The 56,341-nt window shown below is 63.8% G+C and carries 52 protein-coding genes (1 of these 52 cut by a window edge); 39 read left to right on the top strand and 13 right to left on the bottom strand.

From position 1 onward, the window contains the following. Positions 1 to 920 carry the 3' portion of an NAD(P)/FAD-dependent oxidoreductase gene (locus tag DQ397_RS19370; RefSeq protein ID WP_043212727.1) on the top strand. Its footprint begins 283 nt before the window's first position, so 920 of the gene's 1,203 nt are visible here — the last part of the coding sequence; its start codon lies beyond the left edge, outside the window; the stop codon is at positions 918 to 920. Positions 921 to 1,102: 182 nt separating this feature from the next. Next, the gene (locus DQ397_RS19365; protein ID WP_372240777.1) at positions 1,103 to 2,746 is read left to right on the top strand and encodes a methyl-accepting chemotaxis protein; all 1,644 of its coding nucleotides are present in this window, start codon (positions 1,103 to 1,105) and stop codon (positions 2,744 to 2,746) included. A gap of 68 nt (positions 2,747 to 2,814) precedes the next feature. On the opposite strand, the gene DQ397_RS19360 is transcribed toward DQ397_RS19365, so the two are convergent. Then, on the bottom strand, positions 2,815 to 4,221 hold the full coding sequence (locus DQ397_RS19360; protein ID WP_043212722.1) for a cytosine permease: 1,407 nt from the start codon (positions 4,219 to 4,221) through the stop codon (positions 2,815 to 2,817). A 317-nt stretch (positions 4,222 to 4,538) separates the two neighbouring features. Between DQ397_RS19360 and DQ397_RS19355 the strand changes: the two genes are divergently transcribed. From DQ397_RS19355 to DQ397_RS19315, 9 genes are all read left to right on the top strand, one after another. Next, entirely contained in the window at positions 4,539 to 5,024 is a 486-nt protein-coding gene (locus DQ397_RS19355) for a flavin reductase family protein (protein WP_043212720.1), read from the top strand. A gap of 93 nt (positions 5,025 to 5,117) precedes the next feature. Then, positions 5,118 to 6,161 (top strand): LLM class flavin-dependent oxidoreductase, encoded by a 1,044-nt coding sequence (locus DQ397_RS19350; protein ID WP_043212718.1) that lies wholly within the window; start codon positions 5,118 to 5,120, stop codon positions 6,159 to 6,161. A 173-nt stretch (positions 6,162 to 6,334) separates the two neighbouring features. Continuing rightward, entirely contained in the window at positions 6,335 to 6,931 is a 597-nt protein-coding gene (locus DQ397_RS19345; protein WP_043212716.1) for an amino acid synthesis family protein, read from the top strand. Positions 6,932 to 7,002: 71 nt separating this feature from the next. Then, positions 7,003 to 7,836: an alpha/beta fold hydrolase gene (locus tag DQ397_RS19340; protein ID WP_043212713.1), complete on the top strand. Its 834-nt coding sequence runs from the start codon at positions 7,003 to 7,005 to the stop codon at positions 7,834 to 7,836. After that, on the top strand, positions 7,833 to 9,314 hold the full coding sequence (locus DQ397_RS19335; RefSeq protein WP_043212712.1) for an aldehyde dehydrogenase: 1,482 nt from the start codon (positions 7,833 to 7,835) through the stop codon (positions 9,312 to 9,314). The genes DQ397_RS19340 and DQ397_RS19335 overlap by 4 nt, the downstream gene beginning before the upstream one ends. Positions 9,315 to 9,329: 15 nt before the next feature. Continuing rightward, positions 9,330 to 9,815: a flavin reductase family protein gene (locus DQ397_RS19330; protein WP_043212710.1), complete on the top strand. Its 486-nt coding sequence runs from the start codon at positions 9,330 to 9,332 to the stop codon at positions 9,813 to 9,815. A gap of 122 nt (positions 9,816 to 9,937) precedes the next feature. After that, entirely contained in the window at positions 9,938 to 10,327 is a 390-nt protein-coding gene (locus DQ397_RS19325; RefSeq protein WP_043212708.1) for a carboxymuconolactone decarboxylase family protein, read from the top strand. A 90-nt stretch (positions 10,328 to 10,417) separates the two neighbouring features. Continuing rightward, positions 10,418 to 11,170 carry a GntR family transcriptional regulator gene (locus DQ397_RS19320; protein ID WP_043212706.1) on the top strand — a complete coding sequence of 251 codons (753 nt, stop codon included), beginning with the start codon at positions 10,418 to 10,420 and terminating at the stop codon, positions 11,168 to 11,170. A gap of 2 nt (positions 11,171 to 11,172) precedes the next feature. Then, complete coding sequence (locus tag DQ397_RS19315) at positions 11,173 to 11,736, top strand: NUDIX hydrolase (RefSeq protein ID WP_043212704.1); 564 nt, start codon at positions 11,173 to 11,175, stop codon at positions 11,734 to 11,736. A gap of 30 nt (positions 11,737 to 11,766) precedes the next feature. On the opposite strand, the gene DQ397_RS19310 is transcribed toward DQ397_RS19315, so the two are convergent. Further along, positions 11,767 to 12,381 carry a LysE family translocator gene (locus DQ397_RS19310; protein ID WP_043212702.1) on the bottom strand — a complete coding sequence of 205 codons (615 nt, stop codon included), beginning with the start codon at positions 12,379 to 12,381 and terminating at the stop codon, positions 11,767 to 11,769. A 110-nt stretch (positions 12,382 to 12,491) separates the two neighbouring features. On the opposite strand from DQ397_RS19310, the gene DQ397_RS19305 reads away from it, so the two are divergent. Further along, a complete protein-coding gene (locus tag DQ397_RS19305) occupies positions 12,492 to 12,944 on the top strand; it encodes an Lrp/AsnC family transcriptional regulator (RefSeq protein ID WP_043212700.1) in 453 nt (150 codons plus the stop codon). Positions 12,945 to 12,950: 6 nt separating this feature from the next. Here DQ397_RS19305 and DQ397_RS19300 read toward each other — a convergent pair whose 3' ends face one another. Both DQ397_RS19300 and DQ397_RS19295 read right to left on the bottom strand, forming a co-directional pair. Then, entirely contained in the window at positions 12,951 to 13,421 is a 471-nt protein-coding gene (locus DQ397_RS19300) for an RES family NAD+ phosphorylase (protein ID WP_043212697.1), read from the bottom strand. Then, positions 13,421 to 13,924: an antitoxin Xre/MbcA/ParS toxin-binding domain-containing protein gene (locus DQ397_RS19295; protein ID WP_080642120.1), complete on the bottom strand. Its 504-nt coding sequence runs from the start codon at positions 13,922 to 13,924 to the stop codon at positions 13,421 to 13,423. Before DQ397_RS19295 ends, DQ397_RS19300 begins: the two co-directional genes overlap by 1 nt. A 239-nt stretch (positions 13,925 to 14,163) precedes the next feature. Here DQ397_RS19295 and DQ397_RS19290 point away from each other — a divergent pair, with 239 nt between their 5' ends. Then, positions 14,164 to 15,576, top strand: a complete 1,413-nt coding sequence (locus tag DQ397_RS19290) for a cytosine permease (RefSeq protein ID WP_043212695.1) — start codon at positions 14,164 to 14,166, stop codon at positions 15,574 to 15,576. A gap of 153 nt (positions 15,577 to 15,729) precedes the next feature. Continuing rightward, positions 15,730 to 17,082, top strand: coding sequence for an SPFH domain-containing protein (locus DQ397_RS19285; protein ID WP_043212747.1), 1,353 nt, complete (start codon positions 15,730 to 15,732; stop codon positions 17,080 to 17,082). Positions 17,083 to 17,109: 27 nt separating this feature from the next. On the opposite strand, the gene DQ397_RS19280 is transcribed toward DQ397_RS19285, so the two are convergent. Further along, entirely contained in the window at positions 17,110 to 17,403 is a 294-nt protein-coding gene (locus DQ397_RS19280) for a DUF1330 domain-containing protein (protein WP_043212693.1), read from the bottom strand. Positions 17,404 to 17,480: 77 nt separating this feature from the next. Between DQ397_RS19280 and ribBA the strand changes: the two genes are divergently transcribed. From ribBA to DQ397_RS19255, 5 genes are all read left to right on the top strand, one after another. After that, on the top strand, positions 17,481 to 18,602 hold the full coding sequence (gene ribBA / locus DQ397_RS19275; RefSeq protein WP_043212691.1) for a bifunctional 3,4-dihydroxy-2-butanone-4-phosphate synthase/GTP cyclohydrolase II: 1,122 nt from the start codon (positions 17,481 to 17,483) through the stop codon (positions 18,600 to 18,602). A gap of 329 nt (positions 18,603 to 18,931) precedes the next feature. Beyond that, complete coding sequence (locus DQ397_RS19270; protein ID WP_043212689.1) at positions 18,932 to 19,957, top strand: polyamine ABC transporter substrate-binding protein; 1,026 nt, start codon at positions 18,932 to 18,934, stop codon at positions 19,955 to 19,957. After that, complete coding sequence (locus DQ397_RS19265; RefSeq protein WP_043212687.1) at positions 19,954 to 20,871, top strand: ABC transporter permease; 918 nt, start codon at positions 19,954 to 19,956, stop codon at positions 20,869 to 20,871. Before DQ397_RS19270 ends, DQ397_RS19265 begins: the two co-directional genes overlap by 4 nt. Positions 20,872 to 20,877: 6 nt before the next feature. After that, the gene (locus DQ397_RS19260; protein ID WP_043212685.1) at positions 20,878 to 21,687 is read left to right on the top strand and encodes an ABC transporter permease; all 810 of its coding nucleotides are present in this window, start codon (positions 20,878 to 20,880) and stop codon (positions 21,685 to 21,687) included. Positions 21,688 to 21,706: 19 nt separating this feature from the next. After that, positions 21,707 to 22,855 (top strand): ABC transporter ATP-binding protein, encoded by a 1,149-nt coding sequence (locus DQ397_RS19255; RefSeq protein WP_043212684.1) that lies wholly within the window; start codon positions 21,707 to 21,709, stop codon positions 22,853 to 22,855. Between the two features lie 136 nt (positions 22,856 to 22,991). Here DQ397_RS19255 and DQ397_RS19250 read toward each other — a convergent pair whose 3' ends face one another. After that, the gene (locus tag DQ397_RS19250; RefSeq protein WP_043212682.1) at positions 22,992 to 23,903 is read right to left on the bottom strand and encodes a LysR substrate-binding domain-containing protein; all 912 of its coding nucleotides are present in this window, start codon (positions 23,901 to 23,903) and stop codon (positions 22,992 to 22,994) included. Positions 23,904 to 24,002: 99 nt separating this feature from the next. Here DQ397_RS19250 and DQ397_RS19245 point away from each other — a divergent pair, with 99 nt between their 5' ends. The 9 genes from DQ397_RS19245 (at position 24,003) to DQ397_RS19205 (ending at position 36,230) form a co-directional block, all read left to right on the top strand. Next, positions 24,003 to 25,094, top strand: a complete 1,092-nt coding sequence (locus DQ397_RS19245) for a tartrate dehydrogenase (RefSeq protein WP_043212680.1) — start codon at positions 24,003 to 24,005, stop codon at positions 25,092 to 25,094. A gap of 253 nt (positions 25,095 to 25,347) precedes the next feature. After that, entirely contained in the window at positions 25,348 to 26,946 is a 1,599-nt protein-coding gene (locus DQ397_RS19240) for a BCCT family transporter (RefSeq protein WP_043212678.1), read from the top strand. A gap of 153 nt (positions 26,947 to 27,099) precedes the next feature. After that, positions 27,100 to 28,218 carry an aromatic ring-hydroxylating dioxygenase subunit alpha gene (locus DQ397_RS19235; RefSeq protein WP_043212675.1) on the top strand — a complete coding sequence of 373 codons (1,119 nt, stop codon included), beginning with the start codon at positions 27,100 to 27,102 and terminating at the stop codon, positions 28,216 to 28,218. A gap of 48 nt (positions 28,219 to 28,266) precedes the next feature. Further along, positions 28,267 to 29,715: an NAD-dependent succinate-semialdehyde dehydrogenase gene (locus tag DQ397_RS19230; RefSeq protein WP_043212673.1), complete on the top strand. Its 1,449-nt coding sequence runs from the start codon at positions 28,267 to 28,269 to the stop codon at positions 29,713 to 29,715. A 62-nt stretch (positions 29,716 to 29,777) separates the two neighbouring features. Further along, positions 29,778 to 30,752 (top strand): PDR/VanB family oxidoreductase, encoded by a 975-nt coding sequence (locus tag DQ397_RS19225; protein WP_043212670.1) that lies wholly within the window; start codon positions 29,778 to 29,780, stop codon positions 30,750 to 30,752. Between the two features lie 112 nt (positions 30,753 to 30,864). Continuing rightward, positions 30,865 to 32,364: a glycolate oxidase subunit GlcD gene (gene glcD / locus DQ397_RS19220; protein WP_043212668.1), complete on the top strand. Its 1,500-nt coding sequence runs from the start codon at positions 30,865 to 30,867 to the stop codon at positions 32,362 to 32,364. Further along, the gene (gene glcE / locus DQ397_RS19215; RefSeq protein WP_148921596.1) at positions 32,364 to 33,416 is read left to right on the top strand and encodes a glycolate oxidase subunit GlcE; all 1,053 of its coding nucleotides are present in this window, start codon (positions 32,364 to 32,366) and stop codon (positions 33,414 to 33,416) included. Before glcD ends, glcE begins: the two co-directional genes overlap by 1 nt. Positions 33,417 to 33,423: 7 nt before the next feature. Further along, complete coding sequence (gene glcF, locus DQ397_RS19210) at positions 33,424 to 34,647, top strand: glycolate oxidase subunit GlcF (RefSeq protein WP_043214776.1); 1,224 nt, start codon at positions 33,424 to 33,426, stop codon at positions 34,645 to 34,647. Between the two features lie 149 nt (positions 34,648 to 34,796). Further along, positions 34,797 to 36,230, top strand: a complete 1,434-nt coding sequence (locus tag DQ397_RS19205) for a PLP-dependent aminotransferase family protein (protein ID WP_043214775.1) — start codon at positions 34,797 to 34,799, stop codon at positions 36,228 to 36,230. Here DQ397_RS19205 and DQ397_RS19200 read toward each other — a convergent pair. Both DQ397_RS19200 and DQ397_RS19195 read right to left on the bottom strand, forming a co-directional pair. Then, positions 36,223 to 37,419, bottom strand: a complete 1,197-nt coding sequence (locus DQ397_RS19200; protein ID WP_043214773.1) for a cyanate transporter — start codon at positions 37,417 to 37,419, stop codon at positions 36,223 to 36,225. The two genes, DQ397_RS19205 and DQ397_RS19200, sit on opposite strands and share 8 nt — an antisense overlap. After that, a complete protein-coding gene (locus DQ397_RS19195) occupies positions 37,416 to 37,874 on the bottom strand; it encodes a nucleoside deaminase (protein WP_043214771.1) in 459 nt (152 codons plus the stop codon). The genes DQ397_RS19200 and DQ397_RS19195 overlap by 4 nt, the downstream gene beginning before the upstream one ends. A gap of 226 nt (positions 37,875 to 38,100) precedes the next feature. Between DQ397_RS19195 and DQ397_RS19190 the strand changes: the two genes are divergently transcribed. Beyond that, positions 38,101 to 38,538: a carboxymuconolactone decarboxylase family protein gene (locus DQ397_RS19190; RefSeq protein ID WP_043214769.1), complete on the top strand. Its 438-nt coding sequence runs from the start codon at positions 38,101 to 38,103 to the stop codon at positions 38,536 to 38,538. Positions 38,539 to 38,646: 108 nt separating this feature from the next. After that, the gene (locus DQ397_RS19185) at positions 38,647 to 40,176 is read left to right on the top strand and encodes a catalase (RefSeq protein WP_080642152.1); all 1,530 of its coding nucleotides are present in this window, start codon (positions 38,647 to 38,649) and stop codon (positions 40,174 to 40,176) included. Positions 40,177 to 40,182: 6 nt separating this feature from the next. Here the strand turns inward: DQ397_RS19185 and DQ397_RS19180 are convergent, their stop codons facing one another. Then, positions 40,183 to 41,199, bottom strand: a complete 1,017-nt coding sequence (locus tag DQ397_RS19180; protein ID WP_043214767.1) for an AraC family transcriptional regulator — start codon at positions 41,197 to 41,199, stop codon at positions 40,183 to 40,185. Between the two features lie 169 nt (positions 41,200 to 41,368). Between DQ397_RS19180 and DQ397_RS19175 the strand changes: the two genes are divergently transcribed. From DQ397_RS19175 to DQ397_RS19165, 3 genes are read left to right on the top strand one after another with little or no spacing between them, the layout of a single operon-like run. After that, positions 41,369 to 42,553, top strand: coding sequence for an acetyl-CoA C-acyltransferase family protein (locus DQ397_RS19175; RefSeq protein WP_043214765.1), 1,185 nt, complete (start codon positions 41,369 to 41,371; stop codon positions 42,551 to 42,553). A gap of 11 nt (positions 42,554 to 42,564) precedes the next feature. Next, entirely contained in the window at positions 42,565 to 43,413 is an 849-nt protein-coding gene (locus tag DQ397_RS19170) for a 3-hydroxybutyryl-CoA dehydrogenase (RefSeq protein ID WP_043214763.1), read from the top strand. 15 nt (positions 43,414 to 43,428) lie between these two features. Continuing rightward, positions 43,429 to 44,013, top strand: a complete 585-nt coding sequence (locus DQ397_RS19165; protein WP_043214761.1) for a TetR/AcrR family transcriptional regulator — start codon at positions 43,429 to 43,431, stop codon at positions 44,011 to 44,013. Here the strand turns inward: DQ397_RS19165 and DQ397_RS19160 are convergent. The 3 genes from DQ397_RS19160 to DQ397_RS19150 form a co-directional block, all read right to left on the bottom strand. Then, entirely contained in the window at positions 44,010 to 48,506 is a 4,497-nt protein-coding gene (locus DQ397_RS19160; RefSeq protein ID WP_043214758.1) for an NEL-type E3 ubiquitin ligase domain-containing protein, read from the bottom strand. The genes DQ397_RS19165 and DQ397_RS19160 overlap by 4 nt on opposite strands. A 93-nt stretch (positions 48,507 to 48,599) precedes the next feature. After that, positions 48,600 to 49,352 (bottom strand): anti-sigma factor, encoded by a 753-nt coding sequence (locus DQ397_RS19155; RefSeq protein ID WP_043214757.1) that lies wholly within the window; start codon positions 49,350 to 49,352, stop codon positions 48,600 to 48,602. Further along, positions 49,349 to 49,864: a sigma-70 family RNA polymerase sigma factor gene (locus tag DQ397_RS19150; protein WP_043214755.1), complete on the bottom strand. Its 516-nt coding sequence runs from the start codon at positions 49,862 to 49,864 to the stop codon at positions 49,349 to 49,351. Before DQ397_RS19150 ends, DQ397_RS19155 begins: the two co-directional genes overlap by 4 nt. Before the next feature lie 124 nt (positions 49,865 to 49,988). Here DQ397_RS19150 and DQ397_RS19145 point away from each other — a divergent pair, with 124 nt between their 5' ends. The 6 genes from DQ397_RS19145 (at position 49,989) to DQ397_RS19120 (ending at position 54,352) form a co-directional block, all read left to right on the top strand. Continuing rightward, the gene (locus DQ397_RS19145; RefSeq protein ID WP_043214753.1) at positions 49,989 to 51,041 is read left to right on the top strand and encodes a catalase family peroxidase; all 1,053 of its coding nucleotides are present in this window, start codon (positions 49,989 to 49,991) and stop codon (positions 51,039 to 51,041) included. Next, on the top strand, positions 51,038 to 51,571 hold the full coding sequence (locus DQ397_RS19140) for a cytochrome b (protein WP_043214752.1): 534 nt from the start codon (positions 51,038 to 51,040) through the stop codon (positions 51,569 to 51,571). The genes DQ397_RS19145 and DQ397_RS19140 overlap by 4 nt, the downstream gene beginning before the upstream one ends. Positions 51,572 to 51,619: 48 nt before the next feature. Then, positions 51,620 to 52,825: an MFS transporter gene (locus tag DQ397_RS19135; protein ID WP_043214750.1), complete on the top strand. Its 1,206-nt coding sequence runs from the start codon at positions 51,620 to 51,622 to the stop codon at positions 52,823 to 52,825. A gap of 82 nt (positions 52,826 to 52,907) precedes the next feature. Beyond that, a complete protein-coding gene (locus DQ397_RS19130) occupies positions 52,908 to 53,453 on the top strand; it encodes a cupin domain-containing protein (protein ID WP_043214747.1) in 546 nt (181 codons plus the stop codon). A 6-nt stretch (positions 53,454 to 53,459) separates the two neighbouring features. After that, positions 53,460 to 53,762, top strand: a complete 303-nt coding sequence (locus DQ397_RS19125) for a hypothetical protein (protein WP_306106462.1) — start codon at positions 53,460 to 53,462, stop codon at positions 53,760 to 53,762. Continuing rightward, on the top strand, positions 53,759 to 54,352 hold the full coding sequence (locus DQ397_RS19120) for a DUF4157 domain-containing protein (RefSeq protein WP_043214746.1): 594 nt from the start codon (positions 53,759 to 53,761) through the stop codon (positions 54,350 to 54,352). Before DQ397_RS19125 ends, DQ397_RS19120 begins: the two co-directional genes overlap by 4 nt. 23 nt (positions 54,353 to 54,375) lie before the next feature. Here the strand turns inward: DQ397_RS19120 and DQ397_RS24560 are convergent. Further along, a partial coding sequence (locus DQ397_RS24560) for an RHS repeat-associated core domain-containing protein (RefSeq protein ID WP_306106461.1) occupies positions 54,376 to 56,341 on the bottom strand: 1,966 nt, incomplete at its 5' end.

Raw genomic sequence — 56,341 nt, 5'->3', positions numbered from 1 at the left:
GCCAGCCGCGGCAAATCGGTTACGACCGCCTGGTGCTCGCCGCCGGAAGCCAGGTGGCCCGCCCACCGGTCCCGGGCCTGGCCGAGCACACCTTCGATGTCGATCAGATGGAATCGGCCATGCGCCTGGAGCAGCACCTGGTTGGCCTGACCAAGCAGCCGGCCTCCCCGGCCCGCGATACCGTGGTGGTCTGCGGTGGTGGTTTCACCGGCATCGAGACCGCGACTGAAATGCCGACGCGCCTGCGTACCATCCTCGGCGAAGACGCCCCCGTGCGGGTAGTGGTGGTCGATCGTGGCCCCAGCATCGGCGCGGCGCTGGGTGCAGGTATCACGCCTTCGATCGTCGAAGCTTGTGAACAGGCGGGAGTACAATGGCTGACAGGGCGCTCGGTGGTGGCAGTCGATGCGGGCGGCGTGACCTTGGACGACGGCGAGTACATCGCCAGCAAGACCGTGATCTGGACCGTGGGCGTCAAGGCCAGCCCGCTGACGGCTCAGGTCCCCGGCGAACGTGACGGCTTTGGCCGCCTGCGAGTGGATGACCACCTCAAGGTGATCGGCCAGGAACACATCTACGCCACTGGCGATGTGGCCTGGGCGGCGGTGGACGAGTCGGGCAATCACGCTCTGATGACCTGCCAGCACGCCATCCCCATGGGTCGCCACTGCGGTAACAATGCGGCCGCCGACCTGCTGGGTGTGGCGCCGGTGGTGTACCGCCAGCCGGTGTACGTGACCTGCCTCGACCTCGGCGGTTGGGGCGCGACGTTCAGCGAGGGCTGGGAACGCACACTCAAGTACAAAGGCCAGGAGGGCAAGGACCTCAAACGCCAGATCAATACAGTGTGGATCTACCCACCGGCGGCGGATCGAGCCCTAGCCCTGGCGGCGGCCGATCCGCTGATCCCTGTCGTGTAAACCCTGTGTCAAAGAGGCCGCAATGCGGCCTCTTTTTTTTTGCCCTTTTTTGACCAACTGTTCAAGAGTGATGGCACTGTGGCATCATCGATAAAAACAATAGAAATGGTAAGGACTTAACCCAATCCGCAGTGTATCGAGCGCCTGATCTCCCCTGCTGTCCAGCGCTGGGTCGCTGCCACATGCGATGGAGCATTTCTATGCAATTACGCAACCTGAAAATCGGCCTACGGGCTGCCTGCATGTTCGTCCTGTTGGGCGTTCTGGTGCTGGTCATGGGACTGGTCTCGCTCTACGAGACCCGGCAAATGGACCGCGCCACCGATGAGATTCGCGTCACCTGGATGCCGGCGGTCATTTCCTTGGGCGATGTCAGCAGTGCCCTGGGCCGGGCACGCGCCCTAACCCTGCGCAGCGCCCTGGAAGAGCAGCCCTCGGCCCGCAAGGCCACCCTGGAGAAAATCACCGAGATCAACCAGACGCTGCAAGGTAATCTGGACGACTATGAGCGCACCATCATCGCCGATGACGACCGCGCCCTGTTCAACACTTTCCTGCAGATGAGCGAGCGGTACCACGGCCTGCAGAAATCCATCCGTGATGCGGTTGCCGCCGAACAGCTCGACGAGGCCCGCCGGCTGATCAATGGCCCCTTGGCCGAATACGCCGACAGCATGATGAAAGCCCTCGCAGCGCTCATCGAGTACAACGCCAAAGGCGCCGAGCAAGCATCCCAACGTAGCAGCGCGGTGTTCGAAGAGGCCTTCTCGCTGATCGTCGTTGCCTTGGTGATGATACTTGTAGCGCTGATCGCCATCGCCACCCTGCTCACCCGCAGTATCGTCCTTCCCCTGGCCGATGCCGTGGCCGTGGCCGAGCGCGTGGCCACCGGCGACTTGACCCAGGATATCCAGGCGCTCGGACGTGACGAGCCCGCCCTGCTGCTGCGCGCCCTGAGCCGCATGCAACAGAGCCTGCGCGATACCTTGCGCAAGATCGCCGCCTCCTCCGACCAATTGGCCTCGGCCTCCGAGGAGCTGCATACCGTCACCGAGGACACCAGCCGCGGCCTGCACCAGCAGAGCGCGGAAATCGACCAGGCCGCCACCGCGGTCAACCAGATGACCGCCGCGGTCGAAGAAGTCGCGAACAACGCCGTCAGCACCGCTGACGCGTCCAAAGGCGCCGATCAAACCACCCGCGAGGGCCGCGACCAGGTCAACCAAGCCCTGGCGTCGATCCAGTATCTGGTCAGCGATGTCACCGACACCTCAGGGGAAATCGAGCAACTGGCCAGCAATGCCAACGAGATCAGCCGCGTGCTGGACGTGATCGGCGCGATCGCCGGGCAAACCAACCTGCTGGCGCTCAACGCGGCCATCGAAGCGGCCCGGGCCGGCGAGGCCGGACGTGGGTTTGCCGTGGTCGCCGATGAAGTGCGAGCCCTGGCCCACCGCACCCAGCAGTCCACAGCGGAAATCGAGCAGATGATCAGTGGTATTCAGTCCGGCACCGAGCGTGCGGTCACCGCCATGCATACCAGTCAGGATCGTGCCAACGGCACGCTGGAAGTGGCTCAGTCGGCAGGCCAGGCCCTGGAGGTGATCGCCGAGGCCATCACGTCGATCAACCAGCGCAACCTGGTGATTGCCAGCGCTTCGGAGCAGCAGGCCCAGGTGGCCCGCGAGGTGGATCGCAACCTGGTCAACATCCGCGACCTGGCCATGCAAACCTCAGCAGGCGCCAACCAGACCAGCGCGGCGGCGCAGGACCTGTCCCGCCTGGCCGTAGACCTGAACGCGATGGTGGCGCAGTTCAAGGTCTGAGCCTAGGGCTGTTCTCACGCAGACCGCCTCGCGCGATGGGCTTTATGGCAGCCCATCGCGCTGCTTGTTCAGTCGCTGGCACTCACAGCCCGGCCTACCTTGCCCAAAGACTTGCCCCGAGTCGCCAGGCAGTAGTACAGCGGGCAGGTCACCAGCAGGCCGAACAGCCATGACAGGTCCGCCCCTTCCACCAGGTTCGAGTACGGCCCGACATACAGGGACGTATTGGCGAACGGCAACTGGACCAGGATGCCGCAGGCATAGGCGACGATCGCATGATGGTTGAAGCGCCCGTAGATGCCGCCGTCGGCGCAAAAGATCGAGGCGATATCGTATTCACCTTTCTTGATCAGGTAGAAATCGATCAGGTTGATCGACGCCCAGGGCACCAGCACCAGCAGCAGCGCCAGAATCAGGCCGATGAACTGACCGATGAAGTCCGCCGAGGCGTTGAGCGCGACCATACCGCATGCCAGCAGGATCACCGAAGCCAGCACCACCCGCACCTTGACGCTGGGCGTCCATTGGGCGGCGAAAGTCTGGATGGCAGTGACGATCGACAGCACCGCGCCATACAGGTTGAGTGCGTTGTGGCTAATGATGTTGCACAGGAACAGCACCATCAGCACCGGGCCCAGCCAGCCGGTGGCTTGTTCCACCGCAGCCATGGCGTCGGTGCCTTCAGGCACGCACAGCACCGCCACGACACCGAAGCTAAAGCACAGGATGGTGCCCACGGTGGCGCCGAAGTAGGTCGCCCAGAAGGGCCGGGCGATGCCCACTTCACGCGGCAGGTAGCGTGAGTAGTCGGAGGTGTAGGGCGAGAAACTGATCTGCCAGATCACCCCCAGCGATACCGTGGCCACGAAACCTGAAAGGTTGAAGGCCCCGCGACTGAAGAAGTCCACCGGCAGCGCCTGGCTGAACATCATGACGAAGCCCGCCAGCAACGCCGAGCCCATGACCCAGGTACCGATGCGGTTGAGGGTGTGGATGAAGCGGTAGCCAATCACACCGATGGCTGTGGCACTCAAGGCGCCAATCACAATCGCGGTGGGCATCGGCACGCTCGGGGCGATGCCGTGGATCGACTTGCCTGCCAGCACGATATTGGAAATGAAGAAACCGACGTAGATCAACGCCGTGAAAAACACGATCAGCAACGCGCCGTAGCGGCCGAATTGGCCCCGGCTCTGGACCATCTGCGGAATGCCTAGCTGCGGTCCCTGCGCAGACGCCAAGGCGATGACCACACCGCCCAACAGATGACCCAGCACGATGGCGAACAGGCCCCACAGCAAGTTCAGGTGAAATACCTGGACGACCATGGCACCGGTGACGATGGGCAACGGCGCAATGTTGGTGCTGAACCAGAGGGTGAACAGGTCGCGCGCCTTCCCATGGCGTTCGGCAGGTGGGACGTAATCGACCGTATGGTTTTCGACAAACTGGTGCTGCGACGACGATTGGGACATGGTTTTCAGCTCGAAAGGGTCGTTTTTTATCTTTGTAGGAAACCGCTCAAGGCGGCCTCTCAGCTGCGCACCATATTATGGTATTCCAAGCTTTTGACAACACTGCGCTGCGCTTTTTCGGCGCATCTGCTCCGTATTGCGCCCCACCCCAATGCACTTAGTTTCCCAGCAACGCCAATGAATACGGGGCCTGTACCGTTCATCGCATGCGTGCGACAGGTGAAAATTCCACTTGCAATCCAGGTATTACGGTATACCATCAGACACATCAACGATAAAAATGCGGACCACCGCTGCCCTACCTCGAGGAACACGCCATGATCGACGCAACCATCTACAAGAACGTCCTGGGCTCCTTCCCGTCCGGCGTCACGGTCATCACCACCCTGGACGACGACGGCTCGATCGTCGGCCTTACCGCCAGCGCTTTTTCGTCCCTGTCCATGGACCCGCCGCTGGTGCTGTTCTGCCCCAACTACAGCTCCGATTCCTACCCCGTACTGATCAAGCAGAAGCGCTTTGCCATTCACCTGCTCTCCGGCGAGCAGCAGGCCGAAGCCTATGCCTTCGCCAAGAAAGGCAAGGACAAGGCCGCCGGAATCGAGTGGCGCCTGAGCGAGCTGGGCAATCCGCTGCTGGCCAATGCCACGGCGATCATCGAGTGCGAGCTGTGGCGTGAATACGAAGGTGGCGACCACGCGATCATGGTCGGCAAGGTGCATAACCTCATCGTCCCTGAAGTGGCGCCACGGCCGATGGTCTATTGCCGCGGCAAGATGGCCAGCCTGCCAGCCTTCGCCTGAAGTCACCCTTTATATGACGGATGCCCAGGCATGCGTCGAGACACCTGACGCCTGCCCCGACAGGCGACACTTCCAAGCTTCGAGGAAAGCCCCATGAAATTTTCGTTGTTCGTGCACATGGAACGTTGGGATGAACAGGTCAGCCACCGCCAGCTGTTCGAAGACCTCACCGAACTGACCCTGATGGCCGAGCGCGGCGGTTTCAGCACCGTGTGGATCGGCGAACACCACGCCATGGAATACACCATCTCGCCAAGCCCGATGCCGCTGCTGGCCTACCTGGCCGCACGCACCGAGACCATTCGCCTGGGTGCCGGCACCATCATCGCGCCGTTCTGGAACCCCATCCGCGTGGCGGGCGAATGCGCGTTGCTCGATGTGATCAGCAATGGCCGCATGGAAGTGGGCCTGGCCCGCGGCGCCTATCAATTCGAATTCGACCGCATGGCCGGCGGCATGCCCGCCACCGACGGCGGCAAAGCCCTGCGCGAGATGGTCCCGGCCGTGCGCAAGCTGTGGGCAGGCGACTACGCCCACGACGGCGAGGTCTATAAGTTCCCCACCTCCACCAGCGTGCCCAAGCCGGTCCAGAAGGGCCAACCGCCAATGTGGATCGCCGCCCGCGACCCGGATTCGCACAACTTCGCGGTGAAGAACGGCTGCAACGTCATGGTCACCCCGCTAATGAAGGGTGACGAAGAAGTGCTGGACCTGAAGAACAAGTTCCAGACCGCCCTGGACAACAACCCCGACGTACCACGCCCACAACTGATGGTGCTGCGCCACACCCATGTGCACAGCCCATCCGACCCTGAGGGCTGGAAGATCGGCGCCCAGGCCATCTCACGCTTCTACCGCACCTTCGATGCCTGGTTCGGCAACAAGACCACTCCGGTCAACGGCTTCCTGGAGCCAAGCCCTGAATCGAAGTTTGCCGAAGTGCCGGCGTTCGAGCTGGAGAACATCCGCAAGAACACCATGATCGGCACACCTGAGCAAATCATCGCGCGCATCAAGTACTACCAGGAGCTGGGCGTCGATGAGTTCAGCTTCTGGTGCGACAACAGCTTGCCCCATGCCGAGAAGAAGAAGTCGCTCGAGCTGTTCATCAAGGAAGTGGTCCCGGCGTTCGCCTGATTCCCCGGCGGCGAGCGGCGAGCTGCAAGAAACAGCAGCGCGCGCGGCTTGGAGCTCGGAGCTTCCCGCTTGCCGCTCGATTCTGAAGAGAAATTCTACCGCCCTCTTGCACAACCAATATTATGGTATACCATCAGACAGCAAGAGCTGATAACCCTCACCAGGAGCCATCCATGAGTTTCGAAATCCGCAAGATCGTCACCTACTCCGAAGAGACCCGCATCGAAGGCGGCAAGGCCACCGACAAGCCGGTGACCATGGTCGGCCTGGCCGTGGTGATCAAGAACCCGTGGGCCGGTCGCGGTTTCGTCGAAGACCTCAAGCCCGAGATCCGCGCCAACTGCTCCGAGCTAGGCGCCCTGATGGTCGAGCGCCTGTGCGCAGCGATCGGCGGTGCCGACAAGATCGAGGCCTACGGCAAAGCTGCCGTGGTCGGTGCCGACGGTGAGATCGAGCACGCCTCCGCCGTCATCCATACCCTGCGCTTTGGCAACCATTACCGCGAAGCCGTGCAGGCCAAGAGCTACCTGAGCTTCACCAACAAGCGCGGCGGCCCAGGCACCTCGATCCAGATCCCGATGATGCAGAAGGACGATGAAGGTCTGCGCTCGCACTACATCACCCTGGAAATGCAGATCGAAGACGCCCCGCGTGCCGACGAGATCGTCGTGGTCCTGGGCGCGGCCGACGGGGGCCGGCTGCACCCGCGCATCGGCAATCGCTACATCGACCTGGAAGAACTGGCCGCCGAGAAGGCCAACGCTCAATAACAACAACCAGACGGGCCGGGGCGTTGCGTGCAAGCACTGCCGCCACGCCCGACCTTCAAGGAGCGCCCTCCATGATTCAGCCTGTTGCTGAACGTACACCCGCCGGGACCAGCTACCTGAGCCTCGGCCAGGGCCACCCCGTGGTGCTGATCCACGGCGTAGGCCTGAACAAGGAAATGTGGGGCGGCCAGTTCGTGGGCTTGGCCGGTGACTACCGCGTCATCGCCTACGACATGCTCGGCCACGGCCAGAGCCCGCGCCCCGACGCCGACACCGGCCTTGCCGGCTATGCCGCGCAACTGGCCGAACTGCTCGACCACCTACAGATCCCGCAGGCCACGGTCATCGGTTTCTCCATGGGTGGCCTGGTCGCCCGCGCCTTCGCCCTGCACTACCCTGCACGCCTGACGGCGCTGGTGGTGCTCAACAGCGTGTTCAACCGCAGCCCCGAGCAGAGCGCCGGCGTCATCGCCCGCGCCGCCCAGGCCGCCGAGCACGGCCCTGACGCCAATGCCGAAGCGGCGCTGGCGCGTTGGTTCAGCCGCGAATACCAGGCCGCCAATCCGGCCCAGGTCGCGGCCATTCGTCAGACCCTGGCCGGTAACGACCCGCAGGGCTATCTGACCACCTATAAATTGTTCGCCACCCAAGACATGTATCGCGCCGATGACCTGGGCAGCATCCAGGTACCGGCCCTGATCGCCACCGGCGAGCACGACCTGGGCTCGACCCCGGAGATGACCCGCCAGCTGGCAGCGCGTATCCCCGGTGCCCGCAGCGTGGTGCTGGCCGAGCAACGCCACATGATGCCGGTCGAAGCGCCACGGGAGGTCAACAAGATGCTGCTGGACTTCCTGGCGCACGCCCGCACCCTCAACGAATCCGCCAAGGGGATTGTTGCATGACCCTCGTACGTTTCCAGATGTGCATCGACGGCCAATGGTGCGATGCACAGAGCGGCAAGACCTTCGACAGCCTCGACCCGGCCACCGCCAAGGCCTGGGCGCAACTGCCGGACGCCGATGAAGCCGATGTGGAGCTGGCCGTGCAGGCCGCCCAGCGCGCCTTCGAAAGCGCCGCATGGCGCGGCCTGACCGCGACCGCGCGGGGCAAGCTGCTGCGCCGGCTGGGCGATCTGATCGCCGAGAACAAAGAGCACCTGGCCCAGCTGGAAAGCCGCGACAACGGCAAGCTGATCCGCGAGACCCGCGGCCAGGTCGGCTACCTGCCGGAGTTCTTCCACTACACCGCAGGGCTTGCCGACAAGCTCGAAGGCGGCACCCTGCCGCTGGACAAGCCTGACCTGTTCGCCTACACCGTGCACGAGCCGATCGGCGTAGTGGCTGGGATCATTCCCTGGAACAGCCCGCTGTACCTGACCGCCATCAAGCTCGCCCCTGCCCTGGCGGCCGGCAACACCATCGTGCTCAAGCCTTCCGAGCACGCCTCGGCGACCATCCTGGAGCTGGCCCGCCTGGCCCATGAAGCCGGCTTCCCGGCAGGCGTGGTCAACGTGGTGACCGGTTTCGGCCCGAGCACCGGCGCAGCGCTCACCCGCCATCCGCTGGTGCGCAAGATCGCCTTTACCGGCGGCGCCGCCACCGCCCGCCATGTAGTGCGCAGCAGCGCCGAGAACTTCGCCAAGTTGTCTCTGGAGCTGGGCGGCAAGTCGCCGAACATCATCTTCGCCGACGCCGACCTGGACAGTGCGATCAACGGCGCGGTGGCCGGCATCTATGCCGCCTCCGGCCAGAGCTGCGTGGCAGGTTCGCGCCTGCTGGTGCAGGACGAAATCTTCGATGAATTCGTCTCGCGCTTGGTCGAGCGCGCCAAGCGCATTCGTATCGGCAACCCGCAGGACGACGCCAGCGAAATGGGCCCGATGGCCACCGCCCAGCAATTGGCTGTGGTCGAAGGCCTGGTCGCCGCGGCCAAGGCCGAGGGTGCCAAGCTGCACCTGGGCGGCAAGCGCGCCGAGGTCGAGGGTGACGGCTGGTTCTACGAGCCGACCCTGTTCGAGTGCGACAGCAACTCGATGAAGATCATGCAGGAAGAAGTCTTCGGTCCCGTGGCGGCGGTGATCCGCTTCAAGACCGAAGAACAGGCCCTGGCGATCGCCAACGACTCACAGTTCGGCCTCGCCGCCGGTATCTGGACCCGCGACCTGGGCCGCGCCCACCGCCTGGCGCGCGACGTGCGCTCGGGGATCATCTGGGTCAACACCTACCGCGCGGTCTCGGCCATGGCGCCGATTGGTGGCTTCAAGAACAGCGGCTACGGCCGCGAGAGCGGCATCGACTCGGTGCTCGCCTATACCGAGCTGAAGACGGTGTGGATCAACCTCTCCACCGCGCCCATGCCCGACCCGTTCGTGATGCGTTAACGAGGTAGCACCAAGATGATCGAACCTGGCATCTACAAAGACGTGATGGGCTCCTTCCCGTCCGGCGTCACGGTGGTCACCACCCTGGACGCCGAAGGCGGCATCGTCGGCATCACCGCCAGCGCGTTCAGCGCGCTGTCGATCGACCCGGCGCTGGTGCTGTTCTGCCCCAACTACGCCTCCGACACCTACCCGATCCTGCGTGACAGCAAGCAGTTCGCCATTCACTTGCTGTCCGCCGACCAGACCGCCGAGGCCTATGCCTTCGCCGGCAAGGGCAAGGACAAGGCCAACGGCATCGAGTGGCACCTGAGCGAGCTGGGCAACCCTCTGCTGGCCAAGGCCACGGCAATCATCGAATGTGAATTGTGGCGCGAGTACGACGGCGGTGACCACGCGATCATCGTTGGCCAGGTGAAGAACCTGGTGCTGCCGCCCGAACCGGTCACGCCGATGGTCTATCACAAGGGCAAGCTCGGCGCGCTGCCGCCGCTGGGTTGAGACCTGAACGGACGGCGTTGGTCTACCCGCGAATAAACCAACGCCGTTCCCTGTTTCCGGGGGCCGCGCATCCTCCCCCTCACCTTCGGTTGCGGCCCCTTTTTTCATGCAGGAGCACGGCAATGAGCAACGAGAAGTACGAGAAAGGCCTGAAGATCCGCACCCAAGTGCTGGGCGAGGACTATGTCAACCGCTCGATCCAGAACGCCGACGACTTCAGCAAGCCCTTGCAGGAGCTGGTCACCGAGTATTGCTGGGGCCACGTCTGGGGCCGCGACGGCTTGTCGCTCAAAGAGCGCAGCATGATAAACTTGGCCATGATTTCCGCGCTCAACCGGCCCCACGAGCTCAAGCTGCACATTCGCGGCGCCTTGCGAAATGGCCTGAGCCGTGAACAGATACGCGAGATCCTGCTCCAGGTCGGCATTTATTGCGGCGTGCCCGCGGCGGTGGACAGCTTCCGCCTGGCCCGCGAAGCGTTCGCCGAGGCCGATGCGGAGTCAACCCGTTAACAGCGGGCTGTTCGAACCACGCAAGGAGAGCGCCCCAGGTTCGTGGTGCTCTCAAGTTGTGGCCAGGCAGCCTCATTCAGAGCGCAATCGATGAAACGCCAGCCTCTCGACGACAGCTTCAAGGTCAACCGCAACCCCGTTACCCTGCGCGAAATCGTACTCGACAAACTGCGCGGGGCGATCATGAACTTCCACCTGCTGCCCGGCGATCGCCTGGTCGAGCGCGACCTGTGCGACCGCCTCGGTGTCAGCCGCACCTCGGTGCGTGAAGCCCTGCGCCACCTGGAATCCGAAGGCCTGGTGGAATTCGCCGATGCCAAGGGCCCACGGGTGGCGATCATCACGCTCGAAGACGCCCGCGACATCTATGAACTGCGCTGCGTGCTCGAAGGCCTGATCGTCCAGCTGTTCACCCTCAATGCCAAGGCCAAGGACATCCGCGCCCTGGAGCGCGCCCTGGAGGTCAACCGCGAAGCCCTCGAAGAAGGCGAGCTGCAACAGGTGCTCGAATCGGTGCAAGGCTTCTACGACGTGCTCCTGGAAGGCTCCGGCAACCAAGTCGCCGCCCAACAGTTGCGCCAGTTGCAGGCACGCATCAGCTACCTGCGCGCCACCTCGGTGTCCCAGCAGAACCGTCGCGGCGCCAGCAACCGGGAAATGGAAAAGATCGTCGAGGCGATCAAGACCGGCAATCCCCAGCTCGCCCACCAGGCCTCGGTCGACCATGTGCGCGCCGCCGCCAAGGTGGCTCTGGATTACCTGCGCCAGAAGCAGGACGACAACGCCAAGGTCCGTGACATCGTCGAACCCCTGGCCCTCAAAGATCCTCGCATAGGCCGCTGATCATGCCCGCCGCCCCGCGCTACTGCCCGCACTGCACCACTGCGCTTGCCCGGGGCGTTCCCAGCGGCGACACCCACGAGCGCCTGCATTGCACCGGGTGCGGCTACGTCCACTACATCAACCCCAAGATCATCGCTGGATGCATCATCGAGCGTGACGGCAAGTACCTGTTGTGCCAGCGCGCGATCCCGCCACGCCCCGGCACCTGGACCTTGCCCGCAGGCTTCATGGAGGCCGGCGAAACCACCGAACAGGCGGCCCTGCGCGAGGTCTGGGAAGAAAGCGGCGTGCGCGGCGAGATCGTCTCGCCCTATTCGATCTTCAGCGTGCCCAAGATCAGCGAGGTGTACATCATCTTCCGCGCCATCGCCACGGAAGAGACCGGCCAGCACGGCCCCGAGACCCTCGCCTACCGCTTCTTCGAGCCCGACCAGATCCCCTGGGACGAGATCTACTACCCCGCCATCCGGCAGATTCTCGAGCGCTATATCCTCGAACGCCAGGCGGGGGTCTATGGCATCTACATGGGCAACGACGATACCGGCAAGGTGCATTTCATCCGCTGATCGACGCGCCCCGCGTCACAGCCGGCAGCTTCAGCGCATCTGCCCTGCAATCAGCCCCAGCGCAATCAGGATCATCACCAGCCCCGACACTCGCCCCACGACCTTGGCCGCCGCCGGCCGAGTGCGCAGCACGGCCTTGGCCCCGTAACCCACCATCAGGTACACCACCAGCGAACTGGCCAAGTGCACCAGGCCCAGCAGCAATATCTGCATCCACACCGGCCAGCTCGATGCCGGGTCGGTGAATTGCGGCAACAGCGCAACGAACAGCAAGAACACCTTGGGGTTCAGGCCGCTCACGCAAAACCCTTTCAGTGCCCAGCGCGATCCGCTCTCCTGGCTGTGCGATGCGCCCGCCTGTGGCACCGACGGACTCAGCAACAAGTTGGTGCCCAACCACAGCAGGTAGATGCAACCGGCCAACGTCAGCAACGACAGCGCCAGCGGATGCCCGGCGATCAAGCTGCCCACCCCCGCCGCAACGATCAAGGTCGCCGCAAAATGCCCCGACAGCATCCCTGCCACCGCTGGCATCACCCAGCGTCCGCGCATGCCCGCCGAGATGGCATAGGCCCAGTCCGCGCCAGGGGTGATCACGAACAACATCGACACAGCCCAGAACGCCGTCAACACACTGATTGCCACGTTGAATCTTCCTTCACACTCGGTTGGGTGAAAAAAGAGTACGGATTTCAACGGGGGATTTTCTTTCGTATATTCCCGCCATTGCTCAAAAAAATGGAAGGTTCTCCCTCGTGGACAGAACAGATCGAAAGATTCTTGCCGAGCTACAAAAAGACGGTCGCCTTTCGGTGACCGAACTGGCCGATCGTGTAGGCCTGAGCCTCTCGCCCTGCCACCGTCGTCTCAAAGCCTTGGAAGAATCCGGCGCCATCCTGGGCTATCACGCACGCCTGGCGCCCAGCGCGCTGGGCCTGAACTTCGCCGCACTGGTGTTCGTCACCCTGCGCGAGGTCACCCGCCAACCGGTAGCGGATTTCGAGACTGCGGTGGCAGCGATCCCACAGATCGTCGAAGCCCAGCGTCTGTTCGGCGACCCGGACTACCTGCTGCATGTGGTCGCTCGCGATCTGCCGGCGTTTCAGAAGCTGTACGACGAACAGCTCACCAGCATCCCCAATGTGCAGCGGCTGAGCTCCACCTTGGTCATGAAGGAAGTGCTGCAGGATCGGCAATTGCCCATGTAGGCCTCCTCAGAATTCGCGTACCTTGAACATCCGCTCGTCATAGACGAAATCGAGCACCTCGCGCACCCGGATGTGCGCCGCGGCCGGGTGCAGGGGGTTGACCACCAGGTTGCGTTCAAGCTGCAACACCACCGACGGCACGACCAGGCCCAAATGGCTGCGGGCCTGGAGCCAGCGCGTGCCATACGCCATGCTGGGGCTGTCGGCGGGCAGCGCATCCCAGCCGGGCGGCAGGTCCTGCGGCCCGGGCGCCAGGTACAGGGCGGGGTCGTCAGGCAGTTCGAAGCAGGTGATCTTCAAGGGAAACTGCGGACGCCCGGCGGCATGCACGAACGTCTCCAAGGTGCAGATCGCCGGTGATAGCCCCATGTACAGCGCAGGGACATCGACCTGGTTCCAACGGCCACCAACCAAGGCCGCTCCCTTGCCGCTCAGGTCATCGGCCCGGGAGGCCTTGGCCACACGCCAGGCCAGCATCAGACGACGCCGCCCCACTCCAGGGCCGCCAGCACCCGACGCACTTGCCGTGCACCGATCTCGGTCTGGCACAGCATCACCGGCGTCATGACGCCAAGGGCATCGTTGGGTTGGGACATCCAGGCCACAGCCTGTTCCTCACTCTCGAACACCGCCACGGCCTGGTGGGTGATCTCGGCGATCCGGTCCAGACGCTCGGATGCCACGGCATCGAGTGGCTGGTTGTCCCGCACACGGCGTTCAAGGGTCGAGATCGAAGCATTGAACAGTTCGGCCACTTGTTTTTCGGGCAAGCCGAACAAGCGCTTGACCTCCAGGTAGAGCTTGGCGGACAAGCCGTCGCGGATCTGCGCCAGGCGCTGTGCTTCGGTGCGTTGGTCATGAGTCTGTGTATAGCCCCAGAACACCCCGGCGGTTTCGCTGCCTGGCGTGGCCTTGCGTCCGCCTTCGATGGTGGCGTAACGCGCGCGGCGTGGCGTGGGCTTTTTGGTGGTCTCGATCATGGAAAGCCTCATTTGATGAGTCCCAAACGTCAAATGAAGGATACACCCCCTGCCCGGCCCTTGCATCGGCCGTTTGCTAACCGTTTGTCAGCCTTAGTTTTTTTAACGTTTGTAGGCACATATTTACTAATTTATCGATCCGCTCCCACCCCTCATGATCGCGCTTACAAGAACGCGTCGCCCTTTGCCGGCCCGCACCCGGGCACATTCCTGCGCCCCTCCCTGCCTTGGAGTCCGTCATGACCCGTGCAGCTACATCGGCCCCTCTCATAGAAAAACACACGATCGGATACGTGCCCCCGCAAGACCGCCATGGAAAGGTAAGGGATCTGTTCACCCTCTGGTTCGGGGGCAACATCGCCCCCCTGCCGATTGTCACCGGCGCCTTGGGCGTGCAGTTGTTCCACCTCAACCTGGTGTGGGGCATCGTCGCCATCCTGGTCGGCCATTTGGTCGGCGGCGTGTTGATGGCGCTGCACTCGGCCCAGGGCCCACAGATGGGCATCCCGCAGATGATCCAGAGCCGCGCCCAGTTCGGCTCGCTCGGCGCACTGTTGGTGGTGGTGATCGCCGGGGTCATGTACATCGGTTTCTTCGCCTCCAACATCGTGCTGGCCGGCAAGTCGCTGCATGGCGTGGTCGATACCGTGCCGGTCCCGGTGGGCATCGTCATCGGCGCGCTGGGTTCGGGCATCATCGGCATCATCGGCTATCGCTTCATCCATGTGCTAAACCGCATCGGCACCTGGGTGCTGGGCATCGGCATCGTGGTGGGCTTTGGCTACATCTTCAGCCACGTGCAAAGCGATGACTTCCTGACCCGCGGCAGCTTCAACATCTCCGGCTGGCTGGCCACCGTGTCGCTGGCAGCGCTGTGGCAGATCGCCTTCGCCCCGTATGTGTCGGACTACTCGCGCTACCTACCGGCCGACGTGAAGGTGTCCTCGACCTTCTGGACCACCTACCTGGGCTCGGCCTTGGGCTCGAGCCTGTCGTTCGTGTTCGGTGCGGTGGCGGTACTGGCGATCCCGGCGGGCATGGACACCATGGATGCCGTCAAGCTCGCCACCGGCGCCATCGGCCCACTGATGCTGGTGCTGTTCCTGCTCAGCGTGATCAGCCACAACGCCCTTAACCTGTATGGCGCGGTACTGTCGATCATCACCTTGGTACAGACCTTCGCCTATCGCTGGATCCCCACCGCCAAGAGCCGCGCGGTACTGTCGCTGGTCGTGCTGGCGGCATGCTGCGTGGTGGCGGTATTCGCCTCGGCGGACTTCATCGGCCACTTCGTCGACATGGTCCTGGTGCTGTTGGTGGTGTTGGTGCCCTGGACGGCGATCAACCTGATCGATTTCTACGTCATTCACAAAGGCGACTATGACATCCAGTCGATCTTCAAGGTCGACGGGGGCATCTACGGGCGCTACAACCCCCAGGCATTGATCGCCTACGCGGTGGGTATCGCAGTGCAGATCCCATTCATGAACACCCCGCTGTACGTAGGCCCGGTATCCGCCCACATCGATGGCGCCGACCTGTCGTGGCTGGTGGGCCTGCTGGTCACCTCGCCACTGTACTGGTGGCTGGCGACCCGGGACAGCGCCTACCGCCGCCGGCAAATGAGCGCCAAACTCGCCGCTGGCGTCTGAGCACTCAACGACACCTGACCCCAGAAGACCCGCCATGGCGGGTCTTCTGTTCTTCTTGATTTGCGACAACCCCTACAGCGACGCTTGATTCACCTGATGGTGACCAACGCAACCGATCGCCAGCATGCCCGCTCCTCGGACAAGGAGTTCCCCATGCAAAAACTTCCATTGGTCAAGTTCATCGCCCCTCGCATCAACCGCAAGCTCGTCACCACCGTCACCCTCCCGGTACTCGCCCTTGGCGGCCTGGCTGTGCTGTTCAATAGCGTGTTTTTCTACAACGAAGCGGGTCAGATGACCCATGTGCGCACGATCTTCGGCGAAGAGAAAGTGGTCGAGGACGTGGGCTACGCCACCAAGTGGTTCGGACGCAGCACGGTCTGGCGCCGCACCATCGGGGTCCAGTCCGCACTGCAAGCGGACATCCAGGAGGACAGGCGTAGCGGGCAGCCTTCGATCGTCCTGCCAAACCTGCCCATCGTGTTCCTGGGCAACGTCGATGCAAAGGCCGAGTTCAGCACGCAGTTTCGCCTGCCATCGGGCGAGGCCTTCCTCAAGATCGCCCAGGAATACCGAACGCCAGACAACTTCCTGCAACGCGCCTTGCTGCCCGCGGTCAAGGAAACCCTCCAGGCCACAGCCTCGTTGATGAGCGCAGACGATTATTACGCGGGTAACCGCAGCCACTTCGGCGCCGAATTCGAAAACCAGTTGCGCAATGGCCTGTACCTCACCAGCCGCAAGGAAGTGCGTATCAAGCGCGACGCGTTGCCGGCACAGACCGCCATCCTGCAGGCCGGTACCGACCAGGGCAGCTTCGGCGACAACACCGCCACCCGCTTCATCATCGAGAAGAAACTCGACAAGCACGGCCAGGAGCTACGCAAGCAGCAGCAATTTCGCCTGTATGGCGTAGAAGTCGTCGATGCGCGGGTCACCCACATCGACCCCAACCCTCAGTACCAGCAACGGATGGTCCGGGTGCAACAGGCCTTGGCGGAACTGGCGGTGGCCCGGCAGAACCGCCTCAAGGAAGAGGAAGAAAAGGAGCTGGTGTCCGCCCGGGGAGCCAAGGATGTCGAGGCCAAGCGTCAGGAAAGCCTGCGCCAGCAGATCGAACGCACGACCGAGGCCGAGACGGAAAAACAGCTCACACTGATCAACGCCGAGCGAGAAAAGCGGCGTGCCGAGATCGACAAACAGACAGCCGAACTGCTGCGCGACAAGGCCCGGGTCAATGCCGAGGCCACCAAGATCACCGCCGACGCCGAAGCCTACGCCCGTGAGGCGTCCCTGAAGGCTGACGGTGCCTTGCAGAACAAGCTCGATGCGCTGGTGCAGATCAACAAGGCCTGGGCCGATGCTGCCGCCAGAGCCCCGGTGCCCAATGTGATGATGGGCGGCACGGAAGCGGGCATCGGTCGCCAGGATGAAATGAACAAGCTCATGAGTGTACTGGCCACCAAGGCAGCCAAGGACCTCGCAATCGATCTCAAGACGCCCTGAGCCCTGCACTCATTGCGCCTTGTAGTTTCAGGGCGCAATGCCCTCGACGATGATCACCTCGGCCGTCGCCACTCCCTGCCGATGCCGGCAAGCCTCCTGGTATGCCTCGGACCGGTAGCACGCCACCGCTTGTTCGTATGAATCGAACTCGATCACCACGCTACGCTGTGGCGTGGGCCGTCCTTCCATCGCCTCGCTGCGCCCGCCACGGGCCAGCAGGCGCCCGCCGAACGCGGCGAAGGCCGCGGGGGCGCGCTGGGTGTAGTGCTGGTACTGCTCAGGATCGGTGACATTCACGTGGGCAATCCAGTAGGCCTTCATCCATCGCTCTCCTGTGAACGGTTATTTGTGTATGATGGTATACCATAAAAATCACCCTACCACAGCGAGTGTGCAGTATGGCTTTCAACAGCATCGAAGAACTCCTCGAGGACTACCGCCAGGGCAAGATGGTCCTGCTGGTGGACGACGAGGACCGTGAAAACGAAGGCGACCTGCTGATCGCCGCCGAGCGCTGTGACGCCCAGGCCATCAACTTCATGGCCCGCGAGGCACGCGGGCTGATCTGCCTGACCCTGACCGACGAGCACTGCCAGCGTCTGGGCCTGGAGCAGATGGTGCCGGCCAACGGCAGTGTGTTCAGCACAGCGTTCACCGTCTCTATCGAAGCCGCCACCGGCGTCACCACAGGCATCTCGGCCGCCGACCGAGCCCGTACCGTCGCCGCCGCCATGGCGCCCGACGCACGTCCTGAGGACCTCGTCCAACCAGGGCATATCTTCCCCTTGCGCGCCCGCGAAGGCGGCGTGCTGACCCGCGCCGGGCACACAGAAGCCGGCTGCGACCTGGCACGCCTGGCCGGATTCACCCCCGCCTCGGTGATCGTCGAAGTGCTCAACGACGACGGCACCATGGCGCGCCGCCCGGACCTGGAAGTGTTCGCCGAACGCCACGGCATCAAGATCGGCACCATCGCCGACCTGATCCACTACCGGCTGAGCAACGAGCAGACCATCAAACGCATCGGCGAGCGCGAACTGCCCACCGTGCACGGTACCTTCCGCCTGGTGACCTACGAAGATCGCATCGACGGTGGCGTGCACATGGCCATGGTGATGGGTGATATCCGTCGAGAACAGCCGACCCTGGTACGGGTGCATGTCATCGACCCCTTACGCGACCTGGTCGGCGCCGAATACGCAGGGCCCGCCAACTGGACTTTGTGGGCAGCCTTGCAAAAGGTCGCCACCGAAGGCACGGGCGTGGTGGTGATCCTGGCCAACCACGAGTCCTCCCAGGCCCTGCTCGAACGCGTGCCGCAGCTGACCCAGCCGATCAAGCCATTCCAACGAGGCCAGTCGAAGGTCTACTCCGAAGTGGGCACTGGCGCCCAGATTCTCCAGGACTTGGGCGTGGGCAAACTGCGACACCTGGGGCCACCGCTCAAATACGCAGGCCTGGCCGGATACGAGCTGAAGGTGGTGCAGAGCATTCCCTTCGAGCCCGCCGAGTTCAACTGAGCCGACACCCGTGACAGCCACCGTCCTGCTCTGCGGTGTGCTTCGCGGGTAAACACACAACCCACCGCTTGAGAACGCCACGCCGTCCCCCTGGAGGACGGCGTGGCGTTTCGCTGAGTGGGGCCGGCGTTTTTAGTGATGGCCGGTCGCCTTCGACCTCTTGCGAAAAGTTTGGAATACCATAATATGATATCCCGTAGACCTTAGATTTCCGGCCGCACCTACACTTCAAACAACGGCCACGCGACATCGTTGGAAAGCTGCTCCCCGAATACATGGCGGGCGACAGGAAGCCCGCTCAAATAACAAAAGCAATGAGGGCGTTAACCATGCTGTTGAGCAAACGAGTCACCGCAGTGCTGTCCGCCAGCCTGCTCTCCCTGGCCTGCCAAGCCACCCTGGCTGCTGACAGCATGAGCTTCGTCAGCTGGGGCGGCACCACCCAGGACGCCCAGAAACAGGCATGGGCCGAACCCTTCAGCGAAAGCAGCAAGATCAAGGTCGTGCAGGACGGCCCCACCGACTACGGCAAGCTCAAGGCCATGGTCGAGAGCGGCAACGTGCAGTGGGACGTGGTCGATGTCGAAGCCGATTTCGCCCTGCGCGCCGCCAGCGAAGGCTTGCTTGAGCCTTTGGACTTCACCACGATCCAGCGCGACCGCATCGACCCGCGATTCGTTTCCGACCATGGCGTCGGCTCGTTCTTCTTCTCCTTCGTGCTCGGCTACAACGAAGGCAAGCTCGGTGCCAACAAGCCGATGGACTGGTCGGCCCTGTTCGACACCAAGGCCTACCCCGGCAAGCGCGCCCTGTACAAATGGCCGAGCCCCGGTGTCTTGGAGCTGGCCCTGCTGGCCGACGGCGTACCGGCGGACAAACTCTACCCCCTGGACCTGGACCGCGCCTTCAAGAAGCTCGACACCATCAAGAAAGACATCGTCTGGTGGGGCGGCGGCGCCCAGTCCCAGCAACTGCTTGCCTCCGGTGAAGCCTCGCTCGGGCAGTTCTGGAACGGTCGGGTCTACGCCTTGCAGCAGGACGGTGCGCCGGTGGGCGTGAGCTGGAAGCAGAACCTGGTCATGGCCGATTTCCTGGTCATTCCCAAGGGCGCCAAGAACAAGGACGCGGCCATGAAGTTCTTGGCCAACGCCAGCAGCGCCAAGGGGCAAGCGGACTTTGCCAATCTCACCGCCTACGCCCCGGTCAACCTCGACAGCATCGCCCAGCTCAAGCCGGAGCTGGCACCGAACCTGCCGACTGCCTATGCCCAGGACCAGGTGACCCTGGACTTCGCCTACTGGGCGAAGAACGGCCAGGCCATCGCGGCCCGCTGGAATGAGTGGCTGGTCAAATGAAAGTCGCCATCAACGCCTTGCACAACGCCCAAGGTGCCCCTAGCGGCACCGGCGCCCCGGGAGCGGCCGTGCGCCGCCCTCCCCTGAGCCAGCGCTGGCGGGGCAGCCGCAATCTGCTGCCGGCGCTGCTTTTCCTGGGCCTGTTCTTCTTCGCTCCGCTGATTGGCCTGTTGCTGCGCGGGGTGTTGGAGCCCGTACCGGGGCTAGGCAACTATGAGCAGTTGTTCGCCAATTCGGCTTATGCGCGGGTGCTGTTCAACACCTTCTCTGTAGCGGGCTTGGTGACCCTGATCAGCGTGCTGCTGGGCTTCCCGCTGGCTTGGGCGATCACCCTGGTGCCGCGCGGCTGGGGCCGCTGGCTGCTGAACATCGTACTGTTGTCGATGTGGACCAGCCTGCTGGCCCGCACCTACTCCTGGCTGGTGCTGCTGCAGGCCTCGGGGGTGATCAACAAGGTGTTGATGGCGCTGGGCATCATCGATGCGCCGCTGGAGATGGTGCACAACCTCACAGGCGTGGTGATCGGCATGAGCTACATCATGATTCCGTTCATCGTGCTGCCGCTGCAGGCGACCATGCAGGCCATCGACCCGATGGTCCTGCAGGCCGGCTCGATCTGCGGCGCGAGCCCTTGGACCAACTTCTGGAAGGTGTTCATCCCACTGTGCCGCTCGGGGCTGTTCTCCGGCGCGCTGATGGTGTTCGTCATGTCGCTCGGTTACTACGTGACCCCCGCCCTGCTCGGCGGCGCACAGAACATGATGCTGCCTGAATTCATCGTCCAGCAGGTGCAATCGTTCCTCAACTGGGGCCTGGCCAGCGCCGCCGCTGCGTTGCTGGTACTGATCACCCTGGTGCTCTTCTACTTCTACCTGAAGCTGCAGCCGGAATCCCCGGTCGGCAACGCGAGGTAAACCGCCATGCTCCTGACTCCCAATGCCATGGGCCGGCCGCTGCGCACGGGCCTGTACCTGACCACCGGGGTGATCGCGGCCTTCCTGCTGCTGCCGATCCTGTTCATCGTGCTGCTGTCGTTCGGCTCGTCCCAGTGGCTGGTGTTCCCCCCACCCGGCTGGACCTTGAAGTGGTACGGCCAGTTCTTCTCCAACCCCGAGTGGATGGACGCTGCCCTGGCCAGCCTCAAGGTGGCCGTGCTCACCACGATCTGCGCCGTACTGCTGGGCCTGCCCACGGCCTTTGCCCTGGTACGCGGACGCTTCCCAGGCCGCGAGCTGCTGTATGGCCTGTTCACCCTGCCGATGATCGTGCCGCTGGTGATCATCGCCGTGGCGGTGTACGCGCTGTTCCTCAAGCTCGGCTACACCGGCACGCTGTTCTCCTTCGTGGTCAGCCACGTCATCGTCGCGCTGCCCTTCACCATCATCTCGATCATCAACTCGCTCAAGCTGTTCGACCAGTCGATCGAGGACGCCGCGGTGATCTGCGGCGCCTCGCGCTTGCAGGCGATCTTCAAGGTGACCTTCCCGGCGATCCGTCCAGGGATGATCGCCGGTGGCCTGTTCGCCTTTTTGGTCTCTTGGGACGAGGTGGTGCTCAGCGTGATGATGGCCAGCCCAACCCTGCAGACCCTGCCCGTGAAGATGTGGACCACCCTGCGCCAGGACCTGACCCCAGTGATCGCCGTCGCCTCGACGCTGCTGATCGGCCTGTCGGTCCTGGTCATGGTCATCGCCGCCGCCCTGCGCCGGCGCAACGAAGTCAGCGCCTGAGCGCCCGGAGACAACAACAATGAGTGCAGTGATGAAAGATGCCGCGCCCGCCAAGACCCTGGTCAGCCTGCGCAACCTGAACAAGCACTACGGCGACTTCGCCGCGGTGGACAACATCAACCTGGAGATCCAGGACGGCGAGTTCCTGACGTTCCTTGGCTCCAGCGGCTCGGGCAAGTCCACCACCCTGTCCATGCTGGCAGGCTTCGAGACCCCCAGCAGCGGCGAAATTCTGGTGGACGGCCAATCGCTGGTGAAAGTGCCGCCGCACAAGCGTGACATCGGCATGGTGTTCCAGCGCTACTCGCTGTTCCCGCACCTGTCGGTGCGCGACAACATCGCCTTCCCCCTGGCGATCCGCAAGCAGAGCGCCGCCGAGACCGCCAAGCGGGTCGACGCCATGCTCAAGCTGGTGCAGCTGGAAAAGTTCGCCCACCGCCGCCCCGCCCAGCTCTCCGGTGGTCAGCAGCAACGCGTGGCCATTGCCCGGGCGCTGGTGTACGAGCCGCGCATCCTGCTGATGGACGAGCCCCTTGGCGCGCTGGACAAGAAGCTGCGCGAAGACCTGCAGGACGAACTGCGCCAGTTGCACCGCCGCCTGGGGATCACCATCGTCTACGTGACCCACGACCAGGAAGAAGCCATGCGCCTGTCCCAGCGCATCGCGATCTTCAGCCACGGCAAGATCGTCGGCCTGGGCACGGGTTATGACCTGTACCAGAACCCGCCGAATGCCTTCGTGGCATCGTTTTTGGGCAATTCCAACTTCCTGCAGGTCAAGGCCAGCAGCCATGGCGCGGCCGCGTTCGAAGGGCAGTCCTTGGCGATCCGCCTGACCACGGGCCTTAATGCCGGGCAGGATGCGCTGATCATGGTGCGCCCGGAAAAAGCCCTGGCCTTGAGCGCCGAGCAGGCAGCCCGCGAGCCATTGCCCGCCGGCTGGAACGAAGTGACCGCCAAGGTAGGGGAAGTGTTGTTCCTCGGCGAGAGCCAGACCTGCCATGTTGTGACTGTCGGCGGCACCGAAATGACCGTCAAGGCGCTGTCGGCAGCCGGCATGCCGATGCAGCCCGGAGATACCGTGAAGGTCCGCTGGGCAGTGGCTGATGCCTGCATCTACACCGAATGGGCCGAGAGTGACCTGAGCAAAGCTGCCGGAGCGCATTGAGCAGGGTCAGGCGCAGAGCGTACTGGCCCTTTCATGGCTAAACCCGCTCCCACAGGCTCTGCGGTGCTCTCAATGACACCGCTGTCCCTGTGGGAGCGGGTTTACCCGCGAACGCAACAACGCTGAACATCAAGGCTCACACAGGCAACTGATATCGCTCGGCGAAGTACTGCCGGAAGAACTCCACCGCCACCCGCACCTTGGCCGACCCGGCCAGGGGCGTGGTGTACACCGCCCAGATGTCCGCCGCCTGCTGATAGTCCTCCAGCACCTGAACCAGTCGCCCATCGGCAAGGTTGTCGTGCACATCCCACCATGAGCGCAACAGGATGCCCCGCCCATCCAGGCACCATTGGTGCGCCACCTCGCCATGGTTGCTGGACAACGGGCCGGTCACCCGCACGCTTTGCTCGCCGCCTGGTCCCTCCAGGTGCCATACACCAAACGGGTGGTCACGCTCCTTGATCACCAGGCAGTCATGGCTGGCCAGATCCGCCAGGCTTTTGGGCGTGCCCCTGCGCGCCAGGTAGCCAGGTGCCGCGCACAGCACTCGACGGTTGCGCGCCAGGAGCTTGGCGATCAGGTTCGGCGCAATGACGTTGCCCACGCGAATGTCCAGGTCCACCCCCTCGGCAATCAGGTCGATCAGGCGGTCATGCACATCCAGGCGGATATCCAGCTTCGGGTAGCGCGCCGCCAGCTCCGACAGCGCAGGCGCCACGAAGCGTCGGCCCAGCCCCAGGCTGCTGGCGATACGCAACTGCCCGGCCGGTTCGCGCTGGCCAGCGTTGAGGTCATCGTCCATGCGTTGCAGGGATTCGAAGATCTGCAGCGCCCACTGGTACACCCGCTCGCCCTCCTCGCTCACCGTCACCCGCCGGGTGGTGCGGTGCAGCAGCCGCACACCGAGATTCTCCTCAAGCAGACGAATACGCTTGCTGACAAAGGCAGCCGACATGCCGCGCTCGTCGGCCACGGCGGCGAAGCTGGCGCGGCGCGCCACCTGCAGGAAGATATCCAGGTCGTCAAGGTTAGGCAGATTATTCACGATTCGTGCACCAAGAATTGATGATTCACCAGATTATCTCCGGTTAGCGTCCTTATAGCATGGCCAGCATCCGTTACCCAGAACAGCGAGTGCGCCCCCATGAGCAAGACCTTCAAAATCGCCGCCATCCCCGGTGACGGCATCGGCAACGAAGTCCTCCCCGAAGGCATCCGCGTGGTCGAAGCCGCCGCGCGCAAACATGGCCTGAACCTTGAGATCGAATTCTTCGAGTGGGCCAGCTGTGACTACTACCTGGCTCACGGCAAGATGATGCCCGACGACTGGTTCGAACAGCTCAAGGGCTTCGACGCCCTGTACTTCGGTGCGGTCGGCTGGCCAGACAAAGTCCCGGACCACATTTCCCTGTGGGGCTCGCTGCTCAAGTTCCGCCGCGACTTCGACCAGTACGTGAACATCCGTCCGGTTCGCCTGTTCCCTGGCGTGCCCTGCCCGCTGGCCAACAAGCAACCGGGTGACATCGACTTCGTGGTGATTCGCGAAAACACCGAAGGCGAATACTCCTCCCTGGGCGGTCGCATGTTCGAGAACACCGAGAACGAGTTCGTCCTGCAGGAGTCGGTGTTCACCCGCCGTGGTGTGGACCGCATCCTCAAGTACGCGTTCGACGTGGCCCAGACCCGCGAGCGCAAGCACGTCACCTCCGCGACCAAGTCCAACGGCATGGCCGTGAGCATGCCTTACTGGGACGAGCGCACCGCCGCCATGGCAGCCAACTACCCAGAGATCAGCTGGGACAAACAGCACATCGACATCCTCTGCGCCCGCTTCGTGCTGCAGCCGGAACGCTTCGACGTGGTGGTGGCGTCCAATCTGTTCGGCGACATCCTCTCGGATCTGGGCCCGGCCTGCGCGGGCACCATCGGTATCGCACCGTCGGCCAACCTCAACCCGGAGCGCAAGTTCCCATCGCTGTTCGAACCGGTACACGGCTCGGCGCCGGACATCTACGGCAAGAACATCGCCAACCCGATCGCCATGATCTGGTCCGGCGCGCTGATGCTCGAATTCCTCGGCAAGGACAGTGAAGACGCCCGCTACCAGGCCGCCCACGACGACATCCTCAAGGCCATCGAGACGGTCATCGCCAACGGCGATACCACCCGCGACATGGGCGGGAACCGCTCGACCCAGGAAGTCGGCAAGGCCATCGCAGAACTGCTGGGGGCCTGATTCGGCGGCGTCCATTAGCAAATAAACCCGCTCGCCAGGCCCCGCGACCCTGGAGGAGCGGGTTTACCCGCGAAATAGACGCCACCAACCATCAGATTGTCTGACGATCCTATTGCAGTTTTGCCCCATTTCAATGCACACTTCGTTAACCAAAAGATATGCGTAAACTTTAGGTTAACAGTCGAGGAAAAAAGCTCTATCTGACATGGACTTCCCAAGCGCTTAGCATTCCAAACGCTCCAGGAGACAATTGATGTCCCACAACAATAAAAAGATTGATGTGTTCCTGATTACCGTGAGCCTGATCGCTGTACTGCTCACTGTCATCGGCCTTGCTGCCTACCCCGCCCAAGCGGAAAGCATGGCCAACCACCTGTTCGAACTGTCCACCCGTACCTTCGGCACCAGCGTCCAGGTGCTGGTGTTCGGCAGCTCCCTGGCCGTTCTGTACCTTGCCTTCAGCAAGTACGGCAACATCCGCCTGGGCGCTGGCAAACCGGAATACTCCACCGCGACCTGGGTCTTCATGTTCATCTGCGCCGGCATGGGTTCCTCGACCCTGTACTGGGGCGTGATGGAATGGGCCTACTACTACCAGACCCCCGGTCTTAACATCGCCCCGATGTCGGCCCAAGCTCTGGAGTACAGCGTCAGCTACTCGTTCTTCCACTGGGGTATCAGCGCCTGGTCGATCTACGCCCTGGCCTCGCTGGCCATGGCCTACCACTTCCACGTGCGCAAGAAGAGCGGCTTGAACCTGGCCTCGATCATCGAAGCGGTGACCGGCTTCAAGGCCACCGGCCCTGTGGGACGCACCGTCGACCTGATCTTCCTGCTGACCATGATGGGCGCGCTGACCGTTTCCCTGGCCTTGACCGCCTCGACCCTGACCCGCGGCCTGTCGGACCTAGCCGGCACTCCCAACACCTTCACCGTGCAATTGATGGTGATCGGTGCGGTAGCGCTGCTGTTCTCGCTCAGCTCCTACATCGGCATCGACGGTGGCCTGCAGCGCCTGTCGAAGATGGTGTGCATCGGCGCCTTGTTGTTCGCCGTGGTCGTGCTGCTGGTCGGTCCGACCCAGTTCACCGTTAACAACACTGCCAACGCCATCGGCCTGATGATCCAGCACTACGTGCACATGAGCCTGTTCACCGACCCTGCCGGTGACGGCGCCTTCACCCGCAACTGGACCGTGTTCTATTGGTTGTGGTGGGTGTCCTACGCCCCAGGCGTTGCCATGTTCGTCGCCCGTGTCTCGCGCGGCCGTCAGATCAAGGAAGTGGTGTTCGCCCTGCTGCTGGGCGGCAGCTTCGGTTGCTGGTTCTTCTTCGGCGCCCTGGAAAGCTACAGCATGCACCAGTTCATCAACGGCCAGATCGACGTGCCAAAGCTGCTGAGCAGCGTCGGTGGCGAAGCCGCAGTGACCGACCTGTTGCTGGCCCTGCCATGGGGCACCCTGTTCCTGGCGGTGTACCTGTTCATCATGGCGGTGTTCTGCGCCTCGCACATGGATGCAGCGGCCTACGCCGTGGCCGCCACCAGCACCCGCAACCTGCGCGAAGGCGAGGACCCGACCCCGACCCTGCGTCTGTTCTGGTGCATCGTGCTGACCCTGGTGCCGCTGGCCATGCTGTTCGCCAAGGCCTCGCTGTCGACCATGAAGACCGCTGTGGTCCTCACCGCGATCCCCTTCATGGTGATCCTGCTGGTGAAGATCTACGGCTTCTTCAAATGGCTCGCCGCCGACTACGGCCAGGTTCCGGCCTACCGTATCGAGGAAGAAGCCGCACGCCTTGCCGGCGAAGAGCCGGAGCACCAGGTACCGCGCAGCGCCGCTGCCCTGCATTGATCGTATGACCCAGGGCATCGCCAGTCTCCTGTAGGCGCTGGCGAAGCCTGCGATGGCTGCACCGCAGCCCTAAAGCGTCCGGTCAAATTTTTTTGCCCGACCTGTTAACCAGTAGATACGCGTTAACCAATAAGTAAAAACCGAGAAAGAGCCATGAACGATTTCAAACGCCTGCCCGCCGATTTCTGCGCCAACCCTGAAGAGGCCTTCACCCTTCCGGCCAACTTCTACACCCAGGCCGCCGTGTTCGAGCACGAGAAAGAAGCGATCTTCGCCAAAAGCTGGATCTGCGTCGGTCACCGCAGCGAAGTCGCTGAAAAGAACGCTTACATCACCCGCCAAGTGATCGGCGAGAGCATCATCGTCGTGCGTGGCCGCGACGATGTGCTGCGTGCCTTCTACAACGTCTGCCCGCACCGTGGCCACCAACTGCTCGAAGGCAGCGGCAAGGCCAAGAACGTCATCACCTGCCCGTATCACGCCTGGACCTTCAAGCTCGACGGCGAGCTGGCCCACGCCCGCAACTGCGAGAACGTGGTCAACTTCGACAAGGAAAACTCCACCCTGGTGCAGCTACGCGTCGAAGAGTACGCAGGCTTCATCTTCATCAACATGGACATGGAGGCCGGCAGCGTCGAAGACCAGTTGCCGGGTCTGCAAAAGCGCATGCGCGAAGCCTGCGCCGTGATCGACGACCTGCACCTGGCCGCGCGTTTTGTCAGCGACACCCCGGCCAACTGGAAGTCGATCGTCGACAACTATCTGGAGTGCTACCACTGCGCCCCGGCCCACCCAGGTTTCTCCGACTCCGTGGACGTCGGCCAGTACAACCACAGCCTGCACGGTAACTGGACCCTGCAGTACGGCCTGGCCAAGCCCTCCGAGCAGTCGTTCAAGTTCGACGAATCCGTCAAGGACCCATCGTTCGCCGGTTTCTGGGCCTGGCCGTGCACCATGTTCAACGTGCCGCCAGGCGCCAACTTCATGACCGTGATCTATGAGTTCCCGGTCGATGCCGAAACCACCCTGCAGCACTACGACATCTACTTCCTGAACAAGGACCTGACCGAAGAGCAGCTCAAGCTGATCGACTGGTACCGCGAAGTCTTCCGCCCAGAAGACCTGCGCCTGGTCGAAAGCGTGCAGAAAGGCCTGAAATCCCGTGGCTACCGTGGCCAGGGCCGGATCATGGTCGACCAGCAGCGCAGCGGCGTGAGCGAGCATGGCATCGCCCATTTCCACAACCTGATCGCCGTCGCCCACCTGGACTGATGCGCCCGGCCGCCGGCTTGCGGGTCGGCGGCCTTCGGAGAGCCTAGCGTGAAACTTCAAGACACCACACTGCTGCGCCAGCAAGCCTACATCGACGGGCGCTGGTGCGACGCCGACAGCGGCCAGACCCTGGCGGTCAATGATCCGGCCAGCGGCGAGCTGCTCGGCCATGTTCCACTGATGGGCAGCGCCGAAGCCGTGCGCGCCATCGAAGCCGCCGAAGCGGCCCTGGCCGACTGGCGCGACCGTACCGCCAAAGAGCGGGCGAGCATTTTGCGCCGTTGGTTCGAACTGCTGCTCGAACATGAGCAGGACCTGGCCCGACTGATGACCCGCGAACAGGGCAAACCCCTGCACGAAGCCCTGGGCGAGATCCGCTACGCCGCCTCCTTCGTCGAGTGGTTCGCCGAGGAAGGCAAGCGCGTCTACGGCGATGTGATCCCGAGCCCGGCCAATGACAAACGCCTGCTGGTGATCAAGCAAGGCATCGGCGTGTGCACCGCGATCACTCCATGGAACTTCCCGGCGGCGATGATCACCCGCAAGGTCGCCCCGGCGCTGGCCGCCGGCTGCACCATCGTGGTCAAGCCGGCCAACGAAACCCCGTTCAGCGCCCTGGCGCTGGTGGAACTGGCCGAGCGCGCTGGCATCCCTGCCGGGGTGTTCAGCGTGGTCACCGGCGATGCCCCGGCCATCGGCGCCCAGTTCACCGGCCACCCGAGCGTGCGCAAGCTCAGCTTCACCGGCTCCACCCCGGTGGGTCGCCTGCTCATGGGCCAGTGCGCCGAAACCATCAAGAAGGTCAGCCTGGAACTCGGTGGCAACGCCCCGTTCATCGTCTTCGATGACGCCGACATCGAGGCGGCCGTCGAAGGCGCACTGATCGCCAAGTACCGCAACGCCGGGCAAACCTGCGTGTGCGTCAACCGCTTCTATGTGCACGACAGCGTCTATGAGCGCTTCGCCCAACGCTTCGTCGAGCGCGTGCGCGCCCTGGCGGTCGGCCCTGGCGACACCGAAGGCACGCAGATTGGCCCACTGATCAGCGACAAGGCCGTGGCCAAGGTACGCAGCCTGATCGACGACGCCACCGGCAAAGGCGCCAGCGTACTGCTGGGCGGCAAGGCCCACGCCCTGGGCGGGCAGTTCTTCGAGCCGACCGTGCTCACTGACATCGCCCCGGGCATGGAGCTGCTACAGGAAGAGATCTTCGGCCCGGTGGCCGCGCTGGTGCGCTTCACCACCGACGAGGAAGTGATCGAACTGGCCAACGCCACCCAGTATGGCCTGGCGGCGTACTTCTACAGCCGTGACCTGGCCCGCGTGTTCCGCGTGGCCGAGCGCCTGGAGTACGGCATGGTCGGCATCAATACCGGACTGATCTCCAACGAGGTCGCGCCATTTGGTGGCATCAAGCAATCGGGCCTGGGCCGCGAAGGCTCCAAGTACGGCATCGAGGATTATCTGGAAATCAAGTACCTGTGCCTCGCCGTCTGAGCGAGCCAGTATCTGTGTCACGCGGCAGGGCCTGCCGCGTGATGAGCAAGTCGAGGTGAACCATGGCCAAGCAATACGAAATGTTCAAGGTGCGTGTCACCGACGTGGAACAGGCCACGCCGCTGATCAAGCGCTTCACCCTGGCCCGCGAAGACGGTGCCAGCCTGCCCGCCTTCAGCGGCGGCAGTCACGTCATCGTGCAGATGCAGTCGGCCTGTGGCAGCCAGTTCAGCAATGCCTACTCGCTGATGAGCGACCCGCGTGACCTGTCCAGCTACCAGATTGGTGTGCGCCTGGAAGAGCAGTCCAAGGGCGGCTCGGCGTTCATGCACAATCACGTCCAGGTGGGCACCGAGCTGACCATCTCCACCCCCAACAACCTGTTCGCCCTGGACCCCACGGCCGGCCGCCACGTGCTGATCGCAGGGGGCATCGGCATTACCCCGTTCCTGGCCCAGTTGCATGAACTCGAAGGCAGCGATACCCCCTACGAGCTGCACTACGCCTTCCGCGCCCCGGAGCACGGCGCCTTCCAGGGTGACCTGGAAAGCGGCCCGCATGCGCAAAGCACCCGCTTCTACATCGACAGCCTGGACCGCAAGCTGGACCTGGCCGGCCTGTGCGCGGGCTTGGCCGACGACGCGCACCTCTATGTCTGCGGTCCCAAGCCGCTGATCGACGCCGTCATCGCCACGGCCGCCGCTGCGGGCATCGATGCCTCGCGCGTGCACTGGGAGCAGTTCGCCGCCGCAGCGCCCGCCGCCGGCGCTGCATTCACCGTGGTGCTGGCCAAGTCCGGGACCGAGCTGCAGGTCGAGGAAGGCATGACCATCCTCCAGGCCATCGAGAAGTCCAAGGCTGCCAAGGTCGAGTGCCTGTGCCGCGAAGGCGTGTGCGGCACCTGCGAAACCGCGATCCTCGAGGGCGAAGCCGAGCATTTCGACCAGTACCTGAGCGACGAGGAAAAAGCCTCGCAGCAAACCATGATGCTCTGCGTCTCGCGTGCCCGCAGCGCGCGCCTGGTGCTCGACCTGTAACAGTCACAGTGGTCTAGGCTGGTCTCTTGACGACAAGAACAAGAGACCCAAGCCCATGCCGCTGTCATCCCACGGCTCAACCGCCTTCCCACCGGAGGCGTGAAGCCGAGCCATGAGTATTCTCTACGACGAACACCTGGACGGCCCCCTGCCCACCGTGGACAAGGCGGCCTTGTTGGCAGCCCTGCACGACGCCCTGCCGGATCTTCAGATCCTTCACCACGCCGAAGACCTCAAACCCTACGAATGCGATGGCCTCTCGGCCTACCGCACCGTGCCATTGCTGGTGGCATTGCCCGAGCGCCTCGACCAGGTCCAGGCACTGCTACGCCTGTGTCATCAACGCGGCGTACCGGTGGTGGCGCGCGGCGCGGGCACGGGCCTTTCCGGCGGCGCCCTGCCCCTGGCCCAGGGCATCCTGCTGGTGATGGCGCGCTTCAACCGCATCCTGGAGGTCAACCCACAAGGGCGCTATGCCAGGGTCCAGCCTGGCGTGCGCAACCTGGCGATCTCCCAGGCAGCAGCGCCTTACGGCCTATATTACGCGCCGGACCCTTCCTCGCAGATCGCCTGCTCCATCGGCGGCAACGTCGCCGAAAACGCCGGCGGCGTGCATTGCCTCAAATACGGCCTGACCGTGCACAACCTACTCAAGGTGGACATCCTCACTGTCGAAGGCGAACACCTGACCCTGGGCAGCGATGCCCTGGATTGCCCCGGCTTCGACCTGCTGGCGCTGTTCACCGGCTCCGAAGGCATGCTTGGCATCGTCACCGAAGTCACCGTCAAGCTCCTGCCCAAGCCCCAGGTCGCGCGGGTGCTGCTGGCCAGCTTCGACAGCGTCGAGAAGGCCGGCGGCGCGGTCGCCGATATCATCGCCGCCGGCATCATCCCAGGCGGCCTGGAGATGATGGACAACCTGGCCATCCGCGCCGCCGAAGACTTCATCCACGCCGGTTACCCGGTGGAGGCGGCGGCGATCCTGCTGTGCGAGCTGGACGGTGTGGAATCGGACGTGCAGGACGACTGCGAGCGCGTCGCCGCCGTGCTGCGCCAGGCCGGTGCCAGCGAGGTACGCCTGGCCTGCGACGAGGCCGAACGCGTGCGTTTCTGGGCTGGGCGCAAGAACGCCTTTCCCGCGGTGGGGCGCATTTCGCCGGACTACTACTGCATGGACGGCACCATACCCCGCCGTGAACTGCCTGGGGTACTCAGGGGCATCGCCGAGCTGTCCCGGGAATACGGGCTGCGGGTGGCCAACGTGTTCCACGCCGGCGATGGCAACATGCACCCGCTGATCCTGTTCGACGCCAACCTGCCCGGCGAACTGGAGCGCGCCGAAGCCATCGGCGGCAAGATCCTGGAGCTGTGCGTGGCGGTCGGTGGCAGCATCACCGGCGAGCATGGCGTCGGGCGTGAAAAGATCAACCAGATGTGCGCCCAGTTCAACGCCGACGAAATCACCCTGTTCCATGCGGTCAAGGCCGCGTTCGATCCCAAAGGCCTGCTCAACCCCGGCAAGAACATCCCCACCCTGCACCGCTGCGCCGAGTTCGGCGCCCTGCACGTACACCAGGGCCAACTGCCCTTCCCTGACCTGGAGCGTTTCTGATGAATGCGGACCGCGACATGAGCCAGGACCTGCTCGAGCAAGTCAACCAAGCCCTGGCCATGGACACCCCTCTGCGCATCCAGGGCAGCAACAGCAAGGCCATGCTGGGCTGCCCTGTGACTGGCGAAATCCTCGATACCCGAAGCCACCGCGGCATCGTGCGCTACGATCCGACCGAACTGGTGCTCACCGCCCGCGCCGGCACGCCCCTGCGCGAGATCGAAGCAGTGCTGCACGAAGCCGGCCAGATGCTGCCCTGCGAGCCGCCCCACCTGGGCCCGGATGCCAGCCTCGGGGGCATGGTCGCCGCAGGGTTGTCCGGGCCACGCCGGCCCTGGGCCGGGGCGGTGCGCGACTACGTGCTCGGCACGCGTGTGATCACCGGCCACGGCAAGCTGCTGCGTTTTGGCGGCGAGGTGATGAAGAACGTCGCCGGTTACGATGTCTCACGACTGATGGTCGCCAGTTTCGGCTGCCTGGGCCTGCTCACCGAGGTGTCGCTGAAAGTGCTGCCACGACCCCGTCAATGCGCGAGCCTTCGCCTGGAGATGAACACTCACCAAGCATTGGACGCACTGGCCGAATGGGGTCAGCAACCGCTGCCGATCAGCGCCGCCTGTCACGACGGCCAAGCGCTCTACCTGCGCCTGGAAGGCGGAGAAGGCTCGGTGTTGTCGGCCCGCCAGCGGCTGGGGGGTGAGGCGCTCGAAAGCCGCTTCTGGGAGGACTTGCGCGAACAGCGCCTGGCCTTTTTCGACGACCCGGCGCCGCTGTGGCGACTCTCGGTACCGACCGCCACGGGCCCACTCGCGTTGCCCGGCAGGCAATTGATCGACTGGGGCGGCGCCCAGCGCTGGTTGAAGTCTTCGGCCACGCCGGCGCAGCTACGTGCGCAACTGGCCCAGGTCGGCGGCCATGCCACGGCGTACACGCCGGGCGATGACAGCATGCCGCCGCTGCCTGCCGCACTGATGCGTTACCACCGCACGCTCAAGCAACAACTCGATCCCCAGGGCATCTTCAACCCTGGTCGCCTGTACCCAGACCTGTGAGGCTGCCATGCAAACCAACCTGAGCGAGGCCGCCAAGGTCCTGCCACGCGGCGAAGAGGCCGAACGCATTTTGCGCAGTTGCGTGCATTGCGGCTTTTGCACCGCCACCTGCCCCACCTATCAACTGCTCGGTGATGAACTCGATGGCCCGCGCGGACGCATCTACCTGATCAAGCAGGTGCTCGAGGGCGCGCCGGCCAGCGCCAGCACCCAGTTGCACCTGGACCGCTGCCTGAGCTGCCGCAATTGCGAGACCACCTGTCCATCGGGTGTCAACTACCACGACCTGCTGGACATCGGCCGCCCCGTGGTCGAACGACAGGTCCCGCGCCCGCTGGGTGAGCGCCTGTTGCGCCAGGGCTTGCGCGCCGTGGTGCCGCATCCTGTGCTGTTCAAGGCCCTGACCCGTACAGGCCAGGCCCTGCGCCCGCTGTTGCCCGGCGTGCTCAAAGCCAAGCTGCCCGCACGGATCGCAGCTCCCGGCCAACGCCCGGCACCCCGCCATGCCCGTCGGGTGTTGCTGCTCGAAGGGTGCGTGCAGCCGGCCCTGTCGCCCAACACCAATGCCGCGGCCGCACGCGTGCTGGACCGCCTGGGGATCAGTGTGGAACCGGTGGCCGCAGCAGGCTGTTGTGGCGCGGTCGACTACCACCTCAACGCCCAGGAGCACGGCCTGGCCAGGGCGCGGCGCAATATCGATGCCTGGTGGCCTGCCATCGAGGCCGGCGCCCAAGCCATCGTGCAGACCGCCAGTGGTTGCGGTGCCTTCGTGCGCGACTACGGACACTTGCTGGCAAACGATCCGCGCTACGCCGCCAAGGCCGCCCGGGTCAGCGCCCTGGCCCGAGACCTGGTAGAGGTGCTGCAGGCCGAGCCCGTCGAGCGACTAGGCCTGTGTGCCGAGCAGCGTCTGGCCTTCCACTGCCCCTGTACCCTGCAGCACGCCCTCAAGCTCGGCGGTGCGGTGGAGCAGTTGCTGTCACGCCTGGGCTTTACCCTTACTCCCGTGCCGGACAGCCACCTGTGCTGCGGCTCGGCCGGCACCTACTCGCTGACCCAACCTGCGCTGTCGCGCCGCCTGCGGGACGATCGCCTCACGGCGCTGGAAAGCGGCAACCCTCAGCTCATCGCCACCGCCAACATCGGTTGCCAGGCGCACCTGGACAGCGCCGGACGCACACCGGTGCGCCATTGGATCGAGATCGTCGACGCTGCCCTGACAGACACCTAGCCGACCGCCACTTCGCGGGTAGCGCCCACAAGGTTGGCGCTGCCCTCTGCTGGAGCGGCTTTACCCGCGAAGGGCTGCCCTGCAGCCCGCGCCCTTGCAGCCAGCCCCACAAACCCCGAAGCTTGCCCTCTCACCCCCCGGACAACCCCATGGAACTGCACATCCGCTTGCAAGGCCGCAAAGGCCTGGCCGACCAGCTCTATCAGCAACTGCGTGCCAGCATCGACAGCGGTCACCTGGCCGCCGGCACCCAACTGCCCCCCACTCGCCTGCTCGCCGAACAACTGGGCGTGTCCCGCAAGACCGTCGCCGAGGCCTACTCGCGCCTGACCTACGACAACCTGCTCAGCGGCGTGGTCGGTCGCGGCACCTTCGTGACACCGCAACGCCCCTTGCAAGCCATCCAGGCCCAGGCCATTCCCCTGGCCGCCGCCGCGTCCGTGGCGCGCTGGCAGCAGCGGGCCACGGTGCTCTCCCAGTCCGCTCTGCAGACCCCATCGCGCTACGACTTCGTCGGTGGCGCATCGAGCAAGGCGCAGTTCCCGTTCGATCAGTGGCGCAGTTGCCTGCAGTACGCCCTGCGCCGCAGCCAGCGTCACACCCAACGCCAGTTCGACGCCCAAGGCCTGCCGGAACTTCGCGAAGCCATCGCCCACCACATCGCCTTCGCCCGTGGCGTGCATTGCAGCGCGGCCGACGTGATGGTGTGCAACGGTGCCCAGCAAGCGCTGGACCTGATCGCCCGGGTGCTGATCGAACCCGGCTGCCAAGTGGCCATGGAAGACCCCGGCTATCCACCGGCGCGCCAGCTGTTCCTGGCGCTGGGCGCGCACCTGCAGTCGGTGCCGGTGGATGACGAAGGGCTGTGCGTCGAACAGATCGCCGATGGCACGCGGCTAATCTACGTGACACCGTCCCATCAGTTCCCCCTCGGCATGCCGATGAGCGAACGCCGGCGCACCGCCCTGCTGGCGCGGGCCGCCGAATTGGGGGCATTGATCATCGAGGACGACTACGACTGCGAGTTCCGCTACCAGGGGCCGGGCAGCGATGCCTTGCAGCGCCTGGACCGCCATGGGCTGGTGGCCTACGTGGGCACCTTTTCCAAGACCTTGCTGTCCGAGTTGCGCCTGGGCTACGCCGTGCTGCCTGCGAGCGTGCTACGCGCGGCGTGCGTGGCCAAACACCTGACCGACTGGCACAGCCCGAGCGTGCAGCAATGGGCGCTGGCGCGGTTCATCAGCGAAGGTCACCTGAACAAGCATATCCGCCGCTGTCATGAGGTATACAGCGCCCGCCGGGAGCGAATCCTGGCCCGTCTGAGCAGCGACTTGGCGCCCTGGCTGACAGCCGTCCCGGCCAACGCCGGCTTTCACTTGAGCGCCCTGGCCAGCCCCGAGGTCGATGTGGATTTGCTGGTGAGCCTGGCGCGAAAGGTAGAGGTCGGCCTGTATTCGCTGGCCCCGTTCTACAGCGAGGCCCCGGTGCGTCCGGGGCTGTTGCTGGGCTTCGGGGCCATCGAATTGCTGGATATCGACACCGCGCTGGACCGCGTGCGCGATACCCTGCAAGGCCTCAGTTAACCGCTGCCTGGGCCGGCTGACCGGGGCGAGCGATGGCGGCGACATAGCCGTGCGGGGCGAAGCGCGCCGTGACCAGCAGCATCGCCACCACGGTGATGGTGAGCAAGGTCCAGGAAGCCTGGAAATCGCCGCTGATATCGCGCAACCAGCCCGTCAGGTAGGGAATGATCCCGGTGATGATGAACCCGATGCCCTGCACGAACGCGGCCAGGCTCCCCGCTTGAGCAGGATCTTTGCGCAAATGTTCCAGGGTCAGGGTCAGGCTCAGGCTGAAGCACGCGCCCAGGCCTAGGCCGATCATCGCCACCCACACACCCATGGCCAAGGTCGGCGCCAGCAGCAGGCCAAGAAAGCCCCCCAACTGGATAGACAGCGCCAGCCACAGGCCCGGGCGACGGTCCGCCAGGCTGCGCAGCAACAGCGGCAGCCCCAAGGCGCCGGTGACCTGGAAGATCGTCATCAAACCCACCAGCTCACCACCCCCCTGCGCGGTACCGCCGTGCTCGATGTGGTAGGCCGGCAACCACGCCACCATGCTGGTGTAGCCGCCATTGATCAGTCCGAAGTAGCTGGCCAGCAGCCAAGCCCGGCGGTTGCCGAACCAATGCCCACCCCCGCCACCGGCGAGTTTCGGCGTGTTGTGCCGTGGTCGCAGCGCCAGCCAGGCCAATACTGCCAGCACCGCCGGGAGCGCCCAGACGCCCAGGCCGACCTGCCAGCGCCCGGTCGCGGCACTGATGGACGGGCCAAGCACGGCCGCCAAACCACCGCCGCTCATCAACGCCGCCGAGTACAGGCCCATGGTGGTCGCCAGGCGCGTGGGGAACCAGCGATTGACCAGCCCAGGCATCATCCCTTGGACAACGGCCACGCCGAGCCCGGCCAGCACGGCACTGGCAATCAGCGCCCAGGCGCTGTTCAGTTGCAAGCGCCACAGGCACGCCAGGGCGATTGCCGCAAGGCCCATGAGCATGCCGCCATGCTCGCTCAACCAGCGGCGCAGCCAGGGTTGCAGCAATGGGATCAGGCCCATGCACAGCACCGGCAAAGCCGTCAGCAGCGCAGCCTGCTGGTAGCCCAGGCCGGTGCTTGCGCGCATGGGTTCGAGCAGCGGACCGATACTGGTGAGAATCGGCCGCAGGTTCAGTGCCAGCAACAGCACCAGCAATAGGTTCAGTGCGCCTCTCATCCCTGGTGCGCCTGCTTCCATTGAAGGTACAGGTCGGCCTCACCGGCGGGTTTGAGCGGCCGCAGAGGCAGTCTTTGCTGCTGGGGTGGACGAGCCATCTGGGCATACACCGCCGCGGTGGACAGCCCATAGGGCTCGCCCTCGTCGTTGTCGTAGGCGAACCAGGCGCGCTCGATGCCGCACAGGTGCATGGCAGCCAGGCACATCGGGCATGGATGACCACTGGCGTAGATCTCGGCGCCGTCCAGACGCGCCTGCCCCAGGGCTTGGGCCGCTTTGCGGATCGCCTGCATTTCCGCGTGGGTGGTCGGGTCCTGGGTGCTGTGGATTTCATTGACGGCACGCGCCAGCACTTTCCCTTGATACACCAGCACGGCGCCGAATGGCCGGCCGCCGGCCTGGATATTGGCGCGGGCCAGGTCGAGGGCTTCGCGCATGAAACGTTCATCGGACATCGTAGGAAATCTCTCGGTGCAAGACGGGTTCATTATCGCGGCTGAGCGGCGCCAGCAAAAATGAAGAGATTGGATGCAGGTCAGTGGCCCCCTGAATAGCCCATTGGCCTCCTGGCAAAGCGCAGGATTGGCTATCGGGCCGTTCGTGCCCTAGCGCTAACGTATGACCAAGGCCAGGCGCTGCCCCAGCGCCGGCAAACGTGATCCCCTTACACCGGAGTCCGCCATGCACGAACGTATCGAATGGGCCAAGCACGCCCCGCAAGCCTACAAAGCCATGATCGGCCTGGAGCAAGCCCTCGCCAACAGCGGCCTGGAAAACTCCCTGCTCGAACTGGTCCGCCTGCGCGCCTCGCAGATCAACGGCTGCGCCTATTGCGTCAACATGCACGCCAACGATGCGCGCAAGGCTGGCGAGACCGAGGCTCGCCTGCAGACCCTCTGCGCCTGGCAGGAAACACGCTATTTCACCCCACGCGAACGGGCCGCCCTGGCCTGGCTGGAATGCCTCACCCGCCTGCCCGAGCGCGGCGCGCCGCAGCCGGAGTACGAAGCCCTGCTGGAACACTTCGAGCCCGCCGAAGTCGCCAACCTGACCCTGGCCATCGCCACCATCAATGCCTGGAACCGCTTCGGCGTAGGCTTTGCCATGGTCCCGGGCTGACACCCTGCCCTGAAAACAGCCACGACAAACAACGTTCGCACCGACTGAAAGCGTGGATGTGTACCCCTAGCATCGATCACCCGATCAATAGCCCTCAGGTACCTTTCCATGCCCGCAACCCGACCCACCCGCATCGTCGGGCGTCTGCTCGGTGCGACGTTGCTTGCCAGCGCCACCCTGCATGCCGCCCCCCTGACACGCGACAACGGCGCCCCGGTTGGCGACAACCAGCATTCGCAGACCGCTGGAGCCAACGGCCCGGTATTGCTTCAGGACGTGCAGCTCATCCAGAAGCTGCAACGTTTCGACCGAGAACGTATTCCTGAACGCGTCGTCCATGCCCGTGGCACGGGTGCCCATGGTGAGTTCACCGCGTTCGAAGATCTCTCCACGCTGACCCAGGCCCGACTGTTCACGCCGGGAGAAAAAACGCCCGTATTCGTGCGTTTTTCCTCGGTGGTTCATGGTCTGCACTCACCGGAAACCCTGCGCGACCCTCGCGGCTTCGCCACCCGTTTCTATACCAGCAGCGGCAACTGGGACCTGGTTGGCAACAACTTCCCGACTTTCTTCATCCGCGATGCGATGAAATTCCCCGACATGGTCCATGCCTTCAAACCCGATCCACGCACCAACCTGGCCAACGACGCCCGGCGCTTCGACTTGTTCTCGCACATGCCCGAGGCCACCCGCACCCTCACCTTGCTGTACTCCAACGAGGGCACCCCCAAGAGCTACCGGCACATGGACGGCAACAGCGTACATGCCTACAAGTTCGTCAATGCCCAGGGCGACGTAACCTATGTGAAGTTCCACTGGAAGAGCCTGCAAGGCCGCGAAAACCTCGCACCCAAGGAGGTCGAGCGTATCCAGGGCCAGGACTTCAACCACATGACCCACGACCTCGTCGCTGCCATTGGCCGTGGCGAGTTCCCCAAATGGGACCTGTACATCCAGACGCTCAAGCCCGAGCAGCTGGCGGCCTTCGACTTCGATCCGCTGGACCCGACCAAGATCTGGCCTGATGTACCGCAGCGCCGTGTCGGCCAGATGGTGCTCAACCGCAACGTAAACAACTTCTTCCAGGAAACCGAACAGGTGACGCTGGCCCCATCCAACCTGATCCCGGGCATCGAGCCTTCCGAGGATCGCCTGCTGCAAGGACGCCTGTTCTCCTACGCCGACACCCAGATGTACCGGGTCGGCGCCAATGCCGGCCGCTTGCCGATCAACCAGCCACGGGCGGCGGTGAACAACGGCAACCAGGACGCTGCCCTCGACAACGGGCGCACCCGCAGCATGGTCAACTACGAGCCCAGCCGCCTGCAGCCGCGCACCAGCACCGTGTCGGCGCGCTACAGCCAGCTACCCCTGGCTGGCAGCACCCAGCAACGCGGCATCACACGGGAGCAGAACTTCAAGCAGGCCGGTGAGCTGTACCGGTCCTACAGCAAGCAGGAGCAGCGCGACCTGGTGAACAGTTTTGGCCAGTCCCTGGCGGGGGCCGATGACGACAGCAAGCACATCATCCTGTCGTTCCTCTACAAGGCCGACCCCGACTATGGCAAGCGCGTTGCCAAGGTCGCCAAGGGTGACCTCACCCGGGTCAAGGCACTGGCACGGGAGCTGCGCGACTGACAACGCCTAGCGGGTGCGATCGGCCAATCGCGCCCGATAGCTGCCCGGACTGTAACCGGTCCATTTCTTGAAAGCGCGGTGGAAGGCGCTGGGCTCCTGGAAGCCGGTCTGCTCGGCGATTTCGGCGATGCTCAGCACACCTTCGCGCAAACGTTCGAACGCCATGGCACGGCGCACTTCATCCTTGATCTGCTGGTAGGAGCGCCCTTCGCGCTCCAGCTGCCGGCGAAAGGTGCTGGCGCTGATGCCCTGCTGCTCGGCCATGGCCTGGAGGGTCGGCCATTGGCCGTAGCGCCGGGCACGCAGATGGCGATAGACCACCGCTGCCAGGCCGTTCTGATTGCGAAAACGAATCACCAACCCCTGGGGCGCACTGCGCAGGAAAGTCTTCAGCGCGGCCAGATCCTGCACCACCGGCAAGCGCAGGTAAGCGCTGTCGAATTCCACTTCCGTACGCCCACTGCCCAGCCGCAGGTCCGGGCCCCACAACAAGGTGTCGTCCTCCTGGGCCGGGCGCGCCACGGCCAGTTCGGTACGGTCGATCGCGATGCGCCGTCCGGCCAGCCAGCACAGCAATCCGACCACCAGCACCAGGTAGGTTTCTTCGGCGTAGACCCGCGTCAACGGATCGGTGATGCTCGACTGCACGCTGATCACCACCCGCCCGCCGCGCACCGAAAATGTACCGCGCACATCGCGCAGGAACAGCGCGAAATTGCCCAGGTATTGGCGTAAGGCCTTTTCCAGGGTGGGCTCCTGGATCAACCCCCGGCAGATCAGGGCGAAGCTGCCCAAGGGCATGCCATGGCTGTCGAGGTGGAAGAACTCATCGTTCAGCACATGGATCATTTGCAACCAGAGCTGGGCGAACGCCTTGGCCGGCACCCTGGCCTGGGGCTGCTCGAGCAGTGCCGGGTCGATCCCCACGCCGCGCAGGTAGGCATCGCGTTCGGCGGGGCGCTCGCGCAGGGCATGGAGCATGGCGTTGAGAAAGTACACCGCGACCGAATCGCTATCGCGCATGGCTGGTTTTCACTGTCTATGCTGGGTGGCAAAAAATGCCAGGTTTACTGAACAGATCCGGCATAGGCCAAGCCTGGGCGGTTGCCTAGACTCGACCCATTCCGGGAACGCCGGCCATTGTCTCAGAGCCTGTGCCGGTCCCGCCATGCCTTCGCAATCGGAGCCTTCCATGAGCAACGCAGAAATCTACGTCGTCAGTGCAGTCCGTTCGGCCATCGGTGGTTTCGGTGGGTCTCTCAAGGACCTGCCACTGGCAGACCTGGCCAGCGCCATCACCCGCGCCGCCATCGAGCGCTCGGGCGTCGCCGCCAGCGATGTCGGCCATGTGGTCATGGGTACCGTGATCCCGACCGAGCCGCGCGATGCCTACCTGAGCCGCGTCGCCTCGATGAACGCGGGCGTGCCCAAGGAAACCCCAGCCTTCAACGTCAATCGTCTGTGCGGCTCTGGCCTGCAAGCCATCGTCTCGGCCGCCCAGACCCTGCTGCTGGGTGACACCGATGTGGCCCTGGCCGCTGGCGCCGAATCCATGAGCCGTGGCCCCTACCTGCTGCCGCAAGCCCGTTGGGGCGCGCGCATGGGTGACCTGCAGGGCATCGACTACACCGTCGGCGTGCTGCAAGACCCCTTCGAGCACTTCCACATGGGCATCACCGCCGAGAACGTCGCCGCCCAGCATGGCATCACGCGCGAAATGCAGGATGAACTGGCCCTGACCAGTCAGCGCCGCGCCGCCCGCGCCATCGCCGAAGGTCGCTTCGACAGCCAGATCGTCCCGATCGAGCTGAAAACCCGCAAAGGCAGCGTGCAGTTCGCCACCGACGAGCACGTGCGTGGCGAAGTGACCGCCGAGCAACTGGCAGGCATGAAGCCGGTGTTCAAGAAAGACGGCAGCGTCACCGCCGGCAACGCCAGTGGCATCAACGACGGTGCAGCCGGCCTGGTCCTGGCCACCGGCGATGCGGTTCGCCGCCTGGGCCTGAAGCCTCTGGCACGCCTGGTGGCCTACGCCCACGCTGGCGTCGAGCCGGAGCTGATGGGCCTGGGCCCGATCCCGGCCACACGCAAAGTCCTGGAAAAAGCCGGCCTGAGCATCAAGGATCTGGACGTAATCGAGTCCAACGAAGCCTTCGCCGCCCAGGCCTGCGCCGTGGCCCGCGCGCTGGACTTCGATCCAGAGAAGGTCAACCCCAATGGTTCGGGCATCTCCCTCGGCCACCCAGTCGGTGCCACCGGAGCGATCATCGCCACCAAGGCCATTCATGAACTGCAACGCACCCAGGGCCGCTATGCCCTGGCCACCATGTGCATCGGCGGCGGCCAAGGCATCGCCGTTGTCTTCGAGCGCGTCTGAGGAGCCTGAACGTGAGTATTCAACACATCGCCGTGATCGGCGCCGGCACCATGGGCAACGGTATTGCCCAGGTGTGCGCGGTGGCCGGTTACCAAGTCCTGCTGATCGACGTCTCGCAGGCGGCACTGGAGCGTGGCGTGGCCACCCTGGGCAAGAACCTGGAGCGTCAGGTCAACAAAGGCACACTGGAAGCCGACAAGGCCGAGGCGGCCAAGACGCGCATCCGCACCAGCACCGACTATGCCGACTTGGGCAGCGCGCAACTGGTGATCGAAGCGGCCACCGAGAACCTGGAGCTCAAGCAACGCATCCTCAAGCAGGTGGCGGCCAACGTCGCCAGCGACTGCCTGATCGCCACCAACACCTCGTCGCTGTCGGTCACTGCGCTGGCGGCCAGCATCGAGCACCCTGAGCGCTTCATTGGCGTGCACTTCTTCAACCCAGTGCCGATGATGGCCCTGGTGGAGATCATCCGCGGCCTGCAAACCAGCGACAGTACCTATGCCCAGGCACTGGTGGTCACCGAAAAACTGGGCAAGACGCCGATCACCGCCGGCAACCGCCCGGGCTTCGTGGTCAACCGCATCCTGGTGCCGATGATCAACGAGGCGATCTTCGTCCGCCAGGAGGGCCTGGCCAGTGCCGAGGACATCGACACCGGCATGCGCCTGGGCTGCAATCAGCCGATCGGCCCGCTGGCCCTGGCCGACCTGATCGGCCTGGACACCTTGCTGGCGATCATGGAGGCCTTCCACGAGGGCTTCAACGACAGCAAGTACCGCCCTGCCCCGCTGCTCAAGGAAATGGTCGCCGCCGGCTACCTGGGCCGTAAGAGCGGTCGCGGTTTCTTCACCTACTGATCGGGAGCGAGCGCCATGCCAGTCACTGCCGCCCTACGCTGTGCGAGCTTCGAAGAGCGCCGCGACAAGGCCATGGCGCTCTTTGCCGAAAAAGGCTTTGGCCAGGTCAGTATGCGCGAGCTGGCGGCCCATGTGGGCTTGACCGCAGGCTCGCTGTATCACCATTTCCCCAGCAAGCAGGACCTTTTGTTCGACTTGATCGAGGAGCTCTATGAAGAGCTGCAGGCAACACTCGACCAGGGCCGGCGCGCCCTCGCTCGCGGCCAGGCGGCGCTGCCTTGTTTGATTGCCGCACATTGGCAATTGCACGAGGAGCGCCCCCTGCAGTTTCGTCTGGCCGAGCGGGATTTCTGCTGTTTGAGCGAAGACCAGCAAGCCCGCCTGGCCAGTACACGGGCCCGCTACGAGAAAGGCTTGCTGCACCTGATCGCGCCACAGGCCCGGCTGCAAGGCCAGGCCTTGGCGGCCACCGGGCATGTGCTGGCCACACTGCTCAACCAACTGCCCGGACTGCTGCGCGGGCGTGAGCTGGACAGCGACCAAGGCCTGGCCTTGATGCAGAGCCTGCTGCTCGGCGCGCTGGAACGTACGCTGGGCTAGACCGGCTGGCCTGGAGTCGGGATCTGCCAATGCGACGTCAAACGGCGCATTGCCGCCTTGGTCAACGCCAAGCGTTGGTCGAGCCGCCATTGGTCTGCATCCTTTTGAAGCGCCTCAAGCGCTCGCAGACTATCTTCGTCGTTGCCCAAGGCCCGCTCCTTGTCACGAAAGTGTCGCGGCAGCTTGAATTTAGAGCCATAGGCGCGCTCCAGATACTTGGTCCAGAAGCGCTGCCCGACCATCCACAGTGCGAGCGTATCTTCGCTCTGCGCGTCCAAGATCCTCCTGCGAGCATCCTTGACGCCCTCGTCAATATTCCCGGCAGCGTGCTCGAAGCGAATTTGGCTGGGTTTGCCCGGCAGGTCCAGGTCTTTGAACAAACGCACCCGGAACGCGAGCACCACCTCCACTTGGTCCATAGGCCCAGGCATCCGTATGGCATACCCACGGGAGTATTCATCTAAGGCATTTTTCCGCCAGAGCTGGCCTCCTAGACGCAACAGCTCAGGCTCTGGGTCGACTTCATATTCACCATGCTCTGCCTCCCATGCCAGCACATGGGTCTCCAGGTCAGTAAAACGAAGGAGGGCATTGTCACCACAGGTGCGAATTTCCGACATTGGCAAGATTTCCTCGCCTAGCGTTTCGTTCGTTTCGATGACCTCAAGCATGTCCATGATGCGATAGGCCAGGGCGCGGGCAGTGTTGTCATGAGCGAATTCCTCGGATTGCACCAGCCGCCGCATCAGATCGATGAAATTCGCAGAATTGGAATGGTTCACCAGCACATGCCAAAGCCGCGCCATTTCTTCCCGGTCTTCGGCATCCACACGATCCAGCCAGAGCAAACGTACCGGAACCCTGCCATCATCCGGTCGATACCAAGCGCCTCCTTCGTTGTCCGACACGCCTAATGCTTGCCTGTCAAAACGCACTCTGCCTCGTTCCCACAGTGAGGATCCGAACAAGCCTTCCGGTAGTGCTTTTAGATTGTTGCCCGCCATGTCCAACTCGTACAGGGTCTGATGGGACGCTACACCAAGGGGCATATCGTGTAGACCAGCATTACGTAGTATCAAGGTCAGCAATCTTGGCATACCTTCGACCGAAAACTGCCGCTGCAGCGAGTTACGTGACAAGTTTAGGTATTCCAAATTTTCACATTCATTGATCAGCTGGACTTGCTCATCGTCCAGACGAATTTTGTTGTCGGAAAAATCAATAATTCTAAGGCGCTGTCGCAGTCCGCTCATCGGTGGAAACCGCCTGAGCTTGCAGTGAGTGATTTCGACTGAGATCAGATTATCAAAGGCGCGAAGGAACCCATCAGGCAGGCCTTTCAAATTCATCGAGCGCAAGTCAAGCGCTGTGACATGCGGAAAACGGATCGGCTCAGGCAGGTCCGGCAACTTGCTCACATCCAAGCCACCCAGGGAAAACTTGAAATACGACTGATCTTCCAACGGTTTGGGTTGTTCGGGTATCAATTGGCGCCAGCAACGGATGAGCTCCTTGCGCATGTGATAGCGCGAACTGTATTCAAAATGCACAAGCCCCTCGCGCTGCCAAGTCGTCAAGGTATTGCTTAACAGTTCATGCTGATTCTCCAAATTGTCGAGCACGCTGTGCAAATTCTCGCCACGCCCGAGCATAGCGCTCAGCCAGTATTGGATTTCCTCATCGCTGTAGCTGGGGTAAAGGTAGCGAAGCTTGGCTCTCAGCGAAAGGGGGCTGCCGAAACCAAAGAGCCGCCGGCCTCCGCTCAAGGGGTAGCCGACCCGGCCATCGTCCAGGCGAAAAGGTAGCAGGAAGGAAGGCGTGGGCTGTTCTCGGTCCAGCAGCTCGGCCAGTTCCTGGCGGCGCGAGGCTATGTCCCTCGCCAACGCCTTGCGAAGCTCTTGGGCGAACGGCTCGCCAATATTCATCGCGTCCCGCTGCGCCTGAGTGAAGAGGTCCGCCAACACATCGAATAACTCGCCAGGTTGATCCAGCGCATCGCCGCGCTCATTACGCAATACGAACACGCCTTCCTGATGGCTGAGGTGGATGGTCTCGACGGCCTCGTTTGCAGAGTGAGGCGCCAGCAGGCCGTCCCCGTCGAACAGCACCCAGTGCCGGCCCTGCGGCGCACCTGGCAAATTATCGATCAGCTTGATGACGCCACGGGCCATATCGAGCGTCTGCGGCGTGTCGATGAAAAGCCCCTCGAATACCCGTGCCACCCGGATACGCATCGCCCTTTGCCGGGCAACCTGCGCCATCGACAAAGGTACCCGCCCGGTCTGTTCCAGCAATTCACGATCTCCATCGCTCGCCTTGCTCAGGAGCTGCTCGGCAGCAAGCCGATGCAGGCTGGGGAAGTCTCTGCGCAATGCCTGCACCGAAACATCTTCGCTTGCGTTGCTCTCATCGTAGAGGCTCTGCAACAAGAACCGTCGCTGCTCCCAGACCACCTCGGCCAGAGCCTCGCCCTCAAGCCCTGCTGCCCCGGGCAGCTTCAACGCTTCTTCAAGCAGTGCCTTGTCCATCACCTGCCGTCCTTGCTGCAAGCGATTCCTGAGCTCAACGATGCGATTGGCCAGCACGAAGCGGTTCACCGTATCGGTCAACTCTGCTTCAGGAGCGTTGGCAAAGACATGCACAGCCCGCAGGTGGTCTTCCTCGAGACCGTGGGCCAGCAAGACTTGCCCAATCTGCTTATCGCTCAGGCTTGCATACGCGACGCCAAGCCTGCGAAACATGCGCTCGTTGCCTCGCCATTCCGCGGGCCGTTCGCTCCACAGCCGCCAGGCGCCAGCACCATTGTGTTCGAGCAGTGGGGCATGATTTTCGTAAGGCACCAGGTACCAATCTTCGCTTTCGGTTTGGTACACCGGGTAGTAATACCCTTCCATTTCGATCCACGATTGCTCGCCCAGGCGGTAGATCCCGCTTTGATCGACAATCGCCTGCGCAGGTGGCGGTTCGCTGACGTAAGGCGCCAGATCCTGGTTCCAGAGTTTTTCGCTGCCATCTTCAAGCATCGCAGGTACCAGCCCGTCCACCAGGACACTGCGCGTCCACAGCGTTCGCGCCGCCGCCACGCCGACAGCCGTGGCCCCCAGCAGGGCCACGTCCTTGCCTACGTTCACCAAATGGTCCAGAGCCGCATTGGTGTCCCCCTCCCGCCAGTCCTTGACCGACTGGAATACCTCGCTGAGCAGCTCCCAGGCCATCACCGCCAACAACGCCGCGCCGACCGCCGGGATGAAAAGCCCTGCGAGCGCCAACAGGGCCATCCCTTGCGCATGCCGACGCTCGCTCTTGGCCAATGCGACATCGCCATCGATGCGCGCAACAGGTGTGGCGAACACGGCTGCATCGTCCTTGATTTGCTGGATGCGCATCGTCGCCAAATGGTCGAACAAGGGCGTCGGGTAGACCTTCATGTGCTGGTCCAAATCCCGCGTGGCCCAGTCCGCCACATCGCCCACCCGCTGTTGAACAGCGGCAAAGAATCCGGCGCGGTCGCGCTGAAGGACGAAACGCTCGAAGAACTGCCGGTAATTGTCCTTGCGCAGGCGCTTGCCCAGAATTTTCCTGGCGAAGCCTTCCAGGTTCTTGGCGACGCACCAGGCACCTAGTCGGTCCCCTGGGATATACACCAGCACCCGCTTGCTGCTGTTGAGCAGCAAGCCTTCGTCGATCACGTCCAACACCACGATCTGCTGAAGGTGACAGTTGAATGCCTTGAGCTGCTTGGCGACCACCGGTGCGCCTTCGAGCCGCCCGAGCTTGCCGTCGGTATACAAGCCGATGATCAGTTCGAGTTCGGCGTCCCTGAGTACACCCTCGGCATGGGCCTTGAAGGCGTCCACCAGCAGGTTTGAGCGGTATTGCGCCTTGAGCAAGGCTTTGCAGCTCTGCATGTCTTTGAGCTCCTTGGCCTCAAGCACTGCTTCAAGATGGCTCTGGTACTGTCCCCCCAAGTCCAGGTCACGGCAGAACGTGGCGAATGCCGGCACCGAGGGTGTCGTGAGCGCGGCACCCGGCCCATCGACCAGCGTGTTACGCGCATGCTGCCCGCCCTCGGCAGCCTGAGCCTTGCTGAAATTGGACATTGCTGCGCTGAGCAACGACACGTCGAAGTAGTCGCTCGCCGGCGTCGGGTAATGGCTGGTGTAGTAACTGTGCTCGGGGCTCGTGTAGGTGTACCACTGGCGCAGGAAGTGCTGCTTTGCATCCAGACCGGCGTTGAATTTCTCTTGCAGCGCGGTGTTCAGGCGCGTGATGCAGAAGCTGTCGAGGCTTTCAATCTTGCTCCAGCACTTGGCCAATTGCCGACGACTCTGCAGGCCATTGACCAACGCCTCCCGCAGGAGCGTGAAATCAGAAACCCGGACCTTGCCCATCCAATCAGGCAGGCGCTTGGCAATCAGTTGATCCTGGAACTGCTGCGCAATGGCCATCATGTCCATGGCCGTCGATTGCGCGTTGTCACTGACGTTTCCCATACCGCGAATTCCCTCACCGATAAACGAAGCGGTGAGGCTAGAGAGGACGGTCCAGGTACACGCGTTACATAGTTACGTCTGGTGTGTCAGCGACTAAAGGCTCACGCCCAACGCCTGCCGCAATCGATCGGCACGTGCATCATCGGCCGCGCCAACCAGGGCAAAATTGTAGGCGCCATGAGACCAGTAGCGCGCTTCGAGCTGCCCCTCAGTCCGTTGCCCGCTGGGCATACGTGCAAAGCGCTCGCTGGGCGAGCGCAGGAACAAGCTGATCCGCTCACCCTTGTTGTCCTGAAACACCAGCAGCGCCGCCGGGCCTTGTTCGTTGCTCAGCAGCCGGGCGCCCACCGGCTGGAACCCGTAGGCGCCAAGGTCCGGCAACTGCCCGACGCGGTCGAAATGGCGCTCGAGCCAGGCCTGCAAGAGCTGTGGGTCGCCGGCCTGGACATCCAGCTTGGTTCCACCTGCGAACAGGCGATGGGCCTGTACGGCGTCGGCCATCGGCAAGATATCGGCCACCAGCGTCGCCTCGCGGGCCTGCCACCCTCCGAAACCTCCCACGCCCAGCGCCAGAAGCAGCAACGCAGCCGATGCCCACTGCCGCTGGCGACGCTGACGCAAGCGCCGCTTTAACTGCCCAAGATCCAGGTCGGTCGTGGTGGTGGCCTGCCCGAATCCGGCCAGGGCCGCGCGCAGGCGCCGGGCGTCGTTGCGCCAGGCCTCCACCTGCGCCGCCTCCTGCGGATTGGCTGCCAGCCAGGCGTGCACCTGGGCTCTGCGCACCGGGTCGAGCCGGTCATCGATGTAGGCATGCAGCTCATGTTCGGTGGGGATCAACGGGGTCATTTCAGTCTCCGCAAGGCTGGGGGCGTCGGGTCGCCCTCGGTCAGGTCGCGCAGGGCGGCTCGGGCGCGTGACAGGCGCGACATGACCGTACCGATGGGGATGCCCAGGGCTTGGGCGGCCTCTTTGTAGCTCAACCCTTCGACGCTCACCAGCAACAGCAAGGCGCGCTGTTCCGTGGACAGCCGGGCGAAGGCCGCAAGGTCGGCATGGGCCATGACGATGCGCTCGGTTTCGCCGCCCAGCGCTTCTTCCTGGCCACGGCCGAACCAGGCCAGCCAGCGGGCATGCAGGCGCTCGCGGCGCTTGCCGTCGAGAAACAGGCGATAAAGGATGGTGAACAGCCAGGCGCGCAGGCTGTCGGCGTCACGCTGCTGCCCGCTGCGGCGCAAGGCGCGCTCGATGGTAGCCTGGACCAGATCGTCGGCGCTGCCAGACTCACGGCACAGCCACAACGCGAAGCGGCGCAGCCGCTGGAGCAGTTCGCGCCATTGTTGTTCATCCAGGTCGTGCATGGTCAGGTCCCGTGCCCTTTGATGGTCAGTCTAAGGGGGCAGACGCACTGGCACGACATTTATTCCCATAGCGGGAATAAATCTCTGGCCGGCCCGTCGTACCGGCTCATTCACTGCGTGGAACCTGACCATGACCACTTCTCTGCACGGCCCGGCCAAGGCCTTGCGCCTGGCGGCCATCGGCGCGGCCCTGCTGGCCGTGGGCGCCGGCTTTGCCTATGCCGCCGGCTGGATCGGTGCCCCGGCGCTGACGCCCCAACGCATCATCGACACCTTCGAAGCCCAGGCCGGCCATTACCCCGGCTATCGCAAGAACCACGCCAAAGGCCTGTGCGTGAGCGGCTACTTCCAGAGCAGCGGACTGGCCGAGCCGTTGTCCAGTGCGCGGGTGTTCAGCCAGCCCCGCGTGCCAGTCGTTGGCCGCTTCGCCATCGGTGGCGCCAACCCGTTCGCCCCGGACACCAGCATTCCGGTACGCAGCCTGGCGCTGCAATTCAGCACCGATGACGGGCAGATCTGGCGGACCGGCATGAACAATCCGCCTGTGCTGGCAATCGGCACGCCGCAAGCGTTCTACGAGCAAGTCCTGGCCATGGCGCCAACCCCTGCCACCGGCAAGCCCGACCCTGCAAAGATGCAGGCCTTCTTCGCGGCCCACCCCGAAAGCGCGGCCTTCCGTCAATGGGCCGCCACCTACAAACCCAGCGACAGCTTCGCCAGCACCCAATACCACAGCATCAATGCCTTCCTGCTCAAGGATCACGGCGGCATCAGCCATCCGGTGCGCTGGCAGCTGGAACCGCAAACCCCGTTCGTAGCGCTGCCGACGCAAATCGATGACAAGCAGTTCCTGCAGCACGACCTGCAGCGACGCCTGGCGCAAGGCCCGCTGCGCTGGACGCTGCGCCTGGTGCTTGCCGAACCCGGCGACCCAGTGGATGACGCCTCTCGCCCCTGGCCTGCCGAGCGGCGCAGCATCGAGGCCGGCACCCTGGTCGTCGAACAGGTCGATGCGCCCGAACAAGGCGCGTGCCGTGACATCAACTTCGACCCGCTGATCCTGCCCAAGGGCATCGAGCCCTCCGCCGACCCGATCCTGGCCGCTCGTTCGGCCGCGTACTCGGAGTCTTTCAACCGCCGCAGCCGCGAGTCTCTCGCTACCGGAGCACGCCCATGACCGTCACCGTCTTCCATCCCCTCGCCCGACTGGTGCATTGGCTGATGGCCGTGCTGATCCTGGCGATGCTGTTCATCGGCGTGAGCATGGTCGGCGACCTGTCGCCACGCCATCCGCTGCTGGTCGAGTTGCACAAGGCCACGGGGCTGACCTTGCTGGTGTTGGTGGTGCTGCGCATCGCCCTGCGCCTGACCCTACCTCACCCACCGCTGCCCAGGGACATTCCGCCCGTTCAGCGCCTGGCCGCCGGTGCTTCCCACCTGCTGCTGTATGGCCTGATGCTAGCCATGCCGCTGCTTGGCTGGGCCATGCTCTCGGCCGGCGACTACCCGCGCCCACTGCAACTGCCGGCCATCGCCCCCCATGACCTGCAGCTGTACGCGGTGTTGCGCCAGGCTCACGGCTGGGCTGGCTACCTGTTATTCGCCACCATCCTGGTGCACCTGGGCGCTGCGTTGATGCACGCTTGGGTGCGTCGGGACGGCGTATTGCGTAGCATGTGGCCTGGCCCAGTGCGCCGCAGCGAATGAGCGTTGCGGGCCAGTTTGGCCCCTGACCTCCAACCGACTGGACTGCCCATGACCGCTGCAAAGGACCCTGCTGCCCTGATTCCCCCTGCGACCTTGGATCTGCGCCCGCTGCTGCTGATCAGCGGCGCGTGCACCCTGTCGATGATGGCGTTCGTGGCACTGATCGGCCCGATCGCCCGCCAGCTGGGCATGGCTACCTGGCAGGCAGGTGCAGCGGTGACCGTGGCAGGGGTGGTCTGGGTAATGCTGGCCCGGCCTTGGGGGCGCGCCGCCGACCGCTATGGCCGCAGACGCATCCTGTTGCTGGGCAGCGCGGGGTTCACGCTTTCGTATTGGTCGCTGTGCCTGTTCATCGACGGTGCACTGCGCTGGATGCCTGGGGCGACCCTGGCCTTCATCGGCCTGATGCTCACTCGCGGTCTGATCGGTGCGTTCTATGCAGCACTACCGGTAGGGGCCAACGCCCTGATCGCCGACCATGTCGAACCCCAACGCCGGGCCCGGGCCATGGCTTCGCTGGGCGCAGCCAACGCCGTCGGCCTGGTCCTGGGGCCGGCCTTGGCCGCCTTGCTGGCTCGCCACAGCCTGAGCATGCCGTTCTATGTCATGTCGCTGTTGCCGGCGAGCGCTTTCTTCGTGCTGCTGTTCAAACTCAAACCACAACCCTTGGCACATGGCCATGCGCCTAGCCCGGTGCGGCTGCGCGATCCGCGCCTGCGTCGCCCGTTGCTGGTGGCCTTCAGCGCCATGTTCAGCGTGACGGTCTCGCAGATCACCGTGGGCTTCTTTGCCCTCGACCGCCTGCACCTGGCCGCGGTCGAGGCTGCCCAGGCCGCGGGCATCGCCCTCACCTGCGTAGGTGTCGCGCTGATACTGGCCCAGGTACTGCTGCGCAAGCTCGAGTGGCCGCCGCTGAAGATGATCCGCGTGGGCGCCACAGTCTCGGCATTGGGGTTTGCCAGCGCCGCCCTGGCGAACACCGCGCCTTGGCTGTGGGGGGCATTCTTCGTGGCAGCCGCTGGCATGGGGTTTGTCTTCCCGGCGTTTTCGGCACTGGCGGCCAACGCCATGCATGCCACCGAACAAGGCGCCACCGCAGGTTCCATCGGCGCGGCCCAGGGCATGGGCGCAGTGCTCGGTCCGCTGGCCGGCACGCTGGTCTATGCGGTCGATCCAGCCCTGCCCTTCGCGGCGGTCGCTGTGCTGTTGCTGCTGGTCGGGCTATGGCCGACACCCGCCGATAAACGTCACTGACAAGCACAGCGCGTTGCTGTCCAGAGTGTGCTTTAATGCGTCGCCCATTATTTTTGACACCTCTCTATCTAACAAGGCGGCTATGGACACGGGGACACGACTCAAACTGGTGCGTGAACGCAACAACCTCTCCCAGCGGGAGCTGGCCCGCCGTAGCGGCCTGACCAACTCGACGATCTCGCAGATCGAGCAGAATCGCGTCAGCCCGTCGGTCAGCTCCCTTAAAAAGCTGCTCGAAGGCATCCCCATGTCCCTGGCGGAATTCTTCAGCTTCGATGAGCCGGTGCGCGAAGAGCGCTATGTGTTCCGCGGCGGCGAGCAACCCGACCTGGGCCGCAATGGCCTGCGCATGCTGTTGGTCGGCGCCAGCGTCCCCGGCCGGCAAATGCGCATGCTGCGCGAACTCTACGCACCGGGCGCCGATTCGGGCGAACCGATCGTGCACTCCGAAGGCGAAGAATGTGGCCTGGTCACCCGTGGCACCATCGAGCTGTGGGTCGATGGCCAGGTAAGTGTCCTCAATGCAGGCGATGGCTACTACATCCCCACCACCCTGCCGCACAGTTTCAAGAACATCGGCCCGGACGAGGCCGAGATCATCAGCGCCAACACCCCGGCCAACTTCTGATCCGCCGTGCTGCCGCCCAACAGCCGAGAAGCCTGCCAACGCCTGCGTGACGCCGCCCTGGGTATCCATGGGCTGCAGGTGTTGGCCCGCACACCCGAGGGGCAGGTCGATGTACACATCGACGGCTGGCAGCTGCGCTTGCTGCTGGACGCCGATGGCCTGGTCCAGTGCAGCCATTGCCGCACGCCCGACGGCCATGAAGCCGGCCTGCAAGATTGGCACCGCTATGGCACCAACCCCACCGATCTGCTGAGTATCTGGGAGCGTGGCCGCATCGAGCAGCTCCTGGCCACGGGAATCTCTGAATGAAGCGCATCAGCCTGTTGCTCGGCCTGGCGCTCGCCTTGCCGGCCCTGGCCGAAAACACTTGCCCGCCTGGGCAGTACCAGGTGTGCCTGATGGGCTGTTTCTGCGCACCGATCGACCCAGGCCAGGCCGGCCAGGTACTCAAGGACGTCGAACTCATGGCCTCCGGTAGCCTGGCCTTCGCTCTGCGCCAAGCTCGCGACGAAGCCACCGCCAACGGCACCGAGCCGATTCCCCTGCACATCCGCGCCCAACTCGAGCCCTGGTATGACTTTGCCGTGCTCGATGCAGCGCGTTATCGGGTGGGAGACGAGCAGCAGGTCAGCGCGGCCAATGCCCTGCTGCAAAACCCGGACGTGAACGCGGTGACCCTGATCGACACGATCATCTTCCGCCACGCCCAAGACGCCGAGGACAACGTGGCGCTCTGGGCTCATGAACTCAAGCATGTGCAGCAGTACCAGGAACTGGGGGTGGAGGAATTTGCCCGGCGGTACACCCGCAACTACGAGGACCTGGAAGGGCCGGCCTACAAGATCGAGGCCGAGGTTGCCAAGGCGTTGCGGGAAAAACGCTCGGGGCAGGCGCGTTGAACATCCCTGGCCGTCTCAGCGGATCATTTTTTTTGCCAAGAATGATCCGCGCCATTGAACACTTTTTTGCCGAATGCGAGCATTTTTTCTCGCGGTTCACGAAGTAGTAGGAACTGCTCCGACGTCAGCACTTCCTTCCTATTCTTATAGATTCCCTGTTTAATATTGTCCCACTGGGTTCCAATGTTATTAGTGGCCAGCGGAAGCTCCTGATAAAGCGCCTGGGTAAATACATCTGGTCCGGCGAGTTTTAGGACATCCGTCTCCCCTCGCTCGTAGTTATCCACCGCCAGGGCCAATGTTTTCTTGATGACTGCATGCCCTTCGGCTGCAGCGATGGGTGTATTGGGAACCGCACTCGCTTTACCCTGCGACGCAGCATACTCCTGCTTGAAGCCAAGCCCTGCGGGCAGCGACAAATCCCCGAACGGTTCCTGCTGTGTATCGTCTATATCCTTGTAGATCCCGCCTTCGTGAAGCAACACCAACAGACGCAGCAGATCACTGGCTTGCGCATAATTGCCCTCGTTGACGACTTTTTCATAGAACCTGAATGCCGGGTGCGCAGAGATCTGTGAAAAGTAGGGAAGATCCCGCACATTCGACACTTCAACGCCACTGTCTTCAAATTGGCGCTTTAGATCGTCACGGGCCGCTTCATGCCCCGCGATACCACTGTCGTAAAGCACGCGCGTGGTGTAATCCGGGTTGCGCTGCGCCGTTTCTATCGACAGCGCCTTGTTCTTTTCGGATATAGGTCTCGTGCCGATCCATATCATGTGGATCGTTTTCGGAACGGGCGCTTCTTTCATGGTCGCGAGCGCTTCATCCATCCTTGTCTTGAACTGCGCTTTCTTGTTTGGAGGCAACAACGAGGAAAACGCCTTCTTCATGGTGCCTTGCTCATCGACCGATGAAGTCGGATTGCCCCTGACCATGCAATATACGTTCAACCCATCCACCGTGCCCGCTGGATCGGCGCTGAGCCAGCGGCCCACCCACGGCTGGTAGTAGCGATACCCGTAGTAGTACAGCCCTGTCGCGTCGCGTTCCTTGCCCGAATAGCGCACGGTCTTGTAGCGCGCCTCCATCGCATTGCGGGCTGTCCAGAGGGCGGTGCCACCATAGGGGTAATACTCTTCCTGGCTGATTAGTTCTCCCGTGCCATCAACTTCGAGCGCACCGCTGCCCGTCTGGTCGTCGTAGCTGTAGCGCAGCTGATCGTTGGTGATGTCGGTGGGCTTGCCGGCTAGCCAGTGCAACACCCGCACTTGCGCGCGGCCCGCCTCGCCCACGGTGATGACCTGCAGGTCTTCCGCGACCTTGTCGCCACTGGCGGTGCGCCGCAGCTCGAGCCCGGGCAGGTAGAGGACCTGGTGTTTCTGCGTACTGCCGGAAGCCTGCTGGGTGCTGCTTTTCAGCACCCGCTGGCTGGCGCTGTCGTAACGGTAGCGTTCGTGATCGTCCGCGCCACGCTCACGCGTGATCGGTGTGACCTGGTCGAGCTCCCCACGTGGCGTCCAGGCCAAGGATTGACCCGGCAACAGCAGCCGCTGCTGACCACCGGCGTGGAACAGCGCCTCCACTTCGGTCGGGTCCTTGGCCAGGGTGCTCAGCACCGCCCGGTTGCTGCGCGCGCTCACGGTGATGTCGGTGGTGTAGCTGTTGCCGCTGGCCGGCGCGCTGTGGCGAATCTGGCTCAGATTGCCTGCCGTGTCGTAGGTGTAGGTGCGGGTGTAGGAGGTATAGGTGGCGTCATCGAATGCGATCAGCGCGGGGTGGGCGCGGCCCTGCCCTTGTCGCCGCGCATCGGCCATCTCGCGCCCCGTTGCGCTGACCAGTTGATAGAGGCTGTCGTACGCGTAGGTGTTTTCCGGGACCACCTTCTGGTTGCGCCAGAAGCGCGTGGCTTCGGCGTCGTTACGCACGCTCACCACATTGCCCACCGGGTCGTAGGCGTAGCGCAGATCCTGCAGCACTTTCGCCCCA

Source organism: Pseudomonas sp. CK-NBRI-02 (assembly GCF_008124495.1).
In the GTDB taxonomy this organism is placed as follows: domain Bacteria; phylum Pseudomonadota; class Gammaproteobacteria; order Pseudomonadales; family Pseudomonadaceae; genus Aquipseudomonas; species Aquipseudomonas guariconensis.
Note: the sequence above shows the minus strand (reverse complement) of the source record. Positions and strands in the feature narration are given on the sequence as shown.

What these genes read in the sequence shown, in the direction of transcription:
- DQ397_RS19365 (WP_372240777.1), top strand. Translation starts at nt 1,103, where the DNA reads ATGCGATGGAGCATTTCTATGCAATTACGCAACCTGAAAATCGGCCTA.
- DQ397_RS19360 (WP_043212722.1), bottom strand. Translation starts at nt 4,221, where the DNA reads ATGTCCCAATCGTCGTCGCAGCACCAGTTTGTCGAAAACCATACGGTC.
- DQ397_RS19355 (WP_043212720.1), top strand. Translation starts at nt 4,539, where the DNA reads ATGATCGACGCAACCATCTACAAGAACGTCCTGGGCTCCTTCCCGTCC.
- DQ397_RS19350 (WP_043212718.1), top strand. Translation starts at nt 5,118, where the DNA reads ATGAAATTTTCGTTGTTCGTGCACATGGAACGTTGGGATGAACAGGTC.
- DQ397_RS19345 (WP_043212716.1), top strand. Translation starts at nt 6,335, where the DNA reads ATGAGTTTCGAAATCCGCAAGATCGTCACCTACTCCGAAGAGACCCGC.
- DQ397_RS19340 (WP_043212713.1), top strand. Translation starts at nt 7,003, where the DNA reads ATGATTCAGCCTGTTGCTGAACGTACACCCGCCGGGACCAGCTACCTG.
- DQ397_RS19335 (WP_043212712.1), top strand. Translation starts at nt 7,833, where the DNA reads ATGACCCTCGTACGTTTCCAGATGTGCATCGACGGCCAATGGTGCGAT.
- DQ397_RS19330 (WP_043212710.1), top strand. Translation starts at nt 9,330, where the DNA reads ATGATCGAACCTGGCATCTACAAAGACGTGATGGGCTCCTTCCCGTCC.
- DQ397_RS19325 (WP_043212708.1), top strand. Translation starts at nt 9,938, where the DNA reads ATGAGCAACGAGAAGTACGAGAAAGGCCTGAAGATCCGCACCCAAGTG.
- DQ397_RS19320 (WP_043212706.1), top strand. Translation starts at nt 10,418, where the DNA reads ATGAAACGCCAGCCTCTCGACGACAGCTTCAAGGTCAACCGCAACCCC.
- DQ397_RS19315 (WP_043212704.1), top strand. Translation starts at nt 11,173, where the DNA reads ATGCCCGCCGCCCCGCGCTACTGCCCGCACTGCACCACTGCGCTTGCC.
- DQ397_RS19300 (WP_043212697.1), bottom strand. Translation starts at nt 13,421, where the DNA reads ATGCTGGCCTGGCGTGTGGCCAAGGCCTCCCGGGCCGATGACCTGAGC.
- DQ397_RS19295 (WP_080642120.1), bottom strand. Translation starts at nt 13,924, where the DNA reads ATGATCGAGACCACCAAAAAGCCCACGCCACGCCGCGCGCGTTACGCC.
- DQ397_RS19290 (WP_043212695.1), top strand. Translation starts at nt 14,164, where the DNA reads ATGACCCGTGCAGCTACATCGGCCCCTCTCATAGAAAAACACACGATC.
- DQ397_RS19285 (WP_043212747.1), top strand. Translation starts at nt 15,730, where the DNA reads ATGCAAAAACTTCCATTGGTCAAGTTCATCGCCCCTCGCATCAACCGC.
- DQ397_RS19280 (WP_043212693.1), bottom strand. Translation starts at nt 17,403, where the DNA reads ATGAAGGCCTACTGGATTGCCCACGTGAATGTCACCGATCCTGAGCAG.
- ribBA (WP_043212691.1), top strand. Translation starts at nt 17,481, where the DNA reads ATGGCTTTCAACAGCATCGAAGAACTCCTCGAGGACTACCGCCAGGGC.
- DQ397_RS19270 (WP_043212689.1), top strand. Translation starts at nt 18,932, where the DNA reads ATGCTGTTGAGCAAACGAGTCACCGCAGTGCTGTCCGCCAGCCTGCTC.
- DQ397_RS19265 (WP_043212687.1), top strand. Translation starts at nt 19,954, where the DNA reads ATGAAAGTCGCCATCAACGCCTTGCACAACGCCCAAGGTGCCCCTAGC.
- DQ397_RS19260 (WP_043212685.1), top strand. Translation starts at nt 20,878, where the DNA reads ATGCTCCTGACTCCCAATGCCATGGGCCGGCCGCTGCGCACGGGCCTG.
- DQ397_RS19255 (WP_043212684.1), top strand. Translation starts at nt 21,707, where the DNA reads ATGAGTGCAGTGATGAAAGATGCCGCGCCCGCCAAGACCCTGGTCAGC.
- DQ397_RS19245 (WP_043212680.1), top strand. Translation starts at nt 24,003, where the DNA reads ATGAGCAAGACCTTCAAAATCGCCGCCATCCCCGGTGACGGCATCGGC.
- DQ397_RS19240 (WP_043212678.1), top strand. Translation starts at nt 25,348, where the DNA reads ATGTCCCACAACAATAAAAAGATTGATGTGTTCCTGATTACCGTGAGC.
- DQ397_RS19235 (WP_043212675.1), top strand. Translation starts at nt 27,100, where the DNA reads ATGAACGATTTCAAACGCCTGCCCGCCGATTTCTGCGCCAACCCTGAA.
- DQ397_RS19225 (WP_043212670.1), top strand. Translation starts at nt 29,778, where the DNA reads ATGGCCAAGCAATACGAAATGTTCAAGGTGCGTGTCACCGACGTGGAA.
- glcD (WP_043212668.1), top strand. Translation starts at nt 30,865, where the DNA reads ATGAGTATTCTCTACGACGAACACCTGGACGGCCCCCTGCCCACCGTG.
- glcE (WP_148921596.1), top strand. Translation starts at nt 32,364, where the DNA reads ATGAATGCGGACCGCGACATGAGCCAGGACCTGCTCGAGCAAGTCAAC.
- glcF (WP_043214776.1), top strand. Translation starts at nt 33,424, where the DNA reads ATGCAAACCAACCTGAGCGAGGCCGCCAAGGTCCTGCCACGCGGCGAA.
- DQ397_RS19205 (WP_043214775.1), top strand. Translation starts at nt 34,797, where the DNA reads ATGGAACTGCACATCCGCTTGCAAGGCCGCAAAGGCCTGGCCGACCAG.
- DQ397_RS19200 (WP_043214773.1), bottom strand. Translation starts at nt 37,419, where the DNA reads ATGAGAGGCGCACTGAACCTATTGCTGGTGCTGTTGCTGGCACTGAAC.
- DQ397_RS19195 (WP_043214771.1), bottom strand. Translation starts at nt 37,874, where the DNA reads ATGTCCGATGAACGTTTCATGCGCGAAGCCCTCGACCTGGCCCGCGCC.
- DQ397_RS19190 (WP_043214769.1), top strand. Translation starts at nt 38,101, where the DNA reads ATGCACGAACGTATCGAATGGGCCAAGCACGCCCCGCAAGCCTACAAA.
- DQ397_RS19185 (WP_080642152.1), top strand. Translation starts at nt 38,647, where the DNA reads ATGCCCGCAACCCGACCCACCCGCATCGTCGGGCGTCTGCTCGGTGCG.
- DQ397_RS19180 (WP_043214767.1), bottom strand. Translation starts at nt 41,199, where the DNA reads ATGCGCGATAGCGATTCGGTCGCGGTGTACTTTCTCAACGCCATGCTC.
- DQ397_RS19175 (WP_043214765.1), top strand. Translation starts at nt 41,369, where the DNA reads ATGAGCAACGCAGAAATCTACGTCGTCAGTGCAGTCCGTTCGGCCATC.
- DQ397_RS19165 (WP_043214761.1), top strand. Translation starts at nt 43,429, where the DNA reads ATGCCAGTCACTGCCGCCCTACGCTGTGCGAGCTTCGAAGAGCGCCGC.
- DQ397_RS19160 (WP_043214758.1), bottom strand. Translation starts at nt 48,506, where the DNA reads ATGGGAAACGTCAGTGACAACGCGCAATCGACGGCCATGGACATGATG.
- DQ397_RS19155 (WP_043214757.1), bottom strand. Translation starts at nt 49,352, where the DNA reads ATGACCCCGTTGATCCCCACCGAACATGAGCTGCATGCCTACATCGAT.
- DQ397_RS19150 (WP_043214755.1), bottom strand. Translation starts at nt 49,864, where the DNA reads ATGCACGACCTGGATGAACAACAATGGCGCGAACTGCTCCAGCGGCTG.
- DQ397_RS19140 (WP_043214752.1), top strand. Translation starts at nt 51,038, where the DNA reads ATGACCGTCACCGTCTTCCATCCCCTCGCCCGACTGGTGCATTGGCTG.
- DQ397_RS19135 (WP_043214750.1), top strand. Translation starts at nt 51,620, where the DNA reads ATGACCGCTGCAAAGGACCCTGCTGCCCTGATTCCCCCTGCGACCTTG.
- DQ397_RS19130 (WP_043214747.1), top strand. Translation starts at nt 52,908, where the DNA reads ATGGACACGGGGACACGACTCAAACTGGTGCGTGAACGCAACAACCTC.
- DQ397_RS19120 (WP_043214746.1), top strand. Translation starts at nt 53,759, where the DNA reads ATGAAGCGCATCAGCCTGTTGCTCGGCCTGGCGCTCGCCTTGCCGGCC.